General features: G+C 58.4%; 44 protein-coding genes, 1 tRNA gene and 2 pseudogenes. 4 read left to right on the top strand and 43 right to left on the bottom strand.

Translation table 11 applies throughout. The features are described from left to right. From GFC01_RS10625 to GFC01_RS10420, 43 genes and pseudogenes are all read right to left on the bottom strand, one after another. Positions 1–987: indolepyruvate ferredoxin oxidoreductase subunit alpha (locus GFC01_RS10625; RefSeq protein ID WP_479723382.1), on the bottom strand; the 987-nt coding region annotated here is incomplete at its 3' end. Beyond that, complete coding sequence (locus GFC01_RS10620) at positions 984–2,306, bottom strand: phenylacetate--CoA ligase family protein (RefSeq protein ID WP_152947033.1); 1,323 nt, start codon at positions 2,304–2,306, stop codon at positions 984–986. The genes GFC01_RS10625 and GFC01_RS10620, both read right to left, overlap by 4 nt. Further along, on the bottom strand, positions 2,303–3,826 hold the full coding sequence (locus GFC01_RS10615) for a sodium:solute symporter family protein (protein ID WP_152947031.1): 1,524 nt from the start codon (positions 3,824–3,826) through the stop codon (positions 2,303–2,305). The genes GFC01_RS10620 and GFC01_RS10615 overlap by 4 nt, the downstream gene beginning before the upstream one ends. Positions 3,827–4,070: 244 nt before the next feature. Next, a complete protein-coding gene (locus tag GFC01_RS10610) occupies positions 4,071–5,327 on the bottom strand; it encodes an aminotransferase class I/II-fold pyridoxal phosphate-dependent enzyme (RefSeq protein ID WP_152947029.1) in 1,257 nt (418 codons plus the stop codon). 181 nt (positions 5,328–5,508) lie between these two features. After that, entirely contained in the window at positions 5,509–6,000 is a 492-nt protein-coding gene (locus GFC01_RS10605; protein ID WP_152947027.1) for an Lrp/AsnC family transcriptional regulator, read from the bottom strand. Positions 6,001–6,428: 428 nt separating this feature from the next. After that, complete coding sequence (ypeB, locus tag GFC01_RS10600; protein ID WP_194174901.1) at positions 6,429–7,793, bottom strand: germination protein YpeB; 1,365 nt, start codon at positions 7,791–7,793, stop codon at positions 6,429–6,431. A gap of 124 nt (positions 7,794–7,917) precedes the next feature. Continuing rightward, entirely contained in the window at positions 7,918–8,583 is a 666-nt protein-coding gene (sleB, locus tag GFC01_RS10595) for a spore cortex-lytic enzyme (RefSeq protein WP_243137462.1), read from the bottom strand. A 194-nt stretch (positions 8,584–8,777) separates the two neighbouring features. Then, positions 8,778–10,184, bottom strand: a complete 1,407-nt coding sequence (locus tag GFC01_RS10590) for a cobyrinic acid a,c-diamide synthase CobB (protein ID WP_152947020.1) — start codon at positions 10,182–10,184, stop codon at positions 8,778–8,780. A 169-nt stretch (positions 10,185–10,353) separates the two neighbouring features. After that, positions 10,354–10,671: a TusE/DsrC/DsvC family sulfur relay protein gene (locus tag GFC01_RS10585; protein WP_152947018.1), complete on the bottom strand. Its 318-nt coding sequence runs from the start codon at positions 10,669–10,671 to the stop codon at positions 10,354–10,356. Positions 10,672–10,896: 225 nt separating this feature from the next. Further along, on the bottom strand, positions 10,897–12,279 hold the full coding sequence (gene dsrK, locus GFC01_RS10580) for a sulfate reduction electron transfer complex DsrMKJOP subunit DsrK (protein ID WP_194174900.1): 1,383 nt from the start codon (positions 12,277–12,279) through the stop codon (positions 10,897–10,899). Positions 12,280–12,295: 16 nt separating this feature from the next. Then, on the bottom strand, positions 12,296–13,096 hold the full coding sequence (locus GFC01_RS10575; protein ID WP_341473903.1) for a respiratory nitrate reductase subunit gamma: 801 nt from the start codon (positions 13,094–13,096) through the stop codon (positions 12,296–12,298). 424 nt (positions 13,097–13,520) lie between these two features. Further along, a complete protein-coding gene (locus GFC01_RS10570) occupies positions 13,521–14,633 on the bottom strand; it encodes a DVU0298 family protein (protein ID WP_152947016.1) in 1,113 nt (370 codons plus the stop codon). Between the two features lie 18 nt (positions 14,634–14,651). Beyond that, entirely contained in the window at positions 14,652–14,897 is a 246-nt protein-coding gene (locus GFC01_RS10565) for an FmdB family zinc ribbon protein (RefSeq protein ID WP_152947014.1), read from the bottom strand. A 15-nt stretch (positions 14,898–14,912) separates the two neighbouring features. Next, complete coding sequence (locus GFC01_RS10560) at positions 14,913–15,539, bottom strand: tetratricopeptide repeat protein (protein ID WP_152947012.1); 627 nt, start codon at positions 15,537–15,539, stop codon at positions 14,913–14,915. A 108-nt stretch (positions 15,540–15,647) separates the two neighbouring features. Then, positions 15,648–15,878 (bottom strand): dissimilatory sulfite reductase D family protein, encoded by a 231-nt coding sequence (locus GFC01_RS10555; RefSeq protein WP_152947010.1) that lies wholly within the window; start codon positions 15,876–15,878, stop codon positions 15,648–15,650. Positions 15,879–15,957: 79 nt separating this feature from the next. Continuing rightward, on the bottom strand, positions 15,958–17,145 hold the full coding sequence (gene dsrB, locus GFC01_RS10550) for a dissimilatory-type sulfite reductase subunit beta (protein ID WP_152947008.1): 1,188 nt from the start codon (positions 17,143–17,145) through the stop codon (positions 15,958–15,960). Positions 17,146–17,165: 20 nt separating this feature from the next. Next, complete coding sequence (gene dsrA, locus GFC01_RS10545) at positions 17,166–18,581, bottom strand: dissimilatory-type sulfite reductase subunit alpha (protein ID WP_423244386.1); 1,416 nt, start codon at positions 18,579–18,581, stop codon at positions 17,166–17,168. Between the two features lie 126 nt (positions 18,582–18,707). Further along, positions 18,708–18,893, bottom strand: coding sequence for an ATP-binding protein (locus tag GFC01_RS10540; RefSeq protein WP_152947004.1), 186 nt, complete (start codon positions 18,891–18,893; stop codon positions 18,708–18,710). Positions 18,894–19,205: 312 nt separating this feature from the next. Then, positions 19,206–19,685: a 23S rRNA (pseudouridine(1915)-N(3))-methyltransferase RlmH gene (gene rlmH / locus GFC01_RS10535; protein WP_341473902.1), complete on the bottom strand. Its 480-nt coding sequence runs from the start codon at positions 19,683–19,685 to the stop codon at positions 19,206–19,208. Positions 19,686–19,777: 92 nt separating this feature from the next. Further along, on the bottom strand, positions 19,778–21,088 hold the full coding sequence (gene murA / locus GFC01_RS10530; protein WP_152947000.1) for a UDP-N-acetylglucosamine 1-carboxyvinyltransferase: 1,311 nt from the start codon (positions 21,086–21,088) through the stop codon (positions 19,778–19,780). A gap of 54 nt (positions 21,089–21,142) precedes the next feature. Further along, positions 21,143–22,117, bottom strand: a complete 975-nt coding sequence (locus tag GFC01_RS10525; protein WP_341473901.1) for a peptidase MA family metallohydrolase — start codon at positions 22,115–22,117, stop codon at positions 21,143–21,145. A gap of 166 nt (positions 22,118–22,283) precedes the next feature. Continuing rightward, a complete protein-coding gene (locus GFC01_RS10520) occupies positions 22,284–22,865 on the bottom strand; it encodes a tetratricopeptide repeat protein (protein ID WP_152946998.1) in 582 nt (193 codons plus the stop codon). 61 nt (positions 22,866–22,926) lie between these two features. Continuing rightward, positions 22,927–23,439: a PD-(D/E)XK nuclease family transposase gene (locus GFC01_RS10515; protein ID WP_243137454.1), complete on the bottom strand. Its 513-nt coding sequence runs from the start codon at positions 23,437–23,439 to the stop codon at positions 22,927–22,929. Positions 23,440–23,454: 15 nt separating this feature from the next. Beyond that, positions 23,455–23,613, bottom strand: a pseudogene (locus GFC01_RS20200) (IS256 family transposase); the annotation flags it as partial. Between the two features lie 403 nt (positions 23,614–24,016). Then, positions 24,017–24,766, bottom strand: a complete 750-nt coding sequence (locus GFC01_RS10510; RefSeq protein ID WP_207707613.1) for a hypothetical protein — start codon at positions 24,764–24,766, stop codon at positions 24,017–24,019. After that, on the bottom strand, positions 24,735–27,026 hold the full coding sequence (locus GFC01_RS10505; RefSeq protein ID WP_207707612.1) for a DUF1156 domain-containing protein: 2,292 nt from the start codon (positions 27,024–27,026) through the stop codon (positions 24,735–24,737). Before GFC01_RS10505 ends, GFC01_RS10510 begins: the two co-directional genes overlap by 32 nt. Positions 27,027–27,308: 282 nt before the next feature. After that, the gene (locus GFC01_RS10500) at positions 27,309–28,718 is read right to left on the bottom strand and encodes a M23 family metallopeptidase (RefSeq protein ID WP_194174899.1); all 1,410 of its coding nucleotides are present in this window, start codon (positions 28,716–28,718) and stop codon (positions 27,309–27,311) included. 298 nt (positions 28,719–29,016) lie between these two features. After that, a complete protein-coding gene (scfB, locus tag GFC01_RS10495) occupies positions 29,017–30,360 on the bottom strand; it encodes a thioether cross-link-forming SCIFF peptide maturase (RefSeq protein WP_152946994.1) in 1,344 nt (447 codons plus the stop codon). 166 nt (positions 30,361–30,526) lie between these two features. Further along, positions 30,527–30,676, bottom strand: a complete 150-nt coding sequence (gene scfA / locus GFC01_RS10490) for a six-cysteine ranthipeptide SCIFF (RefSeq protein WP_152946992.1) — start codon at positions 30,674–30,676, stop codon at positions 30,527–30,529. A gap of 208 nt (positions 30,677–30,884) precedes the next feature. Next, positions 30,885–30,959, bottom strand: a tRNA-Gly gene (locus tag GFC01_RS10485). Positions 30,960–31,213: 254 nt separating this feature from the next. After that, positions 31,214–31,867 (bottom strand): class I SAM-dependent methyltransferase, encoded by a 654-nt coding sequence (locus tag GFC01_RS10480; protein WP_194174898.1) that lies wholly within the window; start codon positions 31,865–31,867, stop codon positions 31,214–31,216. A gap of 169 nt (positions 31,868–32,036) precedes the next feature. After that, entirely contained in the window at positions 32,037–33,233 is a 1,197-nt protein-coding gene (locus tag GFC01_RS10475) for a sulfatase (RefSeq protein WP_194174897.1), read from the bottom strand. A 165-nt stretch (positions 33,234–33,398) separates the two neighbouring features. Beyond that, entirely contained in the window at positions 33,399–34,052 is a 654-nt protein-coding gene (locus GFC01_RS10470; protein WP_152946986.1) for a phosphoadenosine phosphosulfate reductase family protein, read from the bottom strand. Between the two features lie 182 nt (positions 34,053–34,234). Beyond that, positions 34,235–35,257: a GDP-mannose 4,6-dehydratase gene (gene gmd, locus GFC01_RS10465; protein ID WP_207707611.1), complete on the bottom strand. Its 1,023-nt coding sequence runs from the start codon at positions 35,255–35,257 to the stop codon at positions 34,235–34,237. 1 nt (position 35,258) lies between these two features. Further along, the gene (locus tag GFC01_RS10460; protein WP_152946982.1) at positions 35,259–36,071 is read right to left on the bottom strand and encodes a glycosyltransferase; all 813 of its coding nucleotides are present in this window, start codon (positions 36,069–36,071) and stop codon (positions 35,259–35,261) included. Between the two features lie 156 nt (positions 36,072–36,227). Continuing rightward, positions 36,228–37,346, bottom strand: coding sequence for a glycosyltransferase family 4 protein (locus tag GFC01_RS10455; protein ID WP_341473904.1), 1,119 nt, complete (start codon positions 37,344–37,346; stop codon positions 36,228–36,230). A gap of 28 nt (positions 37,347–37,374) precedes the next feature. Beyond that, positions 37,375–38,022, bottom strand: coding sequence for a glycosyltransferase family protein (locus GFC01_RS10450; protein WP_152946978.1), 648 nt, complete (start codon positions 38,020–38,022; stop codon positions 37,375–37,377). A gap of 259 nt (positions 38,023–38,281) precedes the next feature. Continuing rightward, a complete protein-coding gene (locus tag GFC01_RS10445) occupies positions 38,282–39,241 on the bottom strand; it encodes a glycosyltransferase family 2 protein (RefSeq protein WP_194174896.1) in 960 nt (319 codons plus the stop codon). 236 nt (positions 39,242–39,477) lie between these two features. Further along, the gene (locus tag GFC01_RS10440) at positions 39,478–40,347 is read right to left on the bottom strand and encodes a glycosyltransferase family 2 protein (protein ID WP_194174895.1); all 870 of its coding nucleotides are present in this window, start codon (positions 40,345–40,347) and stop codon (positions 39,478–39,480) included. A gap of 163 nt (positions 40,348–40,510) precedes the next feature. After that, on the bottom strand, positions 40,511–40,918 hold the full coding sequence (locus GFC01_RS10435; protein WP_152946973.1) for a carboxypeptidase-like regulatory domain-containing protein: 408 nt from the start codon (positions 40,916–40,918) through the stop codon (positions 40,511–40,513). A 137-nt stretch (positions 40,919–41,055) separates the two neighbouring features. After that, the gene (locus GFC01_RS10430) at positions 41,056–41,862 is read right to left on the bottom strand and encodes a glycosyltransferase family 2 protein (protein ID WP_194174894.1); all 807 of its coding nucleotides are present in this window, start codon (positions 41,860–41,862) and stop codon (positions 41,056–41,058) included. 2 nt (positions 41,863–41,864) lie between these two features. Next, positions 41,865–42,356 (bottom strand): DUF6385 domain-containing protein, encoded by a 492-nt coding sequence (locus GFC01_RS10425; RefSeq protein WP_152946969.1) that lies wholly within the window; start codon positions 42,354–42,356, stop codon positions 41,865–41,867. Between the two features lie 160 nt (positions 42,357–42,516). Next, positions 42,517–43,389 carry a DUF6385 domain-containing protein gene (locus GFC01_RS10420; RefSeq protein ID WP_152946967.1) on the bottom strand — a complete coding sequence of 291 codons (873 nt, stop codon included), beginning with the start codon at positions 43,387–43,389 and terminating at the stop codon, positions 42,517–42,519. A 189-nt stretch (positions 43,390–43,578) separates the two neighbouring features. Here GFC01_RS10420 and GFC01_RS10415 point away from each other — a divergent pair, with 189 nt between their 5' ends. The 4 genes and pseudogenes from GFC01_RS10415 to GFC01_RS10400 form a co-directional block, all read left to right on the top strand. Next, positions 43,579–45,555, top strand: coding sequence for a tetratricopeptide repeat-containing glycosyltransferase family 2 protein (locus GFC01_RS10415; RefSeq protein ID WP_152946965.1), 1,977 nt, complete (start codon positions 43,579–43,581; stop codon positions 45,553–45,555). Beyond that, positions 45,552–47,312: a glycosyltransferase gene (locus GFC01_RS10410; RefSeq protein ID WP_152946963.1), complete on the top strand. Its 1,761-nt coding sequence runs from the start codon at positions 45,552–45,554 to the stop codon at positions 47,310–47,312. The genes GFC01_RS10415 and GFC01_RS10410 overlap by 4 nt, the downstream gene beginning before the upstream one ends. Next, positions 47,309–48,190, top strand: a complete 882-nt coding sequence (locus GFC01_RS10405; RefSeq protein WP_152946961.1) for a glycosyltransferase — start codon at positions 47,309–47,311, stop codon at positions 48,188–48,190. Before GFC01_RS10410 ends, GFC01_RS10405 begins: the two co-directional genes overlap by 4 nt. Further along, positions 48,187–48,757, top strand: a pseudogene (locus GFC01_RS10400) (glycosyl transferase); the annotation flags it as partial. The gene GFC01_RS10405 and the pseudogene GFC01_RS10400, both read left to right, overlap by 4 nt.

The following is a 48,757-nucleotide window of genomic DNA, read 5'->3' as shown; positions in this document are numbered from 1 at the left end:
CCGGGAGGGTGACGGGTTCAAATCGATCCCCGCTTCTTGAAATTTCCGGCGCAGCAAACCGGGGGTAAATTCGTTGCCGGCCGGAAAAAGTTTTTTACCCGTAACGGCCAGACCCAGGCCGGTGACAAACTCTTCGATGTAGGGGTCCAGTTCTTCCACCACAAAAAGACGTTCCACGCCGGCAGCGAAGCGGCGGATCAATTCCGCCGGCAGTGGATGGGTCAGGCCCAGCTTGAGCACCGACGCCCCGGGCAGCACATCCCGCACGTACTGGTAGCTGATGCCGCTGGTGATCACCCCCACCCGGCGGTCGCCCCGGATGATCCGGTTCACCGGGCAGCTTTCGGCATAAGCCCGCAGCCTCTGCAGCCGCTCTTCCAGGGACTGGCGGCGAGAGCGGCCGTAGGCCGGCACCATCAGCCATTTCCGGGGGTTTTTTTCATATGGCCGCAGGGTATGCTCCCGCCGCTCCCCCGGCTGCACAAAACTCTGGCTGTGGGCCACCCGGGTGGTGGTGCGCAGCATGACCGGCAGGTCGAACTCCTCGCTCACCTGCAGGGCCAGGCCCACCATGTCATGGGCCTCCTGGCTGTCCGCAGGCTCAAACATGGGTATGCGGGCAAAGCTGGCAAAACGGCGGTTGTCCTGCTCGTTCTGGGAGCTGTGCATGCCCGGATCGTCGGCGGAAACCAGGACCAGCCCGCCGTTAACCCCGGTGTAGGCCGCCGTCATCAGGGGATCGGCAGCCACATTGACCCCCACATGTTTCATGGTCACCAGCACCCGGGCTCCGGCCAGGGAGGCGCCCAGGCCCACCTCCAGGGCCACCTTTTCATTGGGCGCCCACTGGGCTTTCACTCCTGCAAAGCGGGCGAAATTTTCCAGTATTTCGGTACTGGGCGTGCCCGGGTAGCCCACACCCACGGTAACGCCGTGTACATAGGCTCCCCGGGCAATGGCTTCATTACCCGTCATTAGCTCTTTCATGACGAACCTCCAGAACTTTTTGCTTCACATCTATTATCAATAACCCTTTTGGCCTTGCCCTGGCTGCGCTCAATGGAGTGGGGCTCCAGAAGACGCACCCGGGGGTTGATGGACAGGACTGCCTGTAACCGGCGGCGGATTTTCTCTTCCATGGCCTCCAGATCCCGGAAGCTGCCGGTGAAGGCCTCCTCCGTCATTTCCACCTGCACTTCCAGGTAATCCAGGTAGCCCTTTTTGCCCACCAGTATCTGGTAGTGGGGAGATATGCCGTTTATATCCATGAGCACGCTTTCAATCTGGGAGGGAAAGACATTGACCCCGGATATGATCAGCATGTCGTCGGTGCGCCCCACCACCTTGCGCAGGCGGGCGGTGGTGCGGCCGCAGGGACAGGGTTCGGGGTTGATCACCGAAATATCCCGGGTACGGTAGCGCACCACCGGAAAGGCCTCCTTGGTCAGGGTGGTGATGACCACTTCCCCTTCCTGCCCGTATTCCATGGGCTCCCCCGTTTCCGGGTCGATAATCTCCACCAGGAAGTGGTCCTCGGAAATGTGCATGCCCGGCGCCACGGTGCATTCCCCGCAGACCCCCGGACCCATTACTTCGCTCAAGCCGTAGTTGTCAGTGGCTTTCATTCCCCACATGGCTTCCAGTTCGGCACGCATCTGTTCGCTCCAGGCCTCCGAACCAAAGAGCCCCAGCCTCACTTTAAGGCTGCGGGGATCTATGCCCATGGCCCTGGCCGTTTCCCCCAGGTGCAGCGCATAGGAGGGCGTGCCCACCAGGGCCGTGGTGCCGAAATCCTGCATAAGCATAATTTGCTTTTCCGTGTTGCCCACGGAGGCGGGAACAATGGTGGCCCCCACCCTTTCCAGGCCGTAATGCAGGCCGAAGGCGCCGGTGAACAGGCCGTAGCCGAAGGTAATCTGCACCACATCTTCGCTGGTGACCCCGGCCTGGGTAACCATCCGGGCCACCAGTTCGGTCCAGGTCTCCAGGTCCTTTCTGGTATACCCCACCACAATGGGCTTGCCGGTGGTGCCGGAGGAGGCATGCAGGCGCACCACTTCTTTCAGCGGAACGGCAAATAGCCCGTAGGGGTAATTATCCCGCAGGGCGGCCTTGGTGGTGAAGGGAAAGCGGCGTATGTCGCTTAAGCTCTGCAGATCCTCCGGCTTTACACCGTGGGCCTCAAAAAGATGGCGGTAGAAGGGAACCCGCCGGTATACCCGGTGGAGGGTTTCCTTCAACCGCTCCAGCTGCAGTGCCTGTAATTCTTTCCTGTCCATGCACTCATGCTGTCGATCCCAGATCATGTACTCTCCACTTCCTTACTTTGAAGTAAAACCCGACCTTTCCGGAAGGCATCACCCGGACCGAAGGCCCTGTCCAGCACTTCCGCCGGCAGGGGAGGGGTGATCAGGCTGACGGCGGGCACCACCAGCAGGGGAATGATCATGGCCAGGCAGCCTACCATGGGGATCACACCCGGGTCCAGATGGAAATAAAGGGACGGTACGATGGAAATCCCCAGGCCGCCCAGGATGCCGGCCCAGGCACCGGCCGCCGTGGTTCCCCTCCAGAACAGGCCGTATAAATAGGGTGCCAGGAAGGCGCCGGCCACCGTACCCCAGGACATGGCCATCAGGCTTAAGATAATGGCCGGTTTGGCCAGGGCCAGGATTAAAGACAGGACGATGAAAAGCAGGCACAGGATGCGCAGGAGCAGCACCCCGTGTTTTTTGCCCAGTGCGGGCCGCACGGCCTGCACCAGGTCGATGGAGATGGCCGAACTGCTCACCAGCACCAGGGAAGCCAGGGTGGACATGGATGCCGAAAGAACCAGCAACAGGATCAACAGCGCTCCGAACTCCGGCAGGGTGTTGTGGATCAGGATCGGCATGAGCATGTCGGGTGTGGGCTTTCCAGTTGCAGGATCCAGGGGCAGCTTGTCAAAGAACAGATGGGTCAGGGCGCCGGTGAAGTAGGCGCCAAAGGTAATCACCAGGGCAAACAGGGTGGCCACCACCATGGCCGGGCGGATGGCCCGCTCGTTCCTGATGGCGTAAAATTTTTGCACCATCTGGGGTAACCCCCAGGGGCCCAGGCTGGTGAGAATCACCAGGGAAGCCAGGGGCAACCATTGCCCGCCGGGACCGGTCACACTCGCCAGCCCGGGGTTGATTTCCGCCAGCCGTTTTATGCCCGGCAGCAGGCCGCCCACCTGGGGAGCGGCCAGCACAAAATAGAGCAGGGCACCGACGCCGGCCAGCATGACCAGCCCCTGGATGAAATCGGTCAGGGCCACCGCCCGGTAGCCGCCCATTACCAGGTATACGGCCGTCAGCAGGCACATGAGCAGGGCGGCGTAGAGGTAGGGGATGCCGAATATCTGGTTGAACAAATAACTCAGACCCATATAAACCGAGGCGGAATAGGGAACCAGAAAAAGAAAAATAACCAGTGCGCTGAATATTTTCATTGAGGGGCACTGATAACGGGCTTCCAGAAACTCGGGCATGGTCATGGCTCCCAGGCGGGCCGTCATTAAACGCGTCCGTTTGGCCAGCACCAGCCAGGCCAGCAGGCTGCCCAGCAGGGTGTTGCCCAGGACGATCCACAGGCCGGCCAGGCCGAAGCCCCAACCCACCTTGCCGGCATAACCAATAAAAATAACCGCCGAGAAATAGGTGGTGCCGTAAGCAAAGGCCGAAAGCCAGGGACCCATGGCCCGCCCGCCCAGGAAGAAGTCATTCACCGTGCGGGTACGCACCATACTGCGGTAGCCGCTGTAGAGCAGGACACACACAAAAATACCCAGCAGCAGCCATTTCATAAACAACCGTCCTCCCATCCTGCTTTTAGATTGTACCCACCCGGACAGGGTCCGGGTGGGTATAGTATGTGGTAATTCTCCCTGCCGGGTCAAAATTCCTGCCGGCGGGGAAATATTTATAGAAAATTGCCTTTTGCAATCCTGTAGCCCAATGAAAGACGGGTGTTTTCAGTCATCCATAGCCGGGGCGGCAGGCACACTCGGAAGGCATTGGCAACCTTCGTAAAAAATCCTCCTGGTTTTTTCACGAAGACAGTGCACCGGCAACCGAGGCAATCCTCTCCGGCGGCGGTGTAGACCGGTGTGCCGTGGAAATCAGCCGCGGTTTCACTCCCAGGCGGCGGACAAACTGGGCCATGCGTTTCAGGGCTTCGGAAATATCCTCCAGGGAGGCGGCGTAGGAGCAGCGCACAAAGCCTTCGCCGCCGGGCCCGAAGGCATCGCCGGGCACCACGGCCACCTTCTCCTCCAGAAGGAGCTGCTGGGCGAATTGTTCGGAGGTGAGCCCGGTGGCCCGGATCTCCGGAAAGGCATAAAAGGCCCCCCCGGGCTCAAAGCAGTTGAGGCCCATGTCCCGGAAGGCCTGGCAGACCAGGCGGCGGCGGCGGTTGTATTCCCTGACCATGCGCTCCATCATGGCCCGGCCGTTGCGCAACGCCTCCAGGGCGGCCATCTGGGCGGTAATGGGTGCACAGAGGATGGAGTACTGGTGGATCTTGGTCATGGCGGCGATAATTTCGGCCGGGCCGCAGGCATATCCCAGCCGCCAGCCGGTCATGGCGTAGGCCTTGGAGAAGCCGTTTAACAAAATGGTGCGCTCCTTCATTCCCGGCAGGCTGGCCACGCAGGTATGCTCGCCCACATAGGTCAGCTTGTCGTAAATTTCATCGGATATTACCAGCAGATCCCGGGCCACGGCCACCTCAGCTATCTCCGCCAGGGTGCGGCGGTCAATGACCGCTCCGGTGGGATTGTTGGGGTAGGAAAGCAAGAGTATTTTGGTCCGGGGGGTGATGGCCCTTTCCACCTGGTGGGCTTTCAGGCAAAAACCTTTTTCCATGGTGGTGGGTATGGTCACCACCCGGCCCCCGGACAGCAGCACCGCCGGCGCGTAGGACACGTAGGAGGGTTCGGCCATGATTACTTCGTCGCCGGGGCAAACCAGCGCCCGCATGGCCAGGTCCAGGCCTTCGCTCACCCCCACGGTAACCAGTATCTCCTCCCGGGGATCATAGACCACACCGTAGGAACAGCCCAGGTCCCGGGCAATGGCCTCCCGCAGTTCCAGCAGGCCGCTGTTGGAGGTGTACATGGTATAACCCTTTTCCAGGGAGTAGATGCAGGCTTCCCGGATATGCCAGGGGGTGACAAAGTCCGGTTCACCCACCCCCAGGGATATAACCCCCCTGGTTTCCGCCACCAGGTCGAAAAAACGGCGTATGCCCGAGGGGGGCATATCCCGTACCACTGGATTGATCCGCTCGCAAAGGGATCCGGTCATTATTGCCAATCCTCCTTCAAGGTAACTTGTTAAACCAATGAGCTAATATTCAGGCCGTTTTCCTGTGATTTATTTCCGTGGCCGCCCGGCACTCGCCAAACAGGCCGTACTGCGAAGACCAAATCTGCCACTGCCAGTTGCCTTAACCCTGGAATGAGCATTTTTACCAGTGAGCGCCGGGTCAAGGGGTTACTTTCAGCCGGCGGTTTTCTTCCCCGTCCTCCACGATTACCCCGTCCTGCTTGTAGGTTTTCAGGACGAAGTGGGTGGTGGTGCTGATCACCCCTTCAATGGTGGCCAGCCTGGTGGCCACAAAGTGGCTCACCTCCCGCATGGTGCGCCCTTCGATAAATACAGCCAGGTCGTAGGCGCCGGACATGAGGCGCACGCTGCGCACTTCGGGATAACGGTAGATCCGCTCGGCCACCCCGTCAAAACCCACATCCCGCTGGGGGGTGATGCGTACTTCAATCAGGGCCGAAACCTTTTCTTCCCCCACCTTTTCCCAGTTCACCAGGGTCATGTATTTCAAAATGGTTTTATTTTCTTCCAGTGCGGCAATGGTTTCCCGGACCTTTCCCGCGTCCAGGTTGAGCATCACGGCAATTTCCTCGGGCTTGAGGCGGGAATTGTTCTCCAGAATCTCCAGAATCTCCTTGACGGCATCCTGCATTTTACCACCCCTGTTCTTTAAAATGCCTGTCCGGCCAATTAAAAAAGCCCCCGTCCCCATGGGACGAGAGCCAGGTCTCGCGGTACCACCCAGATTGGCCGCACCAGATGGCGCAGCCCCCTCCATACCCGGATAACGGCGGGCCGCCGGCAAGGCATACTCGGGCTCCGTTGACCCTTTCAGCCTGCGGCTCCAGGACGGCACGGACACTTCCCCGGCCGGGCTTGCACCCTCCCCGGCTCGCTGTGGCGGTTGACATGCCCTCAATCCTTTCACAGCCTGGTTGCATATCAATTCAGGTCTTATACTAGCACGAAGCCCGCCGGCTGTCAACGGAAAAGAGCACCGGATGCGGCCGTTTAACCAAAATTTTAAACAGTCCGGCGTTTGAAAAGGCCGGCCATACCGGCACATGATAAAACCGCCGTTTAAAGGGTCAGTATCCCCTCGGGACTGCGCACCACCCGCAAAACCTGTTCTTCTTTGCCGTCCAGGGCGTTAATGTAAATCAGGTAGGTGTCCTTGTCCAGCCGGCCTTGAAATTCGTAGGTCAGTATTTCTTTATCCGGCGCCACGGGAATCAGGGCCAGCCGGCCGCCGGCAACCTTTCCCAGCCGGGGGCTGACTTTCCGGCGCGCCTGGGCTGCGCTAATCCGCGGCCGGGGCAACTGGCGCTGGTGATGATTCATCAAATAGCCCGATGCCTCCACCCCCAGAACCTGCCCGTTGTCCAGGGCCACAGTCACCTTAACCTGGTCGGGATAAAGGATCACCCGGTCCTGGACGGCGGCAAAGTTAAAAATGGCCACTCCCCCCTGCTGTTCATAATAAACCGGCACCATGTCCCGGTAACCCAGGGCGACCAGGTACTGCCGCGCCTTTTCCCGCGCCCGGTTGATATCCCAGGTGGGATTGCCCGCCGGGCGACTCCCGGCCAGCCAGTTCAGGTGCCCGCCCTGCCGGGTAACGGCCACCGTGTAAACTTCGCCCGTGCCGGAAGCCGGTCTTAACTCCACCAGGTAGGAGGGGATTTTCCCCCGGGCCTCGGTCACCCGGCCCACCGTATATCCAGTTCCCCCGTCCACCATTTGCCGGGCCCGCTGTCCCGCCTCGTCCATGTTAATCACCTTGCCCGTCAATCCCCTGGGCTCGCTTTTTTCCAGGTGATCGGAAAAGGGCCCGTCATAAATCAGGGTGGGGAATGTTTCCATATGCTTTTCTATGGCGGAAAAGTTGCTGTCGGCCAGGCGGGACCCTTCCTTTTGCACCCCGCGGCCGCTCTCCCGGGCCAGCTCGCTTAAGTAAAGGCGGCCCTGGGCGATACGCGCTTCAATGTTATGCAGTTCCAGGTTCAAATCGGCTGACTGGCGATAAAGGTTCTTTAACGTTTCCCATTGTGCGGCCGATTTATTTTGCCCGCCGGCCGTCTGCCGCTGCAGGGAGTAGGCATAGTCCCCCACCTGGGTGAGAAATTTGGCCGTGCGGGCGGTCTGAACATCGGCCAGGGGTAGCTGGTTTAAATCCGCCTGGGCGGCATTGGCCCTCTGCCACAGTTCGGTGAAGAGGCGGCTGTCCTGTTCCGCCCCTTCAGCCACCAGGCTTTTGGAAAGCAACACCTCTATGTGCCGCACATTTTCCACCAGTGAGTAAAAGGCCCGGTAATATTTATTGTTCAGGGCCGTCTCCAGCCGCTGACGCAGGCTGTATTGCTGATATCCCCAGTAACCCAGCCCGCCTGTGACCATCACCGCGGCCACAACCGGCAGAAGCCAGATCCACCTTTTAGCTGACATTGTAAACATCCTTTCTGGTTGCGAGTTGCGGGTTGTGTGTTGCTGGTTCAGGATTACCGGTTTCGTGTCAAAGCAGGAGCTTCTGGCTCCGAACCCCTGACTGGAAACCCGGAACCCGGAACTGCTAATGGGCAAAAACATGCCGGCCAATTTGGGTAATCACATTCCGGCTCCATATCCAGGGGCTGACCGGTTTGGAGGGATTCCAGAAGTACAGGGCGCCGCCGGTGGGATCCCACCCGCTCATGGCCAGCATGGCCGCCTGCAGGGATTCCTGACTGATGGGGCGGTTATACTGACCATTGCTCACCGATTCAAAGGCGTGGGGCTGGTAAATCACTCCGGCCAGGCTGTGGGGGAAAGCGGCACTGCGGGTGCGGTTCATAATCACGGCGCCCACGGCCACCTTACCAGTAAAGGGCTCATCGGCCGCTTCCCCTTCGATCACCCGGGCCAGCAGGTACACCGCATCCCGGTTGGTCACCCCCCGGGACACTTCCGCCGGTTCCACCGGTGGAGCCGCCGCAACGGGGCCAAACCCCAGTGCCTCCCAGGTGCCCGGCCCCACCACTCCATCGGGCACCAGGCCGTTGTTCAGCTGGAAATCCACCACTGCCTGCTGGGTGCTGCTGCCGTAAAATCCATCCACCGGACCCCGGTAATAACCCCATTCCGACAGCCGGCCCTGCAGCCGCGATACATCGTCCCCGCTCAAACCCCAGTAAAGGGTGCGTTCCTGGGCGGAAGCCTGCCGGAGGGTCGTGATGATTCCGCCGGCGGTGATCATCATCACCGCCAGGAATAGAATCAATGCAAACCGCCGTCCATCCACCGGTCTCAACATCTTACCCCCCATTTTGCTACCTTTGCAGTCCATCTGATTTTTATTTTTTCTGAAACAATTCTTTTCTATGTACATAAAGCGCGGCGCCGCAGAGTCAAAACTCTGCGGCGCCGCCAGGTTCCCTCTCCCTATCCCCACTTCTACCCGGGGGTTCCATGCCGGTACTTCTCTGCCCGGGCTACGACGCTTCGCGCCCAGTCCGGGCAGGACAGGGCATGAATGTGGTTATAGGCAGCCAGTACGTTTTTATATACCAGCCCGTCACTTTGTCCGTCAATCCCATTGCCCCGCATTACCCGAAAGGCATAGCCCAATCCACCGTCCACATTGGTCAGACGGGAGTGGTGGAACTCATGTCCCCTGATAATCATTCCGCAGGGAAAAAAAGGATTTTCTTCCACCACCTGCACCACTTCGTAACCATGCCCCCGGGGCCTTTCTTCCATCAATACATCAAAGGGCAGGGCGCCGCACATTTCATAGGACCGCTCCTGCCAGGTGATCCTTCGTCCCAGGTACATCAAACCGCCGCACTCGGCGTAAACGGGCAATCCCTTTTCAATGGCCAGGCGCACGGACTCCCTTAGGCCCGCGTTGGCTTCCAGCCGGGGGGCAAACACCTCGGGAAACCCCCCGCCAATATACAGGGCATCCACCGGGGGCAGAGAGTTATCGGACAGGGCGTCAATGTAAATCAGCCGGGCTCCGGCCTCCTGCAGTGCCTCCAGATTCTCGGGGTAGTAGAAGGAGAAAGCCCGGTCACGAAATACGCCGATCAGCGGGCCGCTGTCCCGGCCGTTTGCGGGCATCCGGCCCCGCTCATGTCTTTCTTCCAGCGGCGGCACGTTGCGGGCTACAGCCAGGATGCCGTCCAGGTCCAGGCATTCCACAGCCGCCCGGGCCAGTTCCCGCAGTGCATGCTGCAGGTCGTCCCTTTCCCCGGCCGGGATCAGGCCCAGGTGGCGGTCGGGAATAGTCATGTTCCTGTCCTTGGGAATTACCCCCAGAACCGGTATGCCGCAATACCGTTCCAGCGCCTGGCGCAACATCCGCTCATGCCGTGCCCGGGCCACCTTGTTCAAAATAACCCCGGCGATGGTCACATCGGGGTCAAATTCCATAAAGCCTTTGACCAGGGGAGCCACACTGCGGGTCATCCTGGTGGTATCCACCACCAGGATGACCGGCGCCTTCAGGGTTCTGGCTATTTCAGCGGTGCTGCCGCTACCCTCGATATCCACACCGTCAAACAGACCCATGGCCCCCTCCACCACCGCCATATGGGCGTCCATACTGTGGTGAATAAAGGAAGCGCGGATGGTTTCCCGGGACATGAGAAAACCGTCCAGATTGCGGCACGGCCTGCCCGTTACCAGGGTCAGCCAGCTGGGATCGATAAAGTCCGGCCCTTTTTTAAAGGGCTGCACTGTCAGCTGCCGGTGGTGCACAAGGGCTGTCAGCAGACCGATGGTTACCGTCGTTTTGCCCGACCGGCCCCGGGGCGCTCCTATTACCAGGCGTGGTATGGTGCTGTTGTTGTTAAGCATCGTTTACACATCTCCTGCTGCTGAAAAATGCCCCCGGCAAAAGAACAGGCACAGCCTGTTCCTCCCACCCCCGGTGATTGTTCGCAGGCGGGCAGCAGATGCTTGTGCCTGTGATGGAACGTCTGAATGCCTGTCCCTTGTTTAATGCAGGGTATTTCCCGGCTCCGGATTACACGCAGCCGGTGGGTTTGGGCAGACCGGCCAGCTTACAGGCCCCTTTGGCCGGGCCGGAGGGGAACAATTCATAGATGTATTTCAGGCTGAAACCGGTTTCTTTGCACAGCTTGCGGATCATGGGAGCGATCTGGAACTGCTTGTAGTAGTCCCGCAGGTAGTTAATCACTTTCCAGTGATCGTCGGTCAGTTCCTGAATCCCTTCGGTGGCTGCAAAGGCCTTGGCCACATCTTCATTCCACAGTTCGGGGTCAACAATAAAACCGTCCTCGTCCAGTTCAATCTCAACACCATTAACATTAATGGACGCCATTTAAATAAGCACCTCCATTGATATTCTGCGCGGGTCTTCCCCAAAGGATTCCCCACTAAATCCATGTTATTGATTAATTACGGCGCACTTTCTATACTCCATACAAGCCCCAATTTCTGCCTGAAGGCGAGACATGCCCCGGGCGCCTGCCGGTGCATTCCGGGCCGCATCACCCCCCCTGCAAAAGCATACCATCTACCGGACGGCCAGTCAATGTCCAATCCCTTACTTCCATACCAGTGCCCGGCCTACCAGGTCAATCAGACCCTTTACTTCCACGCCCAACTGGTGTTCCTCCACCATGGGGTAGAGCTGCGCCTTGCAGATGGAACAGGGGGCGCAGAGTATACCGTTGCCGTCCTTGCCCACACCGGTGGCCCGCACCTGTTCGGCCTTTTTGGCCGAGAATTTGATGCGCAGCTGGTACATTTCCGGATCGTCAAAGAGGATGGCCGAACCGCCACCGCAGCAGAAGTTGTTTTCCCGGTTGGGACTCATTTCCCGGAAATCGGCCACACAGGCGGTGATCACCGTGCGCAGTGTCTCAGCCATGCCGCAGGCGCGCACGAAGTTGCAGGGATCGTGCAGGGTCACCGGATGGTCGTTTTTATTTTTGTCCAGCTTCAGCTGGTTGGTGCGAATGTAGTAGGCCACCTCGTCGTGCAGGTGGGTGATGGGCCAGCGGATGGGCCGGTCGGCCATGCCCGGGAAATACATCTTCCAGGCCCGCCAGCCGTGGCCGCATTCACCCCAGACTATTTTTTTCACCCCCAGCTTTTGCGCCGCATCCAAAAGACGGGTGAAATTGTGCCGGATGGTAAAGCGCTGGTCGAAAAGCAGCCCGAAGTTACCGGCCTCGGTCATGTGACTGGGTATGGTCCAGTTGGCACCAATGTAGGTAAAGAACATCCCAGCCCCCATCAACGTATAAGGGTTCAACAGGAAGTCCGCCGAGGAAGGCACATACAGGATATCGGCACCTTCTTTGTCCACGGGGAAAACCACGTCCACGCCAAATTCATCCTTGATTTCCTCGGAGAGGAACTCCAGGGTGTCCACAATGGCCGGTTTGGTCAACCCGGTGTGGTTACCGGTTTTTTCCATGGCACCGCCCACACTGGCGTGCAGTTTGGGCACAATGCCCAGCCAGTGCAGGATCTGGCGGCCGATCATGGTCACCTCGCAGGTATCGATGCCGAAGGGACACACGTGGGCGCAGCGGCGGCACTCGTTGCACTGGTAAAAGTAGGAATACCACTGTTCAATGATGTCCAGGCTCAGGTCCTCGGCACCCACCAGCTTGCCGAACCAGCGGCCCTCCAGGGTAAAGTAGCGCCGGTAGATCTTGCGCATTAACTCCGCCCGCATGGTGGGGATATTGTTGGGGTCCCGGGTGCCCAGATAGGTATGGCAGTTTTCGGCGCAGACGCCGCATTTGGTACAGGACTCCATGGCCAGAACAAAGGAACGGAATTTTTTACGCATTTCATCCATGTACTGCAGCGCCTTTTCCACTTTCTGATCGTCAGGCACCGGCTCGATGTGGATGTGACGCATCTCATCGGCGGTGGCTCTTGCTGGCATTTTCAATCCGTTAACTTCTGGCAACGGTCACACCCCCCTTTTAAGCCACATCGGAAGCCCCGGCAGGTAGTCCCGTACCCCTGGCCCTGGCCGCGGCCACATCCACATTGGGCAGGCCGGGGGCCGGTTCTTTATAAACCCGGTTTTCAATCCAGCGCATACCGAACATGCCAAACAGGTGCATCAATTTGCTGAAGGGGAAAACCATGAGCAGAACCTGCACCAGCAAAAGATGGGTTAAAAAGAGCGGGTTGTCGGGAATGGCTGCCGGCCGGAACATAAGCAGCGTGGTTAAATATTCTTTCACCGGTTCATACTCAATCCCGTAGGCCGGGAATAAACGCATAAAGTTGCCAACGGAAACAATGGCAATGAGCAGGAACAGGTGCAGGTAATCACTTGTATTGGATATCCGCCTCATTTTATCAATGGCCGCCCGCCGGTACAGCAGGTACAGCAGACCGGCCAGGAGAATCAAACCGAAAAAGGTGCCCAAAAGCTCGGACATGTGCTCGCTGAGGGCCTCTGACATGCCGATATAAACAAACTGCCGGCCCAGAAAATAAATACCCATGGCGTGCCCGCCCAGCACAAAGAACAGGGCCACATGCATGGGCCAGGCGCCGATCCATAACGGCAGGTCAAATTTAAAAATATTCCTGAAAAGGATAATTTCCCGGGCATAAATGGCAGCGACTTCCGCATTGGACTGGGGGAAGGGGGACAGGGTGATATTATGCACTATCCGGGATGCAGCCCACCGCCACAGGCGGTAAAGAACGCCGAGGATAAAAACCGTAACCGTGATGTACGGTAAGATTTGCGCGATGAAGTACGCCACCACTGAACACCTCCTTTAATAAAGTGGTCGGTTGTCAACCATCGGTCATCAGGTTAACCAGCCCGGCACTCACCGTACAAGGTTAATTCCGGAGAAATTTATGTTAATCCGTGTATATTTTCTCAGGTAACATCAGCATGTTTGTGAGTGCAGGGCAGATTTAACCGCCTCTTCCAAAAGACATTTTTGTCATCTTCTGGCACCGCCATTGGCGGCTACGGGGATTCCTTCTAAATCTTTTTCCTCCCCTTTACATAAAACCGGTCCTCTCTCCTTTTTCTCCGCCTCTTTTGAAGATAACCCCGATACAACACCTCCCGGTCCATCCAATCTGGCCATATGATAAAATAACCCGTTGGATTTCATATTCGTCAAGTTTTCTGCGATTCCTGCCTGTCGGAAAATTTCCTTATCGTTGACTTTGTCATTGTCCTCCCCGGCCGGCCCGGATCCTTTCCAGGGCCGCCCGGGCCACCTGGCCGACGGTCTGCGGGCAAACCCGCCCATCTTTATAGACACCGAAGGCCGACCGGTCCTCAAGGAGCTGTTCCAGTGGATTTTCAGCTTCCACCGCACCCAACCGGCCGGTGATCATGGCTGCCAATCCCCGCGTTTCCGGGTCGGCAGCGGCCAGGCACTGGACAAAATGGCCGCTCCACGGGCGCAGCAGGTCGGGCCTGATTGCAGCCACCCTTTCCAGCGCCCGCAGGGCGCCGGAGCGCATGGCTTCATCTTTTAAAAGCCGGATTAAATAAGGCAGGTATCCGGCATAATTTTCTGTGGAATGGCTGATAATCGCCCCGATGGCATCGGGTGTCCCCCGGCCGGACGAACCCGTATCCGCCAGGGAATTAATCAGGGATTTTAGAAATTCGGCAACCCTTCCCGGATCCTCCCGGGCAATGACGGCCGATGCCGCACCAATCATTTCCGCCGCCCGCAGGCGTAAGCTTTCATCCCCCGCGCAAAGCAACCTGCCCAGTCCCCACAGGATCTTCCGGTCATGCCGGGCGGCTTCCAGGAGGGATTCCACTTGATAGTCCCGCACCAGGGTTTCCAATTCCCCTTTGGAAATTCGTTTCTTTTCCCGGACCACGGGCGAGGGATTGTTTTTCCCCAAATAGTCTGTGTGGCAGCCGGTGGCTTCTCTGGAACGGGGTGACCTGCCCCCCTCCCCTTTCAACTTAATAAAATACAGGGCCCCACCAATTTTGCGGCCTTCGAAAAAAGCTCCCGGAATGATCAAATGATATTGCCGATCATAATTATGCACTATTTCTTCCCCGTAATCCTCACCGGGCAGCATATCCCAGGCCCGCTCCCAGTCCAGGCGGCAGGCAAAAACCAGAGCGTTAAGGAAGGCGGCACCCAGGTTGTGCCCGGTGGCATCATAGGCGTATACCGCGCCGCAGCGGCATTCGCCCACCGGCATTTCCACGGTTCCGGCCGCCGGTTCGGCGGGCCTGTCAATGTCCAGGCCACAAAAAGGACACACGGGTTTTTTTACGTAGTCCCTTAGAATAACCCTTCCCTCCAAATTCTTTTAACACAGCTGTTAATCGTCCGCCCCCGGTATTTCAATGGTGGTGCATGAGCTACCCGGAGCGCAGGACCTGGTGGTTACGCTGGGCTTGGTCCGGCCGGCCCCGGCCCGGCTCACGTAATTGACCCGGCTGATCACCCGTTCGCAGGTGTCGGACTGGCACCGGGGACAGCGAATGTCTGCTTTTTCAGAAGGATTGATAAATAGTTTTTCAAACAGCCGGCCGCAATGAAGACACCTGAACTCATAAATGGGCATGATTTGTTCCCCCTGTCATTGTTTGCCGGAACGGTAGGGCTCCATCTCCTTCAAAAATTCGGGATGAACGGCAAGGCCCAGTTCTATGGCCCGGTTTAAGTGCTTGACCGCCTCTTCCATGTTTCCCTTTAAATAAAAGGCGTAGGCCAGGTTGTTGTGCCCCAGGGAAAAGTCCGGGGCTATCTCCAGCATTTTCTGGTTGGTTTCAATGGCCCGGTCCACGTCACCCTTTTGCAGGTAGGCATTGGCCAGGTTGCACCAGGCCTGCACAATTCTGGGGTTCAGTTCTATGGCCTTCTGCAGCGCTTCTATGGCCTCATCGGTTTTTTCCCTTTCCAGATAGACAAAACCCAGATTGGCGTACCCCCGGGCATAGCGGGGTTCTATTTCCACCGCCCGGCGGTTGCATTCCTCCACCATGGCCAAATCGCCCTTCTTGTAATAAATATAACCCAGATTGACATAGGCCTCGAACATGCGGGTGCCGTCGGCAATGGCTTCTTCAAAAAGGGTCTGCGCCTCTTCCAGCTTTCCCTGTTGCATGAGCATCACGCCCAGGTTATACTTGGCACTGGCGCACCCCGGGTTTTCATTGAGCATTTGCACATGTTTTTGCACAAAATTTTCCCCACTGGCTGTCATCCCCGCGACACCTCCCCGGCATACAAAAATTATGGCCGCTACTCATAGCGAATAGCCAGCCATTTTGCGCTGCCATGAGAATGAAAAAATTACAACGGTGGCTTTAATTTACTTGTCTTCGGTGATACCCCTGCCCTTCAGGCCGTACATGGTGGTGCTGCCGGTGGAGAAGTAAATGAGCGTCCCTTCATTGATCAGCTCGCTGGCCGCCTTTTTGATGTCCCTGGCCTTCGCTCCGGGGATCTTTTCCTGCACGGCCTTTTCCATGTCCTTGAAGTAAAATTTGGTTTTTTTGCTGGACTCGGCAAATTCCACAATCACTTTCTTGATTTCATCCATAGGTAATCTCATCCTTTCTTATCCGGCAAAGGGGAATTGCCGGGCAGGCGTTTGGCCAAACGCCTGCCCGCCGGTAAACCTAGTCGATACCGCCGGCCGCCCGGGATACATTCCAGGAAGCCTCGGTGAACTTGAACTGGGTGCTGGTACGGAAGGTGTCATAGGCCAGGCGATAGTCGTCAATGAGATGTTCGGTAAAGGGAATGCCGGTCTTCTCAAAGAACTTCTCCCAGCCAATGCGCTCGGCCCAGTCGCCCAGACGCTCGTGTTTTCTGGCATCGGCGGCGTATACTTCGATGATCTTCTTCACCGTGTTCACCACTTCCGGGAACCGCGGGAAGTTATTGGGCTGGTAGGCCACAACCACCTTGGAGAACTTGGGCTCGCTGATGGCGTTGGACAGTTTGCCGCCCACCAGAATGGCTACACCGTCACCGTCCTTGTCGGCAATGGGCAGGGCCGGGCACATGGTGTAGCAGTTGCCGCAGAACATACACCGCTCGCTCTTGATCTTCAGCGTCCGCCGGCCCTCGGGGGTCTTGTCGGGCGAAATGGCACCCAGGGGGCAGGAGGAAATGACCAGGGGCAGCTCGCACACCTGATCGATTACTTCGTGGTCGATTATGGGCGGCTTGCGGTGGATGCCCAGCAGGGCGATGTCGGAGCAGTGCACGGCGCCGCACATATTCAGGCAGCAGGCCATGGAGACCCTTACCTTTGCCGGCAGGGTCATACCGGTGAAGTATTCGAACACCTCGTCCATGACCGCCTTGACCATGGAAGAAGCATCGGTAGCCGGGGTATGGCAGTGCACGTAACCCTGGGTGTGCACGATATTGGATACGCAGGCGCCGGTACCGCCGATGGGGAACTTATAGCTGCCGGAAGCAAACTTGCGCCCGGCCAGATCCTTTTTCAGTGCTTCTACCTTCTCCGGGCTGTCCACCAAAAACTCGATGTTGTTGCGAGTGGTAAAGCGCACGTATCCGTCGCAATATTTGTCGGCAATATCACAAATCTCCCGCACATGGGCGGCAGTCATCAGGCGAGCCGAGCCACAGCGTACGGTGTACACCCTGTCGCCGGTCTCGGATACGTGCACCAGCACGCCGGGTTCCAGCACCTCATGGTATGCCCACTTGCCGTAGTTGTTTTGAATGACCGGCGGGAAGTTATCCCAGTAATGCCGGGGACCGATATCTGTAATCCTGTCCTTGGTTGGATTCTGCGGATCGAATTTACCGAATTTACCTGTAGAAAGAGCCATCCAACAACCCTCCTTATATTTTACCTCTTATGTCTGGCCCTGAATTCCTTAATGTCCCTAGTAAATCCACCCTTCACATCCTCTTCCTTCCAGAAGATGTACGGGTTGGCCCGCGGCGTCTTGATCATCTGCGGAGCAGGCGGCAGGCCGATTATTTCCAGGAACTTGGGCAGGCCGACACGCTGGATGAGCTCTCCAATGCGCTCCCGGTTCTTGCCTTCTTCCATCCAGAATTCCCATATTTTCTCAATAACTTCCTTCACATTGTCATAGGGCGGTTCGGTTTTCATGAAGGGCACGATCACCTGGGCGATCTGGGCGCCTTCCAGAATGGGGGCCTTGGCACCCACCAGGAGGCTTACGCCGGTGTCCTTACCGGGTTTCAAAGCCCGCGGCATGACGTTGATGCAGTGCATGCAGCGCACGCAGTTTTCGTTATCAATCATTAACTTGCCGTCTTCCATCCACATGCACTGGGACGGGCAGAGGTCGATAACTTCTTTCTGAATGTCGAACTTGCCCCAGTCCCTGCCCTTCTGGGCGCCGCCCCTGGGTACAATGTCGCCGGCAATGTAGGCTTTGACCGCTTCCTGGTCGATACGGATGTCATCCCGCCAGGTGCCGATGAAGGCTATGTCGGACCGGGCAATGGAAGCCACGCAGCAGTTGGGACAGCCGTCGAATTTAAACTTGAACTTGTAGGGGAAGGCCGGACGGTGCAGTTCGTCCTGATAGTGCATGGTCATTTCATAGCACATTTCCTGCGTGTCAATGCAGGCAAACTCGCAACGGGCCTTGCCGATACAGCAGGAAGGCGTGCGCAGGTTGGAACCGGAGCCGCCCAGGTCCTGATCCAGCTCGTGGGTCATGTCATAAAAGATGGGTTCCAGTTGCTCGGTGGTGGTACCCAGCAGGATGATATCACCGGTGGATCCGTGCAGGTTGAACAGGCCGCTGCCCCGGTATTCCCACAGGTCGGCCAGTAAGCGCAGGAAGTCGGTTTTGTAGAATTTACTGGCCGGCTGGTTTACCCGCATGGTGTGAAAATGGGCAATGCCGGGGAACTTTTCCGGCACGTCGGAATACCGGCCGATGACGCCGCCGCCGTATCCGAACACGCCCACGATGCCGCCGTGCTTCCAGTGGGTTTCGCCATCTTCAAAGGAAAGCTCCAGCTGGCCCAGCAGGTCTTCCACCACATAACGGTCGATCATCATGCGGTCGTCGGCCAGCTTTCTCCGGCGCAGCGCCTCCTGCTTGGCGTCGGCCACAAAGCTGGGCCACGGACCCTTTTCCAGTTCTTCCACTTTGGGAATCTCGTGGCGGATTTTAAAGTTTTTCAGTTCTTCTTCCGAAAAATTATTCAGTTCCTCCTGGGTATAAATGCGTAATTCGTCGTACTTCAATTCCCTTTGAGGCCTTTTGGGTTGAAACATCATCACGCCCCCTTTATTCACGCTGATAATGTATCATTTTTCTCTGCGTCAAATCGAATAGACCGCGTTGCAGACGGCAAAAAACGTCCCTCTCCTCTCACCCCTCCTTTACTGTAAACTAAAAGCCTACCTCTCTTCCAGCGTTACCGCACCCGACGGGCAAACAGAAACACATGTCTCGCAACCCAGGCAATCGTCGGGATTGGCCACGAACGCCTTACCGTCCTTCATTTCCAGAACGCTGCCCGGACAGGAGTCGGCGCATTCGCCGCAGCCCTCACACTTGTCCCGATCCACCGTTACCACATACATTGCGAAAAACCTCCTTAATTAATTTGTTATTTTTTTACTAGACCTGTTATGGAGGACAATCACGGGGTCCGGGGCTGTCCCCCATACAGCATTCCCCACCGTTTAAAAGCATGATAAATAAGCTGGCCCTTTCTCCAGCCGGACCAATTTTTCTTGTTCCCTTGCTCACGAACCGGCGCCCAAGGCCGGCCCTTGAGGACGCTCAAATCTAATTAAAATATTTCGTGGTAATTTAAATTATTCCTTCCGTACCGGCTACATTTTTTCTAAAAATCTCAGAAAAATATATCCCTTTTAGTTATAAATTAACATCTAATGATGATAAGGCTCCCCCCGGTTTATTTTAAAAGCGCGGTAAATCTGTTCCAGTAAAAGGATTCGCATTAACTGATGGGGAAAGGTAAGCCGGGAAAAGGACAGGCGTTCCGCCGCAAACCGCAATACCTCACCGGACAGCCCCAGGGCGCCGCCAATCACAAAGACAATTCTGCTCTTCCCCTGCAAACCCAGCTCACCCAGCAGGGCGGCAAACTCCTCCGAGGAAAGCATGGTTCCCCGCCGGTCCAGGGCCAGAACGTGGGCGCCGGCGGGCAACCGGCGCAGGAGCCGTTCTCCCTCCCTGGCCAGCACTGCCTCCACCACGGCCCGGGACCGGGTGTCCCGGAAAGGCTCGTCCCTTACCTCTGTTATCTCCAGGCGGGTATATGGTTGCAATCGCTTGCAGTATTCCTCCTGGGCAGCTTCCAGGTAACGCTCCCCCAGCCGCCCCACACACAACAGGTTAATATGCACACCCATCACCTGCGAGGAGGACTTTGTCCATAATATACGCCCCCCCGTATTCCCTTAACCAATGGCCACACCCGGAGGTTCACCGGAAAATATTATAATTGGGCCGTCAGGCAGCCGGGCACTACGGTTTCACTTTTACCGGAATCGGACGAAACCCGCCAGACGCGGGCACCCAGGCCGGCCAGCTTTTTCTCCAGATTGTGATACCCCCGGTCAATGTATACTGTGTTGGCAATGTGGGTTTCCCCGGCGGTCATCAATCCGGCCACCACCAGGGCCGCGCCGGCGCGCAAATCGGTGGCCCGCACCTGGGCACACTGCAGGCTTTCCACTCCTTCCACCACGGCCACCCGCCCCTCCACTTTTATCCGGGCGCCCATGCGTTTTAATTCATCGGCCACCCGGAAACGGTTTTCAAAAACATTTTCCACAATCATACTGGTACCGGGAACAGTGGAAAGAAGGGCCATCATTTGCGACTGCATATCGGTGGGGAAACCCGGGAAAGGCATGGTCTTGATGTCGATGGGTTGCAGGTAACCGGTGGCCTGCACACGCAAGCGGTCTTCCTCCTCCTCTACCGTCACCCCCGCTTCCCGCAGCTTGGCAATGAGGGGCTCCAGGTGGCGGGGTATAACATTTTCCACCAGCACATCCCCCCGGGTAGCCGCGGCCGCCACCATAAAGGTGCCTGCCTCAATCCGGTCGGGGATCACACTGTAACGCAGGCAACCGCCCAGTTCGTCAACGCCTTCAATTTTGATGACATCGGTGCCGGCTCCGCGCACCCTGGCTCCCAGACAGTTCAAAAAGCTGGCCAGGTCCACGACCTCCGGTTCCTTGGCTGCGTTTTCAATGACTGTCTGCCCCCTGGCCAGGCAGGCGGCCATCATGATGTTTTCCGTGGCCCCCACACTGGGAAAATCCAGGTAAACCCGGGTGCCCACCAGCCGGCTGGAGCGGGCCACCACCGCCCCCCGCTCCAGGGTCATACGGGCGCCCAATCCAGCCAACCCCTTGAAATGGAGATCCATGGGCCGCACACCGATATTGCACCCACCGGGGAGGGAAATCTCCACCTGCCCGAACCTGGCCAGCATTGGCCCCAGGAGCAGGTTGGAAGCCCGCAATTGTTTCACCAGATGGTAAGGAGGCATGTCCGCCGGAGGACCATCCAGGTGCACGAAAAGCCCGCCCCCTTCGGTCCAGTGCACCCGCGCCCCAAGAGAACGTATGATTTCCATCATCACCCGGACATCCCGGATATCCGGTATATTTTCCAGCAAAACCGGTTCCCCGGCCATTACAGACGCACATAAAATTGCCAGGGAAGCGTTTTTAGCTCCGCTCACCGGCACCCGCCCCCGCAGGGCCGTTCCCCCGGCAATTACCAGCTTCTCCATACCCTTTTTCCTCCCCGCCATTAAGGAACGAATAAACTCCCATTTTTATTCTCGCTACCGGACGGCAATTCCTGCTTCAAAATTGCTTTTTCCGGCAACTCTCGGGTTTTGGGGAGTTTGGTTTTGCCCGGCCCACTGGCGCCATGCCGTGGTAAACCCTTCTAGATCCAGACCGGTAACCGCCTGGAGTGCCCGCTCCATATCCCATCCCTGACCCAGTTTTGTTAAAATTGTATGCAGGCTCTTTTCCCCGTAGACTGCCACCAGGTATTCCACAGCCGAAAAGGATTGCCGGTAGGCCAGATTCTGGTCGGGCAACCGGTCGAAGTCCCGGTCCATGGCGGTAAAAGAGTAGGGCGGCCGGTCGGATAAATCCTCCGGTACGGCGGAAAAACGAAATCCGGTCAGTTTATACTCCTCATACTGGGCCAGGCCTTCTGTAAACCAGCGGGGCACGTTGCCCCGGGCCTGGTAATCCACCACCAGGTGGGTCAGTTCATGGGCCACCGGACCGGCGGAAACAAAAATTTCTTCCACCTGCGCCGGATCCTTTGCCTCCACCCAATCCGCCGGTGAAAGGATACGTATAACCCCGGCCCAGTATACCCCCATGGCACTTTCACTGGCCGGCCAGCCGAAGGCGGCGTTGAGGGATTCCCTGCTGGGATGAATAATGAGCGGAATTTTTCCGGAAGGGGCCACGGGAAAATCCCGGAATACCGGCTCATAAAAACGCTCTGCCGTTTTGAGCACCAGACGCGCGCTGCCCGCATCCTCAGGCTGGTAGCGGACAATGAAATGGGGGCTGGAAAGGGTGAGCCAGTGGCGGGTGGAAAGCATCACCTGCGCCCGGGCCATCTCCCGGAATACGCCGTATAGATAACCCCGCAGCTGGCCGGACAGGCGCAGACAGAGCATCAGGGTCAAAAGGACCACCAGCGCCAGCAATTTCACTCCCAGCCAGAGAAACGGCCGTCCCCGGCCGGGAGCGGGAGCGGGAACAGGGTCCAGAGCAGGCTGCCAGTTCACCTCAATCACCTGCCTGATTGATTAATCGTATAATCAAAAAGGGCCTTTTCCGGCCCTTTTTGCACCAAAGGGTTGCCACTATATTATAACTTTCTCCGGTTCCCTTTCCTAGAGGAAATTGCAGGTGGCCAGCAAATATTTTCCACGGGAGCCATGCCGCCGGTAGTTACTGTTTCTTGAGGTGTGCCTGCCACTCCTGAATCATTTGCTTTGCCTTGGCCACGTCATCACCGTCTTCGGCCAGGTCCACGTACTTTTGCAACTCCTCTATGCCTTTCCGGTAATCACCTTTGCCCAGGGCCAGCACCTGGCCGTAGTAATAATGTGCCAGGGCATTGCCGGGGTTGCGCCCGATCTCTTCCTTCAGGTTGTCTGCAGCCCGGTCGTACTGGCCCAGCAAGAACTGGTCCAGGGCCAGGTTTACCCGCATTTCACTGCTGGCCGGATCCAGCTGCAGCGCCTTCTGGTACGCCTGGACGGCCTGTTCGATTTTGCCGGCATCCTGGTATGCCCGGGCCAGCTGGGCCGCTATAGCCGCGTCATTGGGATTGGCCTTTGCCCGGGATTCCAGATCGGCAATCAGCTGATCAGGCGCCTGCGGCACCGTTCCGGCCGGAGGGACGGAAGAGGGCCGGTCAAACAGCCAGCCGATGGATGTCCCCAGCAAACCCAGGGAAAGAAAAACGGTAAGAACGATAAACACCATCCGCTGGCGGCGTTTTCTGTGGGCACTATAGGAAAAAGCCACGCTTACAACCCTCTTTCTTTAAATTGCTTTCCCGCCAATTATACCACACTTCCCCGGGCAATTAAGACAGGACTGCCTGTCGTGCCTGCTCCGGCGTTTCAGCATCAAGCAACCGGTCGTAAATGCGGTCAAGGGTTTCTAAATCGGTTATCTGGTCGATGTTGTTTTGTAATTCGCTGGCTACGGATGCGAATCGTTTTTGCAGCAACCGGTTGATGGAATCGCGGGCTTTTTCTACCAAACCTTCAATCCTACCTTCAATCCTACCTTTAGCCATGCCTCTCTCTTCGGCTCCGGCCACCATAGAAATTTCGTCCCGAATAGCCTTTTCCCGCAGTTCGTAGAGGCGGCGCTCTTTCTCGCTCTTCTTGAAAATTTCTTCAATGGTCAACGCCTTTTTCAGTCCCGGCACTTCCACCGGCATCGCCTCCAGTTCCTCGCCCGGAAGGTTGTTCAGATACATTAGCCAGGCCTCCAGGGCGTTTTTAGGCATCCGGCCCAGCTTTTTCACTTTCTCCAGTTCAAGAAAGTGAATTTCATTGAGATTATACAACATCTGGCAGGCAAGTTTCAATATTAAAGGCCCGCCACCCCTTTGGGGCAAACGGGCCTCTTTGCTCAAAAATCTGCCGCTTTCAGGTTTTGTAGTTCCCGCAGCTTTATGGTGGGCCGGAGGAAGAGCGAGGTGTGCCAGGCACTCTTCCAGCTCCTTTTTCAGGCAGGCGATGGCACTCGGGTATTGGTCTTCCTTTGGATAGGTTTGGTTTTTTCACACCCTACCATTCTCCAAAGTGGGCTGTATACCTTATTTACAGGAAGTATAGCATATGACCAAAACTTTTTCCTGTAACTCTGCTATTTTTTCACACGAAACTCACGTAAACGGGTATAATCAACGAGCCTGTCCAAAGTCTTTAAAGTGAAAACTTTCCCCCGCGTGGCCAGGATTAGCTTCTTTATATCCTCCCGGCGCACGCCAAAACCGCGGCCGGCAATACAGGCAACAACTTCGAAGCGAAGAATCCCATCTGAACCACTCCGGGTACTCAAGCTGGCCAGGTGCTGTATGCGGGTTATCTTGTCCCTGGCCGTGCCGTCATCTTCAGTAATTTTGGCCTCAATGACTACCTGCGGGTTGAATTCGTCGGGAATTATAAAGTCGGGTGCCTGATCAAAGCCGGGAATTTTTTCGGCCCGCCTGGTTTTACGATAGCTGATTCCCGCCCTGGCAAGTATATCTTCAATGGCCGATTCAAGGCTGTCACCAACCAGTTCGAAACCGAATCACGATGCCCTGCAAATGGTCTTCCCAGCAACCGCTCATATAACAGCATGGCATAGGGAACTCCCAACCCGGCCAGGCTTTGCACGGAGTATATACCCTCCTTTGTATCCGCTTTTTCGAGCCGGTGCAACTCACCGGAGCCCGCTGTCAAAGGAGGGGAAAGCAGCAATTGTACCGCTGTTTCGATTAACGCCACCAGTCCTTGTTCTGTAACCTTTGTCAAGTGTAAAGGGGAAAAAGGCGCCATTCTGATTTTGCGGTCCAGGGCACGGGCAAAACCCTGGGTTATCGCCACACCCGTTCTCCTGGTAGCAATATATGCCCATTCCGGCGGAGTAAAACCGAGGATCGTGCGCAGGACAATCAAACAAAGGGGTGTCTTTCGCACTGTTTCAGCCAGTTCCGCTGAATCCCAGGTGGTAAAGCCGCAGGTTGCCCTTTTCAGCGCCTCGTAGGCCTTCTCAAAATCCGGGTATTCTATAAAACCGTGCCCTTTCGGCAAAACAAGAAATTCTGACTCCAGTGACGAAAAGATCATAGAAACAAAGGGATCGGGGTTGGCCATGATCTCGGCAAATGAAGCTTCAAAAGGGTATTTCATCCGGTCCATCTCCATAGCGTAGATCTCCTTCCCTGACCATTACCCATTTTTTTGAACGCACGTGCAAGTCCTCTGGTAAATGCATTTCAATTGCCCTTGGCCCACCCATTTCTTTTATAAAATTGGCAACCCGGTCCAGCTTGACCGTCCACCGGTCACCCTTATCCCAGCAGGGGCGAAGATGCCAGACGGCCAGGCGTGTCAGATGACCATACAGCAGGCAGCGGGCGTCTCCCTGTGTGGGTTTAACGCCACCTGCTTTTAATTGCTCCAGGTCTTCCAGCACAAGATTGGCAACCTGCGCAGCGTCCCTGGCCAGAGTACGGCGGGAAACCGTACCGGTAGCCCGGCTTACGAAAACCGTATCCACAATGGACGAGCCTGTGCCGTTAATATGAATCGAAGCACTCATCTCAGCAGGGCAGGGTATGGAAGCGGTACAAACAAGCCCGGCATCCAAAAGGGCTACTGCCACGGGATAGTAGGCATCGATAGAGTTATGATGAAAGGTAAAAACGAAGGGCAGGCCCGGTTTCAGGGCAGCCGCGAAGCGGCAAAAAACTGTGGACAGCCCTTCGGTAAAATAATCAAGCCCCCGATCCATGGTGGCATTACCTGTTAATTCATTTTCATTCCTGGTGGTTAAAGGGGCAAAGGCAGGGTCATCTTTGCCCATTAAGCGCCGCAACCATACATAGCAGAAATCCATTAATTCAGCGTATTGAACGTTGGCATAATACGGCGGGTCTGTGATTACCATATCCAAACTGTTTACGGGCAGTTCGGCAATAGTAGCACTTTCACAGCACAATTTTACCTTTTTACATTCGAATCCCCCGGCAGAATATCTCTTTTCCCCGATCCACTCCCCGGGGATATGAATAATCCTTTTTCGACCGTTTTGATACGCAACTTCAAAGGGATGCTGGCAATACTGCTTGGCCTTAAAAAATTTGTCCACTATGTTCTGCCAACCGCCGCTTCCAACATTGGTACCGCGATCGCTTTTTATCCCCAGAAGATTTGATTCACATTGAATCAGGCCCACCGGAAAGCCGTGTACGGAAAAGATATCCAGTGATTTCAGGGCATAAGAATCGTACCGGCAAAGCATATTTTGATAACGAAGCAGATCCGAAAGGTTTGTGGCCAATGCTTCCCTTATTTTGCGATCACCCTGCTTATCCACCAACCGGCAAATAAGCTCCATTCCCAATAGCTGCCGCTCGTTAAACATCTCCCGGTAGTGATGATAACCCCACCGGTGTAAACGGTCGGTTTCATCTCCCGGAGGGATCGGATCATCGGGCACGTAGAGGGGCTCTATGGATTGCCACATGTCCACGGCCTGCCTGTATCTTAAATAATCCTGTTCATCGGGATTTTTAAAGAAACGCCCTTGATGTTTGGGACGGCAACGGGGGCAGTGGTATTCAATGGCAAACAAGCGGTGTTCCGGGGGTCCTGATAATGCGTCGGGATAGTGGTTTTCCTTACCACAATGGGGACAGGTGCACCGGTTCCGGCCGGCCGGGCCGGCAAGAACAAGCCTTGCTCCGCACCCACTGCATTTCCCCGGCTGGCGCCTGTCATCTATCTCATTCAACAGGCCGCAATGCCAGCAAATGATCACGTTTTTCGGGTGCCGCCTGTTTTCCGCCACCAGATAGCCAGGGAAAAGGTCAAACTCCCGGTGACACGCCGTGCAGCGCTTTTTTTTGACCCAGAGAAAATATTTAACGTGAGCTTCCTGGTTGTTGCAGTATATACATCTGGTCCGGTATAAAAAACCTATCTTTCTTTCCAGCCAATCACCGGCAGCAGATGCTGCTTTCCTGTAGGCGTCCAGGTCCAGTTGCTGAATCTCCTGGCGGACAATCCAGTAGGCCATGGGGTTGATGTCATAGCCGGTAACGTCGCACCCCACCCGGTTGGCCTCAAGCAGGGGCGTCCCGCCGCCCATGAAGGGATCGGCAACCCGTAGCCCATTCAAATTGTGCGACCGGTAGTAATTGGTCCGCAAGTCCCCGCCAACAAACTCGGAAAGAATCAAAGCACGAAAAAGCGTGCCCGGCCGGCGGGCAAACCATTTGTGTACGGCAATAACCGGGCGGTAGTTTTGCTGGATCTGTTTTTCCCTTAATGCCAGTTCGGTAACAAAGGGAATGTCAAAGCAACGCTCAATCCCTTTGTACTGGCTTTTACTCTCGTTACTAACTGCATTTGGGGGAGAATTCATGGAATGAGAAAGAATGTCTTGCTGTATGTACGACAAGCAATTTCCCTCCCCGTAAAGGTCCTTAACCAACCTTAATCCTCCCAATCCTTACTATTCGTTCCGGTGGAATTTATTCCTGCCCTGAATCACGCCCGGGTGCCATGAATCTTTAAACAGTAAACCCACCCTGTACAGGATGGGTTTACATTGTTTTCCGGTTCAAGTGCCGGGGAGCCTTGCCATGCCGCGGCATTGCTGCAAGAAAACCCCTGGCATAAGTATACGCATGTCCCTCTACCGTTTAAAACCAGCATAACCCATATAACCAGGTCTCCCTTCCTACAAAAACCTGGCCGGATTCACGGGCCGCCCGTTTACCAGCACTTCAAAGTGCAGGTGCGGCCCGGTGGCATTCCCCGTGCTGCCCACCCGGCCCAGCAACTGCCCCCGTTCAACCTGCTGGCCGGCCACCACGCTAATGCTGGAAAGATGGGCATAGCGGGTGGTCACCCCGTCGCCGTGATATACTTCCACACAGTTGCCATAACTGCCTTCCCACCCGGCGCCGATCACCCGGCCGGCTCCGGCGGCCCTTACCGGGGTGCCGGTTCCGGCGGTAATGTCCATCCCCGTATGCAACCGTCCCCAGCGCTGTCCAAAGGGGGAGCTCACAGACCCCACCACAGGCCAGGCCAGGCGGGCGCCAACCCCGGAACGGGAGGCCAGCATCACCCGTGAACCCACCGCCACCACCTGATTCTGGCTTTCCCGGACCACCCTTCTGGACAGGACATCCCGTCTTACTTCCTTCCCGTTCAGGTATGTAACCTGATATGTTACCTCCTCCAGACCCGGCCTGCCCGGCTGCAACATCCTGGTTTGACCGCGGTACAGTTCGTCGTCCTTGCGTTGTTCCACCGCAAAGGGTATTTCTTCCTGTTCGGTCTGCTGCACGTTGCAGATCACGTTGATCACCGGTGCGGCGCGGTTTGTATTTATTACCTGCCCGATTTGCAATTTCTCCGGGGTTAACCCGGGATTAGCCAGTTGCAACTCCTCCATAGAAACCCCGCACCTGGAGGCAATGTCCCAGAGGGTATCTCCCGCCCGTACAATATATCTGGCAGTATTCTTTCCACCAGTCTTTAAAAAGGACAGGGCTTCGTCAAAATCCATAATGCGCTCCCGGGGTACCCGCACATCCCTGAAGGACACGTTACCGGCCAGTGTTACCACACCGCCGCCTACGGTGTACTCTTTCTTTAAAGCTTCCAGGAGTGCTGCCGCCACCTGCCGGTCCCGCACCACCAGTTTGGCCTCTCCATCAACCAGCAGCTCTGTTCCACCGGCCTGCGGGAACAGGTAAGCGGCCAGCACATCCTCCAGGCGCCGTTCGTCCGTAAAGAGGGGCCCTTCACCGGGCACGGCCCGGCGTATGACCAGCTGATGCACTCCGGCCGCCCCCGCGCCCCGGCCGGCCAGCCCTTCTGACACGGCCCTGTCCAATACCCCGCGGTTGGGAGAAACGGCCAGCACCCGTCCATCAACCACCAGCGCCCAGGAATTAAAGGCACTGGCCGTTATGGGCAGGAAGGTCATCAGCAAAATGGTTATGGCCACCAGGCAGAGCACCTGGGCCGGTGTAAGGGGATCGTCTATCATTAACCTTTTTAAAATTTTTTGTCCGGAATCGATTAAGTGGATATGTTCCAACGGCGGTAAAAGCCGGCCTTTTATCCAGCGGAGCAAGCAGCTTATACTCTTTTTTCCATTAAAAAAACCACCGACCGAACGGGAGAACATGAGCTTTCCTCCGGTGTAAAATATGGTGTCAAACCCAGACAACCGGCAACTCGTATTCAACGGGTGAGTTGTCTGGCGGTTAATAATAAAACAAGTCTCTTCATGGCCTATATATGCTGATATTACCATGTCAAGACTTGCCCAGTAAAAAGCCTTTCAAGTTGAATATGGTCGATTTTTCCCGGAAAATTGTTTGTTTTCGGCGGGTTATTACGCCGGACTCAGTAGAATAAGGAAAAGGGCATCATGCGGTCACTGCCTTTAGATAAAGGGCGCACTCAATTCTCTTTTTAACCAGCGCGCAGGCAACTTCATAAGGTTTAAAGATGGTGCCGTGAAAGGCATGGGCGTTGGCATGACATCCGCCGCTACAGTAAAAGCGCGCCCAGCATTGACGGCAGTCCTCCTTGCTGTACACGTGACAGGAACGAAATTCCGCCACCAGTTCAGGGTGAACCAGACCCTGCCAAACATCACCCAGGCAGTATCCCGGGCGGCCCACAAACTGGTGGCAGGGATATAACCTGCCATCGGGGGAAACGGCCAGGTATTCCCGCCCGGCCCCGCAGCCCGTCAAACGCCTGGGCAGGCAGGGCCCGCCGTCCGGATCGATGTTAAAGTGGAAAAAGTTAATCCTCCGGCCGCGCGCGGCCCGGTCCAGCAATTGCCCGGCCAGCTTTTCGTATTCCGCACAGATACGGGGCACGTCCGCCATTTGCAGGGCATAATCCTCATCGCAGGGGGCCACCACCGGTTCCATGGAAATGTGCTCAAAGCCCAGACCGGCCAGGTGCAGGACATCCCGGGTAAAATCCAGGTTGTGCCTGGTGAAGGTACCCCGCACATAATACTCCCCCCCCGGCCGGGAAGCCACAAAGTTGCGTATATTGTTCAGCACCAGGTCGTATGAGCCCCGACCGCCGGGGAAAGGGCGCATGGCGTCGTGGACCGGCGGCCGCCCGTCCAGGCTGAGCACCACCGCCAGCCCTTCCTCATTGAAATAGCGCCCTATCGCCGGGGTGAGCAGGACGGCGTTGGTGGTAACCGTAAATTTAATTATCTTGCCCAGTTCCCCCGCCCGCCGGCGGCCGTAGGCCACCAGTTCCCGCAGTACATTAAAATTGAGCAGCGGCTCGCCGCCGAAAAAGTCCACTTCCACATGGCGCCGGGGACCGGAAGCGGCAAAGAGAAAATCCAGCGCCTGCCTTCCCACCGTAAAGGGCATCAGGCCGCCGTCACCGCCGAAATGGCCCTGCCCGGCAAAGCAGTACCGGCAGGCCAGGTTGCAGTCATGGGCCAGGTGCAGGCACAGGGCTTTAACCACCTCGTTTTGTGGCGGGTCATAATGTCCGTTAAGGGGGTCGGGAGAAAACAAAAGGCCTTCCCCCACCAGCCCGGCGATCTCTTCCAGGGCCTCCTCCACCTCCACCCGGGGGTACCGCCGGGAATATTTGTCCACCAGCTCACGGCCATCATGTTTTTCGTAGTCATCCAGCAGGTGCCAGGTCAGCTCATCCACCAGGTGCAGCGCGCCGCTATTCACATCCAGCACCATACGCTGCCCGTTAAAAATAAACTTATGGATCATCTCCCGCTACCCCCACCCTATCTCACCATCACTGCCATGTCCCATTTGCAGCGCCGACAGTCCGGTCCCATTGCATGCCAGCAGTGCTGCCAGCGCGAAACAATGGAGTAAGCCCGGCACCAAACAAGAAAAAAACCTCATCCCGGAAGGGATCAGGTCTTGCAGGTTACCTGCTTTCCTTCAGGCAGGCCTGATTACCCACCGTACAGGAGGTCTTGCAGGCTGACTGGCAGGATGTCTGGCATTCGCCGCAGCCCCTGCCCTGTACAGTTTTGTGCAGCGACGGGCGGCTGATGGTTTTGATGTGCTTGCCCATATGACACATTATGCCTCCTTCCACAAATCTTTTTAAATTATATCCCAGTTTGACCAGCCAGGCAAGGGATTAAATAATCATCTTTAACTGAAGGACGGGCCTCGCGGTCGTTAACCGGCCCTGGTATTAAAATATAGTCCATCCGAACCACGCCTATGCCTTTTCCAATAAAAAAGACCTCCCTCTACCGGAGGTCTTATCATTACTCTGGAGCGGGTGACGGGGATCGAACCCGCAACCCTCAGCTTGGGAAGCTGATGCTCTACCATTGAGCTACACCCGCACGCTGCTATCACGCTGCTATTATTATAGCAAGATTAAAAAAATAGTCAAGAGCCGGGCGGTTTATTGCATACGTCCGGAAAGTAAAAACCGCTCCCTTCCGGCTCCGCCAGAAACGTCCCTTGACCAAAGCCCCTTCAGGTGACGGGCGGGCATCATCCGGCGGCCCTTTCCCGGACGGCCCGCCTTCAAACGTCCGGCTGCCCTCTCCGGGCCGGTCCTCCCGGCAGGTAAAACAAACCGGAGGCGGGTGGATCATCCCGCCCCGGGAGCCTCCCTGGTTGCCACAGCTATGTAATACCAGGCATCCTCACCGGTGGTAAGGAGTTTTACTACCGGATTAAAATCTTCGTTAATTTCCCGCGGGCGGCTCTGCTGGTAAATCCGGTATTGCAGAAAAGCACCGCCCAGCAGCGATTGAAATTCCTCCACGGTATACTCCCGCCGGTGAAAGCAATTAACCGGCGGGTCCTCCGGCCCCCGGCCGGGAGAAAAAAACAACCGGTTGGGTGTGGAAACCAGGTAGATGCCGCCGGGCCGCAGCACCCGCCGGGCCTCCCGGAAGCACTCCTCCCCTTCCAGAACATGCTCTATGGTTTCAAAGCATACCACCACGTCGAAGCATTCATCGGGAAAGGGCAGTTTCCTTACATCCCCCTGTTGATAGGTGACCCTTTCATGGCCGTAATTGGCCCGGGCAAACTCTATACACTCCGGGTCCACATCCACCCCCGTCACCTTCTTCGCCCGCCGGGCCATCATCTGGCTGCCGTAGCCCACCCCGCAGGCCACATCCAGCACTTCCCGGCCCGTCACAAAGGGCAGGGCAAACTCATAACGGGCCAGATGCTCCGCCATGGTCACCGGATCGGTCAACCCCGGAACGGCCCTTTCACCGTTGTTGATCATGGTCATCTCTCCCTGTCGTTGCCTGAGCTGGCAGCGGCACCCCGCCGGTGGCAACAGTTTTACTGAGCAGTTTCACACAACCCTCACATCCAGAGCATTTTCTCACTTTACCAGCTCTGGCTCCTTCCTAAAGTTAACGGGTTCCCCGAACAACGACCATCCGGAGTGATCAACCCAGTTCAATAATTTTTTCCCTTTCAACCAGTAAGGGATTGTACGACGGGCCCGGTTCGATCCCTTCAACATTACGGGGCCACAGGTGCAATCTGTTGCCGCAGATGACCGCCCCCTGGATTTCCAGATCGCTGTGAATGGCCCTGGTCCTCAGAAGTTCCGGCCGGTCAAGGGACCAGAGCAGCGGCAGCCCATCCAGGGCCAGCCGGCGATAATCAAATCCCACCAGTTCCAGCACCGACGGCATGATGTCCACAGTACTTACCGGCACATTCACCTGTACCCCCGCCGGACCTTTCCCGCGGGGCATTTTAACGAGCAGGGGGACGTGGATTTGATCGGGCGTCAGGGTCAGCCCGTGGTAAAAATAGACGCCGTTTTCCCCCAGGGCCTCGCCGTGATCGGCAGTGACGACGATCATTAGTTCGTCCCAGAAACCCGTTTCCTTTAATGACCGGAACAGATCCCCGATAATGTGATCTACATAGCGTATGCCGCAGTCGTACCGGGCCAGGTAAAAACGGGCATCCAGGGCATGGCGGCATGTGCCGTCCCGGTCATCGACCAGCAACTGGTAGCTGGGGATCCCCCCGGCCTCCCCTTCATCCACCACCGGCAGCCAGACAGGTTCTTCTGCGTAATCTTCCGGGACAAAAAAAGTGTTAAAGGGCTCCGGCTGCAAATACGGACCATGGACATCAAAATAGTGAATCCAGAGGAAAAAGGGATCACCGGCACCACTTTTCAACCATTCCAATGCCGCTGTCGTGGTCAGGGACCCCTCACGGATCAGCTCATGGGGGCGGTTTTCCTCCCCCCGGGTCATCCGGTCGTCGTAATGGACAAAGCCCCGGTCAAGGCCGTAGCGCCCGTCCAGAACGGCACAGCTGACAAAGGCAGCCGTGGTATAGCCCCTGGCCAGGAGGACTTCCGCCAGGGTAATCTCCCGGTCGGTGTCCAGCCTTCCCGATGCCTGCCGGTACCCCATGGAGTGGTGGGGAACATACTTCCCGGTCATGAGGGAAGTGTGGGCCGGCATGGTATAGGAACAGGGAGAAAAGGCCCGCTGAAAGAGAATGCTTTCCCCGGCGAGGGCATCCAGGCGGGGGCTGGTTTCCCTCCGATAACCGTAACAGCACAGGTGATCCGCCCTTAAAGCATCAATGGTGATCAGGAGCAGCGAAAAGCTCATCCAGGAACCCCCCATAAAGTCAGTCCCGTCCCGGCTTTATTCGCCCCGGGCTTTTCTTAAAGTGACGGCCGAAGATTTATGCCGCCGCCCGACAAAGGGAGAAAAAGCAAGGTAATTGTTCAATAAAACCGCCACCATCGGCACCATAGCGGGGTCACCGAACATTTAAAAATAACCCAGCCGCCTGAGATCAGGCATAAATTGCTCCTTGTCCGGCGCCCGGCCCGAACGCTCCGCCGCCCCGGAATCAACCGGCCGGGTGCAGGGCCGGCAGCCCAGGCTGACATATCCCCGGTCGTAAAGGGAGCAGTAGGGGAGGTGATGCTGATGGATATAAGCCCAGATATCCTCCCGGGTAAAGTGCAGCAGCGGCTGCACCCGGATGTGGTTTGCCCGGGAGGAAAAATATTCCTCTCCCGCCCGGGCCGGGTGCTCATCCCGCCGCACCGCGGTTAAAAGGTGCGATACCCCGTACCTTTCTATCGCCCGGTGCAGGGGAACGGTTTTCAACTGGTAACAGCAATGCACTTTGTCCCGGGCAATATCGCCGGGATCGACGGCCCCCCGGTTGCTTTCCCGCACCAGCGCAAACCCCCACAGGCGCTGCATCTTATCAATAAAGCGGTATATTTCCTCAAACTTCACGCCGGTGTCAATGTTTAAAACCGGTACGGGAATTTGATCACCGCCGGCGGTGCGCAGCAGGTGGAGCAGGACCAGGGAATCCTTGCCCCCGGAAAAAGCAGCCATGGGCCGGAAAGCTTCTTTCAGAGCCCTGTCAATAATCTCCCGGGAGAGTTTAATTTCTTCCGCAAGCATAAACAAAACCTGCCTTAAACCGTACTCAATTCAACCGCTTTCATCCGGTGACCGGCACATTTCCGGCCATGCAGACACACGGCGTTTCAAGGTTACGTTACTATATAAAATGGCCGTCACCATTTCACTTCCGGGGCCATATCCCCTCCGCCGCTCAACGGCACCGGGGGCCGGCGTACCCGTTACCTCGCCGGCGGCAGCAGTGCCGCCCCCGCATCCCCGTCCACCGGCCGTCCCGGTTGCAAAATCTTCTCCCAGCGCTCAAGATCCGCATCCACCATCATTTGTACCAGTTCCGCAAAGGTCACCTTCGGCCGCCAGCCCAGCCTATCCCGCGCCCGGGAATAGTCCCCGCAGAGCAGTTCCACCTCCGCCGGCCGGTAAAGGGCGGGGTCCACCACCACGTATTTCCGCCAGTCCAGGCCGGCGTGGCTGAAGGCCGTTTCCACCAGTTCCCGCACCGGGTGGGTTTCCCCGGTGGCAATGACATAATCGCCGGGTTCTTCCTGCTGCAGCATCAGCCACATGGCCTCCACATAATCCCCGGCATAGCCCCAGTCCCGGCGGCTGTCCAGGTTGCCCAGGCGCAGTTCCCCGGCCAGGCCCAGCTTGATGCGGGCCACCCCGTCGCTGACCTTCCGGGTGACAAACTCCAGTCCCCTCCGGGGCGACTCGTGGTTGAACAGGATACCGCAGCAGGCGAACAGGCCGTAACTTTCCCGGTAGTTGACGGTGATGTGGTGGGCATAGACCTTGGCCGCCCCGTAGGGGCTGCGCGGATAAAAGGGCGTGTTTTCATTCTGGGGGATTTCCCGCACCCGGCCGAACATTTCGGAACTGGAGGCCTGGTAAAACCGTATTTTGGGGTTTACCGTGCGTATGGCCTCCAGCAAATGGGTCACTCCCAGACCTGTAACCTGGGCCGTCAGCAGCGGCTGCTGCCAGGAAACCCCCACATAGGACTGGGCGGCCAGGTTGTACACTTCATCCGGCTCCGCCTGATCCAGGGCGGCCACCAGGGAAGGCTGGTCCAGCATATCGCCGGGGAGCAGGTGCACCTGCCCTTCCAGGTGCCGGATCCGCTCCGGGTTGCCCGCGCTGGAGCGCCGTACCAGCCCGTAAACCCGGTAACCTTTGCCGAGCAGAAACTCCGCCAGGTAAGAGCCGTCCTGGCCGGTGATGCCCGTAATCAACGCCCGTTTCAACTCACTTCTCCTCCCCGTATAAGAGGCGGCAGCAGGCCCGCTCCACATTTTCCGGAGCGAAAGGATAGTGGAAACGGAGGACATCCCGCCATTTCTCAACAAATTTTCCCCTGTTGATGTCCATGTACCGGCGCCACTGCCCGCCCCCGGCCCTGGCCGTACCCCCGTCGGCATGGATAACCACCGCGCCGGGGACATAAATTACCGCCCGCCCCAGCCGCCGCAAACCAAAGCACAGGTCCGCATCCTCGTAATACATGGGCGCGTAGCGGGTATCAAATCCGCCCAGCCTGCGAAAAAGATCCGTCCGCACCATCAGGCAGGCACCGGAACAGTAATCCACCGGCCGGGGGTAGCTGTATCCGGGCAGCCAGGGGTCGTCCCCCCGGCCGTAGTTCCAGCCGCTGCCGTCCCGCCAGATGATGGAACCGGCCTCCTGCAGCCGCCCGTCGGGATAGAGCAGCCGGGCGCCGGCCGCCCCGGCCCGGGGACTGGCTTCCATGGCGCCCACCAGGGCCGCCAGCCAGCCGGGCAGGGGTATGGTGTCGCTGTTTAAAAAGAGCAGGTAAGAGCCCCGGGCCGCCACGGCCCCCTGGTTACAGGCGTGGACATAGCCCAGGTTGGTGCCGTTGGCAATTAGATGCACCCTGTCTCCCAGGGACTGAAGCCAGGCTGCCGTTTGACCATCCGAATTATTGTCCACAACGACCACTTCCCAGGGAAAGGTGCGGGCCGTGTGACGCCACAGGGCCCGCAGGCAGTTCTGGATGTGTGGCAACTGATTGTGCACCGGTATGATGATGGAAACCAGCACCGGCTTTACCCTCCCGGAATAATGAAACCCGAGTAAACGTCACCGGCCAATGACACAACAGGATGGATGTCGATTCACATCACCACAAGTCCGGACGGCGGTCGTCCCCCGGGAGCGGTAGAAAAGCGACAGGGGCGGCCCGCTCGCTTTTTAATGTTACGCCCGGGGATGAACCAGGCCGTAAATGGCCGGGGCCACCACGGGAAAACTGTAATGGCGCCGCACGTGCTCCCGCCCGGCCCGGGAAAGACGGTTCCACAGCTGCTCATCCCGGTAAAGGGCGGCGGTGGCCCGGGCAAAGGAAAGGGGATCGTCGCCAATTAAAACATTGACGCCGTGCTGCAACTCCATTCCCTCGGCTCCCATGCCGGTGGTCACCACCGGCAATCCGGCCGCCAGGGCCTCCACTATCTTGGTCTTCATGCCGGCACCGTAACGGATGGGGGCCACCAGCAGGCGGCAGCCCTCCAGGTAGGGGCGCAGTCCCGGCACATAGCCGGTAGTTTTAATTCTCTGTTCTGCCAGGCCCTCAAGTTCCTGCGGCGGCCGGTCCCCCACAATGCACAGATCCACGCCGGGTAAAAGCTTTTGCAAAAGGGGCCATATATGCCGCACCAGGTAATTGACTGCATCCACATTGGGCCGGTGGGAAAAGTGGCCCACAAACAGCAGGCCCTTCCGGGCGGCAAAGGACGGCACCGCCGGCCAGGGGTCGGCCATCACCGGGATCACGGCCGTTCTGGCGCCGGGAACCATGCGGCCGATCAGCTTTGCCTCCAGGGGCGTAACGGCAATGATTAAGTCGGCCTGCCGGAAAACGGCCATTTCCCTTTCCAGGCTGCGGTACGCATCTACCAGCAATTCTTCCCGGCCGGTAACCAGCGCCTCCCGCCATAACCGTAAGGAAGCCAGGTCCACCGTATCCACGGCAATGCGGGTCAGGGGTGAATACCGCCGGATCACCGGGATGGTAGCCAGAGCATTGGCAACAAAATGAATGCAGGCCAGGTCAAAGGAAATATCCTTGAGCAACTGTTCCAGCTCCACCGCCGGGCAGCCCACAATGCTGTGCCGGCAGATGCGCGCCCCCCGCTCCACATAAAATTGAATCCCGGCCTCTGCAAAGGCAGGCCGGTAAATCTCATGGCGCTCCCCCTCCCGCACCAGGTAGATCACCCGGTGGCCGGCCCGGACCAGTGCGCCGAGCATGCGCAGCACGCGCCAGTCCCGGTTGGGGCGGGGAAAGGGAGGCAGCGCTCCATCGATAAACAACACGCTGGCCAACGGTTATCCACCTGCCCTTTCAGGACAATTCCGCGGCGTATTCCCGCAGGAAGACCTGCCGCAACCGGTGGTACTCCCGGTCGCATTTCCCGCCGCTCCCGTGATAGCACCAGGGCTCCTCCTGCCGCGGCACCGCCACCCGGTAACCCCGGCGGGCAAACTCCAGGCAGTGGGACAGATCGTAAAAGTGAAAACCGTCGATGATATCTTCCCGCCAGGGTATATCGTACCGGGTCACCATAAGCAAGCCATCCACCGCCGCCACCTCTTCATAGGGGCCTTCCGGCTGGTGGAAAAGGAGCGCCCGGGGCGGCTCCCCGTGATAAACCCGGCCGTACCCGACCCCCTCCCACCAGACACCGTTCGCAGGGACTTTTTTACAACCGCACATGCCCAGCAGTCCAATGCGGGGATCGGCTTGAAAGACCGCCAGGACATCCTGGCAGAAACGGCGGTTTAAGATAAATACATCATCATGCAGGTATACCTTGTACCTGGCGTTGCTCCTTTCCATGACCCGGTTGTAGGCGGCGGCAATGCTGCGGGATGACGACACCCGCCAGATCTCCGCCTGTATATTGCTGCGTTCCAGTGCCTGCAGGTACTGCAGGCACCGGGCGTAACGGCTGCCGTCCTGGCTGCAGATTATAAAGGCAAAGTGCTCCATTACAACCACCTGGGAACATACTATGCAGATGGTACCAGGGGTGTGCAATACAGCCTATCCCCAATCACTAAAGTTAAACCTGCGGTAACTGTTCGGTAAAACCGGTGCAGGCACGGCGTTGTCCCGCTCACTCCGGCGCTTCGCAATGTCTTATCGCTTAAGGACAACGCCGTGCCTTTGTATTAACCACCGGTTTCAGTGAACATTTGCAGCCAGTGGTTCCCGGCCCCCAGTCACCAGGTACCGGAAGGGATTTTTTCTAAAACGGGACGCCGAAGACGGTCATAAACCAGTCGTCATCGTATACCCGGCGCCGGAAATACTCCTGCCGCTTCTGCCATACCGGTTCCCGCCACACCCGGCTCCAGGCCCGGGCAAAGCCCGGGTAGCTCCCGGCCAGCCCCACCAGCCGGGCCAGGCGGCGGTCACTGAAATGCAGAGCGGCGGTGAGCAGGAGGTTGGCGGTCAGCTCCTCCCCCCACCGCTGATAAGGGCGCAGTGGCCGGCTGATATGGACCACCTTTACCCCGGGCACCACGGCCACCGGATAGCCGAAAAGCCACAGTTTCAAGGAAAACTCCACATCATCGTATCCCCAGGCCGCCAGTTCCTCTTCAAAACCGCCCACCCCACAAAAGGCGTCCCGGCGTACGGCCAGGCAACCGGCCGGGGCCAGGGGTACGGGTGAGGGGGTCAAACGGGTATCGCAAGGTCCGGACGGCAATTCAACCATGCCTGCCGGGAACACCGCACCGGGGCTGGTCAACCCCGTCCAGGACAGCCGGCTGTTCAGTGTGCCGCCGTAAATGGGCCGGGCGGGGTCGGCCGTGTGTATCAGAGCCGGGCAAACGGCGCCGGCCAGGCCCGCCGCCAGGGGTGCCGCCAGGGAAGCCAGCCAGCCGGGGGGGACAATGATATGGGCGTCACAGAAAACCAGAATCCCCCCGGCAGCCTCCCGGGCACCGCGGTTCCTGGCCCGGGCCGGCCCCAGGCCCCCTGTGGACAGCAATCTTATCCGGCGGCGCGGCTCCCTCGAGTAGCTCAGGAAACGGGCGCAGCCGTCCCGGGAGCCGTCATCCACCACCACAATCTCCATGGGATAGCCGGCCGGCACCGCGTTCATGAACCGGACGGTTTGCTCCAGGTAGGGTTGCTCATCCCGGGCAATGATAATTACCGAGGCCAGGCCGGCCCCACCCCCGAACCGATTGTCCGGCATCGGACCCTCCTCCTGCCGCAGGGATAGGGTAAAAAGGCCGCCCCAAACTGCCCGGGCAGTATTGCCTCCGATCCCTGCGGACCCTTCCCGGCCCATTGCTGCTGGTCCGGGTTTTTCAAGACCCGCCCCCGGATCTTCCCACCTGGTCCGGCAGAATCCACCGCCGCCGGGCAGTTTCGGCAACGCATAATTATTCAGTAAAACCGCTACCATCGGCACCATAGCGGGTTCCAACGCTAAAAGGGAATGCTAAAACGCTCCATAAACCAGTCATCGTCGTAACGGCGCCGCTGAAAATAACGGCGCCTCTTCTCCGGGGCGTCACCCGCCAGCAGCCGGGCCATCACTCCGGGGAAATCCGGATGGCCCCGGGTCATTTCCAGCACCCGGGCCAGACGCTCCCGGTGAAAATGCAAAAGGGCCATGCGCAGGAAATTGTATAAAACTTCCTCCGTCCCCACCGGATAGGGGTGAGCCGGCCGGAAGAAATGGCTCACCGTCACTTCCGGCTGTACCATCACCCGGAAACCAAAAAGCCACGCTTTCAGGGAAAACTCCTGGTCATCGAAGCCAAATCCACAGAATCCCCTTTCAAACCCGTCCAGGGCTTCATAGACCGGCCGGGACATCATCAGGCAACCCCCGGGAGCCAGGGGGACGTAAGCGGGACCGGGAGGGCGGGAGCGTATCCACTGCCACTGCAAGCCAGCCCCCCAGGTGACACCGTAGCCCGCCGCCCCGGGAGAGCGGGAATCGGCCACCGCCGGGCAAACCACGTCCGCCGCCCCTTCCCGGATGGGGCGGCTCAGAGACTGCAGCCACCCGGCGGGCACTTCCAGGTGAGCATCACAGAAACATATAACCTCCCCCCGGGCTGCGGCTGCCCCGGCATTACGGGCACCGGCCACGCCCAGCTTCCCCGCGGCCACCAACCGCACCGCCGGCATTTCTACTGACCGCAGGAAGTCACAGCACCCATCCTCCGATCCGTCGTCCACCACAATAATTTCCTGCTCCGGTCCCCGGGCCTGCTCCAGGGAAAGGATGGTCCGGCGCAGGTGCTCCCCCTCGTTACGGCAGGGGATGATTATGGAATATAAAGACAAAGTGGCATCCCCCTTCCCCACGGTAATTTCCAAACAAGACCCCCACGTCGCCTGCGGCGGCACCAACAGAGGAACGAAAATGTATTTTCAGGGCAGGAAAAAGGGCAAGACATCTGCGGTCTTACCCCGGCGCAAGCAGCCGGCCATCCGGGCGGAAGGCAGATTACCCTATGGGGGCCACCGTGGGTAGCGGCGCTATGGGCGGAAAGGGGGCTATGGGCGGCAGGGGGAAAACGGGCGGCCAGATGCCGGACTCCACCACCTGGGCCTCATCCCCGGCGACAGCGTTTTCCATGTAGAATATCTTTACCTTGAAGTCTGTGCCCGGAGGGAGGGGGCCAAAGACAAATTGCCCGTCCTGATCGGTGAAGGTATGGCCGATGGCCGGTCCCAGCTTATCTCCTTCCCGGCGAAAAATGACCACTGCTGCACAGGGCACGGGCGTCCCGTCGGGCCGGCGCACCACGCCGCCGACCAGTACCCGGGGCTCGGGGAGAATGAAAAAGTCAAAATGCTGCTGGCTTCCGGCATTTCTGGTAGCCAGGTCGAAACTGGTTAGCTGAAAAGCCATTTTTTGCACACCTCTTATCCTGGTCAAGTTTTACCTGTTATCCATAATATGTTACGGTGCCGGATTGGTGTTTAAGGCGCCCCTGGTATATATTGCCATCGCCGCTTCCCTGTTGCCGGCGGCCCTTTACTGATCAGTCACCGTAAAGGGACCACATGGCGCCTGGGGTCAAAGGGCTGCTTTAAAATCAGGGGGGAAGTGAGCCGTTTTCCCGGGGGAAAATCCGCCGGCAGCCCCCACTTGCGGCGAAAGCGCTCCCAGTTCTGCCGCAAAACGGCCCGGCAGTCCAGCCCCTCCCCGGCGAAAGTGCGCTGGCCGTGATGATAGACAAACACATCTTCGGCCACCAGCAATTGAAAGCCGGCCAGCACAGCCCGCAGGCAGAAATCGTCGTCTTCAAAATATCCCGGGACGAAGCGGGGATCGAGACCACCGATGGTGTTTAAAACCTGTCTTTTGATTAACAGGCAAAAGCCGCTTAAGGCGTTGACCCGGCGGCACCGCCCGGCGTTCTGCACCTGCAGCCGGCGGGCAAATTCCTCCACCTGATCCACGGAGTACGGGGCCACGGGAATGGTCTGCACCAGGCCGCCGCAGTTGGATAAAGGCCCCACCATTCCGGCCGCGGGATTGCTTTCCAGATGTTTGATTAGCCCCCGCAGCCAGCCCCTGGTTACCAGCGCATCGTTGTTTAAAAGCAAAAGATATTCCCCCCGGGCGGCGGCCAGACCCCGGTTGCAGGCTGCGGCAAAACAGGGGACGTCACCGGCGGCCACCATCCTGACAGCCGGAAAGTTCTGGAGATATGGCCGGGTGCCGTCGGTGGAACCGTTGTCCACCACAATGATTTCCACCGTCTCCGCAGTGTGCCTAAAAACGCTTTCCAGGCAGGCCCGGGTCAGGGGCAGCTGGTTTCTCACGGGAATAATGATTGAAACAAACATTTTCAGCTCTGCCCCTGGAACCATACGGTAATCACCGAATCAAAGCCCGGTATCTGGTTCCGGAAGCGGACCCGGGCGTAACGCAGGAAATACTGGGGGACAAACAGCTGCTCTTCCCCCGGTTCAATGGCGTAGGACAATTCGCCAAAGGGGCTCCAGGCGGTTCCATCGGGGCTTAATTCCGGCTGGACCACCACCGGGTGGGGTCCTTCATTGCGCACCAGAAAGGAGAAGGTGCGGATCCGGGCGATATCCCTGGTTTTGCTGTGGCCGTCCCGGTCCCGGGTGACCAGGCCCTTTTCCACCGTGCTGATAAAAAGCGGCCGGGTGTCGGGAATTTGTTTTTGATAGGCAACCAGGGAAATGACCAGGGCCACCATCCCCAGCACACCACCGGCCACACCCCCGATTATGGCCCCGGCCATACCGGGGCCGAATGCGGGATCACGGCGGACAATCCTGCCATCACCGGTCCCGGTGCCTGTTCTTTGCATTTCGCTCACCCCCTGTTTACAAAATATTCTCCGGCCACCGGTTGTGTCCCCCAATCCACCTGTGCTGTAAACAGCGGGAAGGCCGGTAAATCCCGGCCTTCCCGCCGCTGGTCGTTGTTCGCTGCAGGAGCGGCTGTTCCCCGGGAAACTTTCCCGGTCTTTAAGTCTGCCCCTGGAAGAAGATGTTCAGGGTGACGACACTGGCCGCGTTCACCGCTGCATAGTAAACCCGCGCATATTTCAGGAATATGGAGGATACCAGGGCGGTCACATCGCCGGTATTCAGCGTCACCGGACCGGTTTCGTTCAACCAGCTGGTCCCATCGGGACTGATCTGGAGCCGCACCGTGGCAGGCGCGATGGTGGTGGAGGCATTGACCACGCCAAAGCTCCAGGCCCTGAGATTGAGCACATTGTAGGTTACATCGGGGCTGCCGGCCGTGTCTGTAATGCCGCCCCGGACTGCCGACACGTCCGTAGTGACCAGGTTGCTCATTACGGACAGGCCGGTACTGGTGATGAGCAGGCCCGTGCTGGGCGGTGTTATGGCCAGACCCGTCGCCGGAGCCGTCACCATCAGCCCGTTGGCCGGCGCCGTCACCGCCAGGCCCGTGCTGGTGATGGTCAATCCCCCCGTGGGCGGCGTGATGGCCAGGCCCGTCGCCGGGGCCGTCACCATCAGCCCGTTGGCTGGCGCCGTCACTGCCAGGCCCGTACTGGTGATGGTCAATCCCCCCGTGGGCGGCGTGATGGCCAGGCCCGTCGCCGGGGCCGTCACCATCAGCCCGTTGGCCGGCGCCGTCACCGCCAGGCCCGTACTGGTGATGGTCAATCCCCCCGTGGGCGGCGTGATGGCCAGGCCCGTCGCCGGGGCCGTCACCATCAGCCCGTTGGCCGGCGCCGTCACCGCCAGGCCCGTGCTGGTTATACCCAGATTGCCGGTTACGTCGGTGTTCAGGGCTACATCCTGGCTGCCGAAAATCTTGATCCGCGCTTTATCTGGATTGTCTTGAAAAATCTTATAGTTCGGCATAAACCTTCCTCCTCTCATGGTAAATATTGGCCATATTGTAGGATATTCTACCTAGCTGTGGAAGGTTATGCCTGCCACGCATAAATTAACTAAAAATATTTTTCTTATTCCCCCGGCGGCAGGCGGCCCTGCCGCCCGGTTGCCGACCGTGTTTTACGGCCAACAACGATTGAAAGAGGCTGGAGCAAGATGGGTAATAGAATCAGCCTGTGCATGATTGTCCGTAATGAAGAACAGAACCTGCGCCGCTGCCTGGCCAGTGTCTCCGGCGCCGTGGATGAGATCATAGTGGTGGACACCGGCTCCACCGACGGCACCTGCCGGGTGGCGGAAGAATGGGGTGCCCTGGTGTATTCCTTTCCCTGGAACGGCAGCTTCAGTGACGCCCGCAATGCTTCCCTGGAACGGGCCACGGGGGACTGGATTTTATTCCTGGATGCCGACGAAGAGCTGGTCCGGGAAAGCCAGCCGGTGCTGCGCCGTCTAACCGCAGCCGGGGACGTGGATGGTTATTTTGTGAAGATAATCAACTACCTGGGTAACGAAGGGTGGGTGGAGACCTGCCCGGACCTGGTCTTCCGCCTTTTCCGTCACCGGCCGGACTACCGGTTCCGGGGAGCCATTCATGAACAGATTGTGGATGTGATCCTGGAAAAAAACAGCCAGGCCCGGTACCGGACGGCCGAGGACCTGGTCATCCTGCATTACGGCTACCTGGACAGGCAAATAAAAGAAAAGGACAAGAAAAACCGCAACCTGGCCATTCTGGAGCGTGAGATGGCCAGGGACCCGGAAAACCGCCTGCTGCGCTACCATTACGGCGTGGAGCTTTACCGGGCGGAAAGGTACGGGGAAGCGGCCGCGGAGCTTTTAAGGGCAGCCAGGGGCATCGACCCCCGGACCATTTACCTGCCCAAATTGCTGCGTTACATCGTCCTGGCCTGCCAGGCCGCCGGCAATTATGACCGGGCACTGGAAGTCGTTCAGGCGGGGCTGAATCTATTTCCCGATTACGCAGACCTTTATTATTACGGCGGGCTGATCCACATGGAGCAAAAAAACTACGGGCGGGCATTCGAGCACTTTCAACAGGCCCTGGCCATGCCCGAACAGCCGGTGTCTTACGCCCCCTTTGCCGGCACCCGGGGGTTTCGCTCCCTTTACCAGCTGGGGCGCCTGGCGGAACTTTTTTTAAATCTCGAAGAAGCCATGGGCTACTACGTGCAGAGCCTGCGGGACAATCCCCGTTTCACCCCGGCCCTGGAAAGTATCACCCGCCTCCTGCAGCCCCGGGAGGACCCGGCGTATGCCCGGCAATGCCTGGAGCAGCTCTGTGATTTCTGCACACCCGGGGCCAATCTTTTAATGGGGCGGATCCTTTTCCAGCAGTGCGCCTTCGGCCTGGCCCTGGAGTACCTGGAGCGGGGCACGGCCGGCCAGGAAACGTCGCCGGAGGTAATGCTCTGGAAGGCCATCTGCCTGATCCAGCAGCGGCGCTACCTGGAGGCCCTGCACATCATTGACGGTTTCAAGCCCGGCCACCGGCTTTATCCCCTGGCCAGGCTGAACAAAATTTTATGCTTCTGGTTTCAGGGTAACCGCCGCCGGGTACGCTCCCTGGTCGATGAATTGTTTTCCCTGGGACTCACCACCGATACGGGGGCTGTGCTGGCCCTTTTAAAGGACACCCCGGGCCGCCGGCGGAAACCCGGGCTGGACCTGGGCGAAGAGGGCATGTCCCTTCTCCTGGACATACTCATGCGTGCCCTGGACCTGGGGGAAAAAGAGCGGGCTGTGTCCCTTTTAAGCGGCCTTTCCCGGGAGTGCCTGCACCGGAACGCCAGGGCCATAGGTCAGCTGTTCTCCCGTTACGGCCACCCGGCAGAAGCCGCACAATATTTTCAGATGCACCTGGCGGAGAAGGGGGAGTGCGCCGCTACCCTTTATGCCCTGGGGGAAATCAGGGAGGGTCAGGGGGATTTCCTGGAGGCCGCCGGACTGTACCGGCGGGCCCTGGCCCTGGAGCCGGCGGAGCCCCGGCATTACGCCAGGCTGGCGGAGCTTTACGAAAAGATGCGGCGGGAAATATTGCAGGAAGCCCTGGACAGATACCCGGACGTGCCTGTTCTAAAACGTCTTCGGCAAGAGACGGGGGTGGAACGATGAAACCCTTGATAAGCCTGGCAATGATTGTGCGCAATGAAGAGCCCCACCTGTCCCGCTGTTTGAACAGTGTGCGGGGGGTGGTGGATGAAATGGTCATAGTGGACACGGGCTCCACCGACGGCACGGTGGAGATCGCCCGCCGCTACACGGACCGGATATACCACTATCCCTGGCACGGCGACTTCAGCGCCGCCCGCAACTTCGCCCTGACCCGGGCCCGGGGCCGGTGGATCCTCTCCCTGGATGCCGATGAAGAGCTGGACACCGGCCGGGGCGGCCTGGACCATCTGGTGCACAACACTAACGGGCACGAAGCCTTCTTCCTGCCCCTGCACCAGATGTCCGCGGAATTGCCCGGCAGTTACAGCCGCTTTTTCGTCCTGCGCCTGTTTCAAAACAGGCCCTGTTACCGCTTCGCCGGGGCCATCCATGAACAGGTGGTGGTGGAGCGCCCCGCAGCGGTGGGCATGGCCGCAGCCCCGGTCATCCGGCACCATCCCCTTCCGGCACAGGAGCGCCGCCGCCGGCGGGGGCGCAACCTGGCCCTGTTGCAGCGGGCGGTGGCCGCCGATCCGGCCAACCCCTTTTGGCAATATTACCTGGGCGTGGAATGGCTGGGGCTGGGCCGGGCCGCCCGGGCGCTGCCCCATCTGCAGCGGGCCTGCCGGGAACTGGACGACAGTCACATCCTCTTCCGGGCACAGGCAGTGCGCGCCCTGGTGGCCTGTTGCCAATCCCTGGGCCGGCTGGACGAGGCCATCTGTCTTTGTCTTGAGGAAACTCACCGCTACCCAGCCTACACCGACCTGTTTTTCGATGGGGGGCTTTTGTTTGAAGAAAAGGGGGAATATGAAATTGCCCGCCGGTGGTTTCAGGAGGCGGTGAACTGCGGGCTACCGCCGGCTCTGTTCGGCCATACCGGCGGCACGGAAAGCTTTCTCTCCCTTTATCACCTGGGTTACTGTAATGAAAAGCTGGGCCGCTGGCAGGAGGCGGTGCAATATTACGAGCAGGCCCTTGCGGCCAACCCCGGTTATATTTACCCCCTCTACAACCTCTTTTTAATTCTGCTGGTGGAAGAGGGACCCCTTCAGGCGCTGGCCCGCCTCCGGAATGCCGGGCACTGCCGCCAGGGGGCCATAGCCGCTGCCCTGGCCGGGCTGTTCTTCGAAGCCGGCTACCCGGATCTGGCCTGCGCCTGCCTGGACGGCCTGCCCCTGGCAGAAAACCGGCTGCCATCACCCGCATTTTATGTTTATGCCGGGCGGGTTAAGGAAGCCCTGCACCTGGTGGAACGCCACAGGGCAACCGGCCGTGCCTTTGACCCGGGCCTGGCCGTGGATGAGGTAGTGGCTCTTATCCTGCAAAAGGAGTATGAAACGGCCAGGACACGGGCCCTCTCCCTCTGGCGGCAACAGCCGGAGCGCAGCCGGGCCGTGGCTTTGCTGAACCTGATTTCCCTTTGCCGGGACGGCTCAAGCTCCTTACGCCCGGAAAAGGCCCGGGAACCGGAGGTTATCCGCATAATCCTGGACGTCCTGGAAAAATGCCTGCGTTTCCGGGCGGGTACACCCGGACCGGGCCGTGCCCAGTTGCCCCGCCGGCCTCATCACCTGGCTGCAGCGGCCATTGCCTATTTAAGCACCCTGTCACCGGAGGCCTGCGCATCCCTGGGCAATTACCTGGCGGAAAAGGCCGGCGCCCTGCGCCGCCTGGCGGCTTTTAAATTCGGCCCGGCGGGGGGGTTGATCCCGTGAGCGGCAGTCCTACCGTAAGCCTGTGCGTAATCGCCAGGGACGAAGAGCACTGCCTGGCCTCCTGCCTGGACAGCGTGCGTTCCCTGGTGCAGGAGATCGTTGTGGTGGACACGGGCTCCACGGACCGTACGGTGGAGGTGGCCGTTTCCCGGGGCGCCCGGGTGTTCAGTTACCCCTGGGCCGGCGACTTTGCCTCCGCCAGGAATTACTCCCTGGCCCTGGCCCGCGGGCAGTGGATCCTGGTCCTGGACGCCGACGAGATACTGGCCCCGGTTAGCCCGCAGGAACTGTCTGCACTGCTTTCCGCACCGGGAGTGGAAGGCTACTTCGTGACCATCCGCAACTACCTGGGCCGGGGTGAGACGGTGGCCGAAGACCGGGTGGTGCGGCTGTTTAAAAACAACCCGGCCTACCGTTTTACAGGCGCCATCCATGAGCAGGTGGCCGGATCCATTATGGCCCAAAACGGCGGGGGCGGGCTGGCCTGTTCCGGCCTGGTCATCCACCACCGGGGCTACCTGCAGCGGCAGTTACAGGCCAGGGATAAACACCGGCGCAACATCGGCATAATCTGCAGGGCACTGGAGAAGCAACCGGCCGATCCCTTCCTTCTCTACAGCCTGGGCATTGAGTACTGCCATTGTGGTGAAACGGCCAGGGGCATAGAGCAGCTGGAGAAAGCCCTGGTGCTGGTGCGGGGCCACGAGGGTTATTTCCACGACCTGCTGGTGCTGCTCTGTGCCGCGCTGTTAAAGGCAGGGAATCATGACCGGTTGAAAACTGTGCTGGAGGGGTCGCTGTGTATGTTCCCCAACGACCCTGACCTGCTGCTGATCAAAGAAGCCTGTTCCAGAACAGTGAAAGGGGAAGAACTATGAAGAAAGTGCTGGTGGCCAGCCCGGTGCGGCAAAAACCGGCCATATTGAAGGAGTTCCTGTGGTCCCTGGAACAGCTGGACACAACCGGAATGACGGTGTCCTATGCCTTTGTCGACGATCATCCGGAGGAATGCCGGCTGTTGCGGGATTTCGCCGCCGGCCGGGACAATGTGCAAATCCTGTCCGGTGATCGCCCGGGGGATATTTACCACTGCACGGAACAGACCCACCACTGGCAAGAGGACCTGATCTGGAAGGTGGCCGGCTACAAGAACCGCTTCCTCCAGATGGCCCGGGAGGGCGGATACGACTACCTGTTCCTGGTGGACTCGGACCTGGTGCTGCACCCCAGAACCCTGGTCCACCTGGCCGGGCTGGACCAGGACATTGTGTCGGAGGTATTCTGGACCAGATGGCAGCCCGACCTCCCCCCGATGCCCCAGGTATGGGTGGGCGACCAGTACCGCCTGCATCCCATGCAGCGCGGCGAAGAACTGGGTGTGGGCGAGGTGGCCCGGCGCCGGGAAGAATTCCTGGCCATGCTGCGGCAGCCGGGCACCTACCGGG

This window comes from Desulfofundulus thermobenzoicus, assembly GCF_009428905.1.
Taxonomy (GTDB): Bacteria; Bacillota; Desulfotomaculia; order Desulfotomaculales; family Desulfovirgulaceae; genus Desulfofundulus_A; species Desulfofundulus_A thermobenzoicus.
The sequence above is the reverse complement of the archived record's forward strand: the minus strand, read 5'-3'. Positions and strand labels throughout refer to the sequence as shown.

Excerpts from the sequence above, each read along its gene's own strand:
- GFC01_RS10620 (WP_152947033.1), bottom strand. The coding sequence starts at position 2,306 with ATGATCTGGGATCGACAGCATGAGTGCATGGACAGGAAAGAATTACAG.
- GFC01_RS10615 (WP_152947031.1), bottom strand. The coding sequence starts at position 3,826 with ATGAAATGGCTGCTGCTGGGTATTTTTGTGTGTGTCCTGCTCTACAGC.
- GFC01_RS10610 (WP_152947029.1), bottom strand. The coding sequence starts at position 5,327 with ATGACCGGATCCCTTTGCGAGCGGATCAATCCAGTGGTACGGGATATG.
- GFC01_RS10605 (WP_152947027.1), bottom strand. The coding sequence starts at position 6,000 with ATGCAGGATGCCGTCAAGGAGATTCTGGAGATTCTGGAGAACAATTCC.
- ypeB (WP_194174901.1), bottom strand. The coding sequence starts at position 7,793 with ATGTCAGCTAAAAGGTGGATCTGGCTTCTGCCGGTTGTGGCCGCGGTG.
- sleB (WP_243137462.1), bottom strand. The coding sequence starts at position 8,583 with ATGATGATCACCGCCGGCGGAATCATCACGACCCTCCGGCAGGCTTCC.
- GFC01_RS10590 (WP_152947020.1), bottom strand. The coding sequence starts at position 10,184 with ATGCTTAACAACAACAGCACCATACCACGCCTGGTAATAGGAGCGCCC.
- GFC01_RS10585 (WP_152947018.1), bottom strand. The coding sequence starts at position 10,671 with ATGGCGTCCATTAATGTTAATGGTGTTGAGATTGAACTGGACGAGGAC.
- GFC01_RS10565 (WP_152947014.1), bottom strand. The coding sequence starts at position 14,897 with ATGCCCATTTATGAGTTCAGGTGTCTTCATTGCGGCCGGCTGTTTGAA.
- GFC01_RS10560 (WP_152947012.1), bottom strand. The coding sequence starts at position 15,539 with ATGACAGCCAGTGGGGAAAATTTTGTGCAAAAACATGTGCAAATGCTC.
- GFC01_RS10555 (WP_152947010.1), bottom strand. The coding sequence starts at position 15,878 with ATGGATGAAATCAAGAAAGTGATTGTGGAATTTGCCGAGTCCAGCAAA.
- dsrB (WP_152947008.1), bottom strand. The coding sequence starts at position 17,145 with ATGGCTCTTTCTACAGGTAAATTCGGTAAATTCGATCCGCAGAATCCA.
- dsrA (WP_423244386.1), bottom strand. The coding sequence starts at position 18,581 with ATGTTTCAACCCAAAAGGCCTCAAAGGGAATTGAAGTACGACGAATTA.
- GFC01_RS10540 (WP_152947004.1), bottom strand. The coding sequence starts at position 18,893 with ATGTATGTGGTAACGGTGGATCGGGACAAGTGTGAGGGCTGCGGCGAA.
- murA (WP_152947000.1), bottom strand. The coding sequence starts at position 21,088 with ATGGAGAAGCTGGTAATTGCCGGGGGAACGGCCCTGCGGGGGCGGGTG.
- GFC01_RS10510 (WP_207707613.1), bottom strand. The coding sequence starts at position 24,766 with ATGGAGATGGACCGGATGAAATACCCTTTTGAAGCTTCATTTGCCGAG.
- scfB (WP_152946994.1), bottom strand. The coding sequence starts at position 30,360 with ATGATCCATAAGTTTATTTTTAACGGGCAGCGTATGGTGCTGGATGTG.
- scfA (WP_152946992.1), bottom strand. The coding sequence starts at position 30,676 with ATGGGCAAGCACATCAAAACCATCAGCCGCCCGTCGCTGCACAAAACT.
- GFC01_RS10480 (WP_194174898.1), bottom strand. The coding sequence starts at position 31,867 with ATGATCAACAACGGTGAAAGGGCCGTTCCGGGGTTGACCGATCCGGTG.
- GFC01_RS10475 (WP_194174897.1), bottom strand. The coding sequence starts at position 33,233 with ATGAGCTTTTCGCTGCTCCTGATCACCATTGATGCTTTAAGGGCGGAT.
- GFC01_RS10470 (WP_152946986.1), bottom strand. The coding sequence starts at position 34,052 with ATGCTTGCGGAAGAAATTAAACTCTCCCGGGAGATTATTGACAGGGCT.
- GFC01_RS10450 (WP_152946978.1), bottom strand. The coding sequence starts at position 38,022 with ATGGAGCACTTTGCCTTTATAATCTGCAGCCAGGACGGCAGCCGTTAC.
- GFC01_RS10445 (WP_194174896.1), bottom strand. The coding sequence starts at position 39,241 with ATGCCGGACAATCGGTTCGGGGGTGGGGCCGGCCTGGCCTCGGTAATT.
- GFC01_RS10435 (WP_152946973.1), bottom strand. The coding sequence starts at position 40,918 with ATGGCTTTTCAGCTAACCAGTTTCGACCTGGCTACCAGAAATGCCGGA.
- GFC01_RS10430 (WP_194174894.1), bottom strand. The coding sequence starts at position 41,862 with ATGTTTGTTTCAATCATTATTCCCGTGAGAAACCAGCTGCCCCTGACC.
- GFC01_RS10425 (WP_152946969.1), bottom strand. The coding sequence starts at position 42,356 with ATGCAAAGAACAGGCACCGGGACCGGTGATGGCAGGATTGTCCGCCGT.
- GFC01_RS10420 (WP_152946967.1), bottom strand. The coding sequence starts at position 43,389 with ATGCCGAACTATAAGATTTTTCAAGACAATCCAGATAAAGCGCGGATC.
- GFC01_RS10415 (WP_152946965.1), top strand. The coding sequence starts at position 43,579 with ATGGGTAATAGAATCAGCCTGTGCATGATTGTCCGTAATGAAGAACAG.
- GFC01_RS10410 (WP_152946963.1), top strand. The coding sequence starts at position 45,552 with ATGAAACCCTTGATAAGCCTGGCAATGATTGTGCGCAATGAAGAGCCC.